The 57,107-nt window shown below is 67.1% G+C and carries 53 protein-coding genes and 1 pseudogene (1 of these 54 only partly in view); 15 read left to right on the top strand and 39 right to left on the bottom strand.

The genetic code is table 11. The annotated features are described in order from the left end of the window. The 3 genes from ABD705_RS07760 to ABD705_RS07750 form a co-directional block, all read left to right on the top strand. Positions 1 to 517: the 3' portion of a branched-chain amino acid ABC transporter permease gene (locus tag ABD705_RS07760; RefSeq protein ID WP_344782242.1), read on the top strand. The gene continues 461 nt to the left of window position 1, outside the view; 517 of the gene's 978 nt are visible here — the last part of the coding sequence; its start codon lies beyond the left edge, outside the window; it ends in the stop codon at positions 515 to 517. Positions 518 to 587: 70 nt separating this feature from the next. Further along, positions 588 to 1,550: an ABC transporter ATP-binding protein gene (locus tag ABD705_RS07755; RefSeq protein WP_344782433.1), complete on the top strand. Its 963-nt coding sequence runs from the start codon at positions 588 to 590 to the stop codon at positions 1,548 to 1,550. Beyond that, entirely contained in the window at positions 1,547 to 2,287 is a 741-nt protein-coding gene (locus tag ABD705_RS07750) for an ABC transporter ATP-binding protein (protein WP_344782240.1), read from the top strand. Before ABD705_RS07755 ends, ABD705_RS07750 begins: the two co-directional genes overlap by 4 nt. Before the next feature lie 246 nt (positions 2,288 to 2,533). On the opposite strand, the gene ABD705_RS07745 is transcribed toward ABD705_RS07750, so the two are convergent. The 3 genes from ABD705_RS07745 to groES all read right to left on the bottom strand — a co-directional run bounded on the left by ABD705_RS07745 (position 2,534) and on the right by groES (position 5,311). Further along, positions 2,534 to 3,805 (bottom strand): ABC transporter substrate-binding protein, encoded by a 1,272-nt coding sequence (locus ABD705_RS07745; RefSeq protein ID WP_344782238.1) that lies wholly within the window; start codon positions 3,803 to 3,805, stop codon positions 2,534 to 2,536. Positions 3,806 to 3,979: 174 nt separating this feature from the next. After that, positions 3,980 to 4,933, bottom strand: coding sequence for an EamA family transporter RarD (rarD, locus tag ABD705_RS07740; protein ID WP_344782236.1), 954 nt, complete (start codon positions 4,931 to 4,933; stop codon positions 3,980 to 3,982). An 81-nt stretch (positions 4,934 to 5,014) separates the two neighbouring features. Continuing rightward, positions 5,015 to 5,311 carry a co-chaperone GroES gene (gene groES / locus ABD705_RS07735; RefSeq protein ID WP_344782234.1) on the bottom strand — a complete coding sequence of 99 codons (297 nt, stop codon included), beginning with the start codon at positions 5,309 to 5,311 and terminating at the stop codon, positions 5,015 to 5,017. A 203-nt stretch (positions 5,312 to 5,514) separates the two neighbouring features. On the opposite strand from groES, the gene ABD705_RS07730 reads away from it, so the two are divergent. Next, the gene (locus tag ABD705_RS07730; RefSeq protein WP_344782232.1) at positions 5,515 to 6,705 is read left to right on the top strand and encodes a class I SAM-dependent methyltransferase; all 1,191 of its coding nucleotides are present in this window, start codon (positions 5,515 to 5,517) and stop codon (positions 6,703 to 6,705) included. A 13-nt stretch (positions 6,706 to 6,718) separates the two neighbouring features. Here ABD705_RS07730 and ABD705_RS07725 read toward each other — a convergent pair whose 3' ends face one another. The 14 genes and pseudogenes from ABD705_RS07725 to ABD705_RS07660 form a co-directional block, all read right to left on the bottom strand. Then, positions 6,719 to 7,351: a hypothetical protein gene (locus ABD705_RS07725; protein WP_344782230.1), complete on the bottom strand. Its 633-nt coding sequence runs from the start codon at positions 7,349 to 7,351 to the stop codon at positions 6,719 to 6,721. After that, a complete protein-coding gene (gene tsaD / locus ABD705_RS07720; protein WP_344782229.1) occupies positions 7,348 to 8,412 on the bottom strand; it encodes a tRNA (adenosine(37)-N6)-threonylcarbamoyltransferase complex transferase subunit TsaD in 1,065 nt (354 codons plus the stop codon). Before tsaD ends, ABD705_RS07725 begins: the two co-directional genes overlap by 4 nt. Then, positions 8,402 to 9,016 carry a ribosomal protein S18-alanine N-acetyltransferase gene (rimI, locus tag ABD705_RS07715; RefSeq protein ID WP_344782228.1) on the bottom strand — a complete coding sequence of 205 codons (615 nt, stop codon included), beginning with the start codon at positions 9,014 to 9,016 and terminating at the stop codon, positions 8,402 to 8,404. Before rimI ends, tsaD begins: the two co-directional genes overlap by 11 nt. Then, positions 9,013 to 9,810, bottom strand: coding sequence for a tRNA (adenosine(37)-N6)-threonylcarbamoyltransferase complex dimerization subunit type 1 TsaB (gene tsaB, locus ABD705_RS07710; RefSeq protein ID WP_344782227.1), 798 nt, complete (start codon positions 9,808 to 9,810; stop codon positions 9,013 to 9,015). The genes rimI and tsaB overlap by 4 nt, the downstream gene beginning before the upstream one ends. A 124-nt stretch (positions 9,811 to 9,934) precedes the next feature. After that, a complete protein-coding gene (gene tsaE / locus ABD705_RS07705) occupies positions 9,935 to 10,360 on the bottom strand; it encodes a tRNA (adenosine(37)-N6)-threonylcarbamoyltransferase complex ATPase subunit type 1 TsaE (RefSeq protein WP_425562056.1) in 426 nt (141 codons plus the stop codon). A gap of 196 nt (positions 10,361 to 10,556) precedes the next feature. Next, positions 10,557 to 11,681: an alanine racemase gene (gene alr / locus ABD705_RS07700; RefSeq protein WP_344782223.1), complete on the bottom strand. Its 1,125-nt coding sequence runs from the start codon at positions 11,679 to 11,681 to the stop codon at positions 10,557 to 10,559. Between the two features lie 167 nt (positions 11,682 to 11,848). Next, a pseudogene (locus tag ABD705_RS07695) lies at positions 11,849 to 12,199 on the bottom strand (holo-ACP synthase); the annotation flags it as partial. A 203-nt stretch (positions 12,200 to 12,402) separates the two neighbouring features. Next, positions 12,403 to 14,256 carry a glutamine--fructose-6-phosphate transaminase (isomerizing) gene (gene glmS, locus ABD705_RS07690; protein WP_344782221.1) on the bottom strand — a complete coding sequence of 618 codons (1,854 nt, stop codon included), beginning with the start codon at positions 14,254 to 14,256 and terminating at the stop codon, positions 12,403 to 12,405. Positions 14,257 to 14,323: 67 nt separating this feature from the next. Then, complete coding sequence (coaA, locus tag ABD705_RS07685) at positions 14,324 to 15,277, bottom strand: type I pantothenate kinase (RefSeq protein ID WP_344782219.1); 954 nt, start codon at positions 15,275 to 15,277, stop codon at positions 14,324 to 14,326. Between the two features lie 156 nt (positions 15,278 to 15,433). Beyond that, positions 15,434 to 16,771, bottom strand: coding sequence for an FAD-dependent oxidoreductase (locus tag ABD705_RS07680; protein ID WP_344782217.1), 1,338 nt, complete (start codon positions 16,769 to 16,771; stop codon positions 15,434 to 15,436). Then, positions 16,768 to 18,525 carry a dihydroxy-acid dehydratase domain-containing protein gene (locus ABD705_RS07675; protein WP_344782215.1) on the bottom strand — a complete coding sequence of 586 codons (1,758 nt, stop codon included), beginning with the start codon at positions 18,523 to 18,525 and terminating at the stop codon, positions 16,768 to 16,770. The genes ABD705_RS07680 and ABD705_RS07675 overlap by 4 nt, the downstream gene beginning before the upstream one ends. A gap of 52 nt (positions 18,526 to 18,577) precedes the next feature. After that, a complete protein-coding gene (locus ABD705_RS07670; RefSeq protein ID WP_344782213.1) occupies positions 18,578 to 18,829 on the bottom strand; it encodes a hypothetical protein in 252 nt (83 codons plus the stop codon). After that, entirely contained in the window at positions 18,826 to 19,938 is a 1,113-nt protein-coding gene (locus tag ABD705_RS07665) for a hypothetical protein (protein WP_344782211.1), read from the bottom strand. Before ABD705_RS07665 ends, ABD705_RS07670 begins: the two co-directional genes overlap by 4 nt. A gap of 1 nt (position 19,939) precedes the next feature. Beyond that, complete coding sequence (locus ABD705_RS07660; RefSeq protein WP_344782209.1) at positions 19,940 to 20,476, bottom strand: UGSC family (seleno)protein; 537 nt, start codon at positions 20,474 to 20,476, stop codon at positions 19,940 to 19,942. Between the two features lie 259 nt (positions 20,477 to 20,735). Here ABD705_RS07660 and ABD705_RS07655 point away from each other — a divergent pair, with 259 nt between their 5' ends. Continuing rightward, positions 20,736 to 21,908 (top strand): acyl-CoA dehydrogenase family protein, encoded by a 1,173-nt coding sequence (locus ABD705_RS07655; RefSeq protein ID WP_344782207.1) that lies wholly within the window; start codon positions 20,736 to 20,738, stop codon positions 21,906 to 21,908. A gap of 12 nt (positions 21,909 to 21,920) precedes the next feature. On the opposite strand, the gene ABD705_RS07650 is transcribed toward ABD705_RS07655, so the two are convergent. The 14 genes from ABD705_RS07650 to ABD705_RS07585 all read right to left on the bottom strand — a co-directional run bounded on the left by ABD705_RS07650 (position 21,921) and on the right by ABD705_RS07585 (position 36,925). After that, positions 21,921 to 22,373 carry an aconitase X swivel domain-containing protein gene (locus tag ABD705_RS07650; RefSeq protein WP_344782205.1) on the bottom strand — a complete coding sequence of 151 codons (453 nt, stop codon included), beginning with the start codon at positions 22,371 to 22,373 and terminating at the stop codon, positions 21,921 to 21,923. Between the two features lie 128 nt (positions 22,374 to 22,501). Continuing rightward, positions 22,502 to 23,791: an aconitase X gene (locus tag ABD705_RS07645; RefSeq protein WP_344782203.1), complete on the bottom strand. Its 1,290-nt coding sequence runs from the start codon at positions 23,789 to 23,791 to the stop codon at positions 22,502 to 22,504. Between the two features lie 107 nt (positions 23,792 to 23,898). Then, positions 23,899 to 24,717, bottom strand: coding sequence for an IclR family transcriptional regulator (locus tag ABD705_RS07640; RefSeq protein WP_344782201.1), 819 nt, complete (start codon positions 24,715 to 24,717; stop codon positions 23,899 to 23,901). Positions 24,718 to 24,778: 61 nt separating this feature from the next. Further along, complete coding sequence (locus ABD705_RS07635) at positions 24,779 to 26,473, bottom strand: thiamine pyrophosphate-binding protein (protein ID WP_344782199.1); 1,695 nt, start codon at positions 26,471 to 26,473, stop codon at positions 24,779 to 24,781. A gap of 95 nt (positions 26,474 to 26,568) precedes the next feature. Then, complete coding sequence (locus ABD705_RS07630) at positions 26,569 to 28,188, bottom strand: AMP-binding protein (protein WP_344782197.1); 1,620 nt, start codon at positions 28,186 to 28,188, stop codon at positions 26,569 to 26,571. 41 nt (positions 28,189 to 28,229) lie between these two features. Continuing rightward, on the bottom strand, positions 28,230 to 29,018 hold the full coding sequence (locus tag ABD705_RS07625; RefSeq protein WP_344782195.1) for an ABC transporter permease: 789 nt from the start codon (positions 29,016 to 29,018) through the stop codon (positions 28,230 to 28,232). After that, positions 29,018 to 29,794 carry an ABC transporter ATP-binding protein gene (locus ABD705_RS07620; RefSeq protein WP_344782193.1) on the bottom strand — a complete coding sequence of 259 codons (777 nt, stop codon included), beginning with the start codon at positions 29,792 to 29,794 and terminating at the stop codon, positions 29,018 to 29,020. The genes ABD705_RS07625 and ABD705_RS07620 overlap by 1 nt, the downstream gene beginning before the upstream one ends. Before the next feature lie 122 nt (positions 29,795 to 29,916). Beyond that, positions 29,917 to 30,825 (bottom strand): ABC transporter substrate-binding protein, encoded by a 909-nt coding sequence (locus tag ABD705_RS07615; RefSeq protein ID WP_344782191.1) that lies wholly within the window; start codon positions 30,823 to 30,825, stop codon positions 29,917 to 29,919. A 364-nt stretch (positions 30,826 to 31,189) separates the two neighbouring features. Beyond that, a complete protein-coding gene (locus ABD705_RS07610; RefSeq protein WP_344782189.1) occupies positions 31,190 to 31,927 on the bottom strand; it encodes an HAD family hydrolase in 738 nt (245 codons plus the stop codon). A gap of 277 nt (positions 31,928 to 32,204) precedes the next feature. Next, positions 32,205 to 33,332, bottom strand: a complete 1,128-nt coding sequence (locus ABD705_RS07605) for an NDMA-dependent alcohol dehydrogenase (protein ID WP_344782187.1) — start codon at positions 33,330 to 33,332, stop codon at positions 32,205 to 32,207. A gap of 75 nt (positions 33,333 to 33,407) precedes the next feature. Next, entirely contained in the window at positions 33,408 to 34,253 is an 846-nt protein-coding gene (locus ABD705_RS07600; RefSeq protein WP_344782185.1) for an ABC transporter ATP-binding protein, read from the bottom strand. Further along, positions 34,246 to 35,025, bottom strand: coding sequence for an ABC transporter permease (locus tag ABD705_RS07595; RefSeq protein WP_344782183.1), 780 nt, complete (start codon positions 35,023 to 35,025; stop codon positions 34,246 to 34,248). Before ABD705_RS07595 ends, ABD705_RS07600 begins: the two co-directional genes overlap by 8 nt. Then, on the bottom strand, positions 35,022 to 35,882 hold the full coding sequence (locus ABD705_RS07590) for an ABC transporter permease (protein WP_344782181.1): 861 nt from the start codon (positions 35,880 to 35,882) through the stop codon (positions 35,022 to 35,024). Before ABD705_RS07590 ends, ABD705_RS07595 begins: the two co-directional genes overlap by 4 nt. Positions 35,883 to 35,932: 50 nt before the next feature. After that, complete coding sequence (locus ABD705_RS07585) at positions 35,933 to 36,925, bottom strand: ABC transporter substrate-binding protein (RefSeq protein ID WP_344782179.1); 993 nt, start codon at positions 36,923 to 36,925, stop codon at positions 35,933 to 35,935. A 404-nt stretch (positions 36,926 to 37,329) separates the two neighbouring features. Here ABD705_RS07585 and ABD705_RS07580 point away from each other — a divergent pair, with 404 nt between their 5' ends. The 6 genes from ABD705_RS07580 (at position 37,330) to ABD705_RS07555 (ending at position 44,590) form a co-directional block, all read left to right on the top strand. Further along, positions 37,330 to 38,319 carry an ABC transporter substrate-binding protein gene (locus tag ABD705_RS07580; protein WP_344782177.1) on the top strand — a complete coding sequence of 330 codons (990 nt, stop codon included), beginning with the start codon at positions 37,330 to 37,332 and terminating at the stop codon, positions 38,317 to 38,319. Positions 38,320 to 38,459: 140 nt separating this feature from the next. Then, a complete protein-coding gene (locus ABD705_RS07575; protein ID WP_344782432.1) occupies positions 38,460 to 39,320 on the top strand; it encodes an alpha/beta hydrolase in 861 nt (286 codons plus the stop codon). Further along, positions 39,317 to 40,738, top strand: coding sequence for an amidase family protein (locus ABD705_RS07570; protein WP_344782175.1), 1,422 nt, complete (start codon positions 39,317 to 39,319; stop codon positions 40,736 to 40,738). Before ABD705_RS07575 ends, ABD705_RS07570 begins: the two co-directional genes overlap by 4 nt. A 79-nt stretch (positions 40,739 to 40,817) precedes the next feature. Continuing rightward, on the top strand, positions 40,818 to 41,354 hold the full coding sequence (locus ABD705_RS07565) for a MarR family winged helix-turn-helix transcriptional regulator (protein ID WP_344782173.1): 537 nt from the start codon (positions 40,818 to 40,820) through the stop codon (positions 41,352 to 41,354). A 106-nt stretch (positions 41,355 to 41,460) separates the two neighbouring features. Then, complete coding sequence (locus ABD705_RS07560) at positions 41,461 to 42,897, top strand: aldehyde dehydrogenase (protein ID WP_344782171.1); 1,437 nt, start codon at positions 41,461 to 41,463, stop codon at positions 42,895 to 42,897. Positions 42,898 to 42,982: 85 nt separating this feature from the next. Continuing rightward, positions 42,983 to 44,590 carry a flavin-containing monooxygenase gene (locus tag ABD705_RS07555; RefSeq protein WP_344782169.1) on the top strand — a complete coding sequence of 536 codons (1,608 nt, stop codon included), beginning with the start codon at positions 42,983 to 42,985 and terminating at the stop codon, positions 44,588 to 44,590. Positions 44,591 to 44,634: 44 nt separating this feature from the next. Here ABD705_RS07555 and ABD705_RS07550 read toward each other — a convergent pair whose 3' ends face one another. The 4 genes from ABD705_RS07550 to rplM form a co-directional block, all read right to left on the bottom strand. After that, entirely contained in the window at positions 44,635 to 45,783 is a 1,149-nt protein-coding gene (locus ABD705_RS07550) for an MBL fold metallo-hydrolase (RefSeq protein ID WP_344782167.1), read from the bottom strand. 237 nt (positions 45,784 to 46,020) lie between these two features. After that, positions 46,021 to 47,382: a phosphoglucosamine mutase gene (gene glmM, locus ABD705_RS07545; RefSeq protein WP_344782165.1), complete on the bottom strand. Its 1,362-nt coding sequence runs from the start codon at positions 47,380 to 47,382 to the stop codon at positions 46,021 to 46,023. 8 nt (positions 47,383 to 47,390) lie between these two features. Then, positions 47,391 to 47,879: a 30S ribosomal protein S9 gene (gene rpsI, locus ABD705_RS07540; RefSeq protein WP_344782163.1), complete on the bottom strand. Its 489-nt coding sequence runs from the start codon at positions 47,877 to 47,879 to the stop codon at positions 47,391 to 47,393. A gap of 26 nt (positions 47,880 to 47,905) precedes the next feature. After that, positions 47,906 to 48,352 carry a 50S ribosomal protein L13 gene (gene rplM / locus ABD705_RS07535; protein ID WP_344782161.1) on the bottom strand — a complete coding sequence of 149 codons (447 nt, stop codon included), beginning with the start codon at positions 48,350 to 48,352 and terminating at the stop codon, positions 47,906 to 47,908. Positions 48,353 to 48,699: 347 nt separating this feature from the next. Here rplM and ABD705_RS07530 point away from each other — a divergent pair, with 347 nt between their 5' ends. The 4 genes from ABD705_RS07530 to ABD705_RS07520 all read left to right on the top strand — a co-directional run bounded on the left by ABD705_RS07530 (position 48,700) and on the right by ABD705_RS07520 (position 53,152). After that, complete coding sequence (locus ABD705_RS07530; protein WP_344782159.1) at positions 48,700 to 50,250, top strand: sugar transferase; 1,551 nt, start codon at positions 48,700 to 48,702, stop codon at positions 50,248 to 50,250. Between the two features lie 66 nt (positions 50,251 to 50,316). Beyond that, the gene (locus ABD705_RS16100; RefSeq protein ID WP_425562051.1) at positions 50,317 to 50,838 is read left to right on the top strand and encodes an acyltransferase; all 522 of its coding nucleotides are present in this window, start codon (positions 50,317 to 50,319) and stop codon (positions 50,836 to 50,838) included. Positions 50,839 to 51,059: 221 nt separating this feature from the next. Beyond that, entirely contained in the window at positions 51,060 to 52,118 is a 1,059-nt protein-coding gene (locus ABD705_RS07525; protein ID WP_344782157.1) for a glycosyltransferase, read from the top strand. Positions 52,119 to 52,189: 71 nt separating this feature from the next. Beyond that, complete coding sequence (locus ABD705_RS07520; RefSeq protein ID WP_344782155.1) at positions 52,190 to 53,152, top strand: glycosyltransferase family 2 protein; 963 nt, start codon at positions 52,190 to 52,192, stop codon at positions 53,150 to 53,152. Here the strand turns inward: ABD705_RS07520 and ABD705_RS07515 are convergent. The 4 genes from ABD705_RS07515 to ABD705_RS07500 form a co-directional block, all read right to left on the bottom strand. After that, positions 53,070 to 54,251 carry an O-antigen ligase family protein gene (locus tag ABD705_RS07515; protein ID WP_344782153.1) on the bottom strand — a complete coding sequence of 394 codons (1,182 nt, stop codon included), beginning with the start codon at positions 54,249 to 54,251 and terminating at the stop codon, positions 53,070 to 53,072. The two genes, ABD705_RS07520 and ABD705_RS07515, sit on opposite strands and share 83 nt — an antisense overlap. A gap of 268 nt (positions 54,252 to 54,519) precedes the next feature. Beyond that, positions 54,520 to 54,879 (bottom strand): DapH/DapD/GlmU-related protein, encoded by a 360-nt coding sequence (locus ABD705_RS07510; protein ID WP_344782151.1) that lies wholly within the window; start codon positions 54,877 to 54,879, stop codon positions 54,520 to 54,522. Between the two features lie 242 nt (positions 54,880 to 55,121). Continuing rightward, positions 55,122 to 55,757, bottom strand: coding sequence for a glycosyltransferase (locus ABD705_RS07505; RefSeq protein ID WP_344782149.1), 636 nt, complete (start codon positions 55,755 to 55,757; stop codon positions 55,122 to 55,124). A gap of 416 nt (positions 55,758 to 56,173) precedes the next feature. Then, on the bottom strand, positions 56,174 to 56,962 hold the full coding sequence (locus ABD705_RS07500; protein ID WP_344782147.1) for a WecB/TagA/CpsF family glycosyltransferase: 789 nt from the start codon (positions 56,960 to 56,962) through the stop codon (positions 56,174 to 56,176). Positions 56,963 to 57,107: the final 145 nt, after the last annotated feature.

Genomic DNA, 57,107 nt, shown 5'->3' with positions numbered 1-57,107 from the left:
GCTGTGGGAGCGCGTGTTCGGTCTCATCCTGCTCGCGATCTCGATCGTGCTGGTGTGGCTGCTGATGCGCAGCCCCTGGGGACGCGTGCTCAAGGGCATCCGCGAAGACGAGGACGCCGTGCGGGCCCTGGGCAAGAACGTGTTCGCGTTCAAGATGCAGTCCCTCGTGCTCGGCGGTGTCATCGGCGCGGCCGGCGGGATCGTGTTCATCCTGCCCTCGGCCGCCGTGCCGGGCAGCTATTCGACCTCGCTGACGTTCTTCCTGTGGACGATCCTGCTGCTGGGCGGTGCGGCCACGATCTTCGGCCCGACGCTGGGCACCGTGATCTTCTGGGTGGTGTTCGCCTTCCTCGGCAATGTGCTGCCCGACCTGGCCGCCGCCGGCGTCCTGCCGGTGTCGACCTTCCAGGCCGGCACCATCCGGTTCATCCTGGTCGGCGTCACGCTGATGCTGCTGGTGATCTTCCGGCCGCAGGGACTGCTCGGCGACAAGAGGGAGATGACCTTTGTCAAATAACCCGCCCAGTGAACTGCCGGAGGGCGCCGGCTCGCCGCACGCCTCGGAGCCCGCACCGACCACGGACGGCATCCATGTTGCGAAGTCGACTGGGCTCGCCAAGGGGGCGCCGGTGCCCGGCGTCGCCAAGAACGACCCGATCCTGGTCATCGACAATGTCAAGCGTCATTTCGGCGGACTCACCGCCGTGGATGTCGACCACCTCGAAATTCCGCGCGGCACGATCACGGCGCTGATCGGACCCAACGGTGCCGGCAAAACCACGCTGTTCAACCTGCTCTGCGGGTTCGACAAGCCCAACTCGGGCCACTGGGCGTATGACGGCACCGAGCTCGCCGGCGTGCCGTCGTTCAAGGTGGCGCGGATGGGCCAGGTGCGCACCTTCCAGCTGACCAAGGCGCTGTCGCTGCTGACCGTGCTCGAGAACATGAAGCTCGGCGCACCGAACCAGCGCGGCGAACGCTTCTGGTCGAGCCTGTTCCCGGCGCTGTGGCGCCCGCAGGAGCGCGAGATCGAAGAGAAGGCGCGCGACCTGCTCACCCGGTTCAAGCTCGACACCAAGGAGCAGGACTTCGCCGCGTCGCTGTCGGGTGGGCAGCGCAAGCTGCTCGAGATGGCGCGCGCGCTGATGTGCGACCCGCAGCTGGTCATGCTCGACGAGCCGATGGCGGGCGTGAACCCGGCGCTGACCCAGTCGCTGCTCGGGCACATCCTCGGGCTGAAGGATGCCGGGATGTCGGTGCTGTTCGTCGAGCACGACATGCACATGGTGCGCCACATCGCCGACTGGGTGGTCGTGATGGCCGAGGGGCGCGTCGTCGCCGAGGGGCCGCCCGAGACCGTGATGGAGGACCCGGCCGTCGTCGACGCGTACCTGGGCAGCCATCAGGACGTCGACCTGGGGGTGGTCACCGGGCGCATCGAGGGCGAGCTGAACACCTCGGCGATCCGGCTGCTCGAGGCGATCGAAGAAGAAGTCGAGGAGGCCGGCGGCGAGGATGCCGAGGGCCCGGACGGGAGAGACAAGCCGTGACCGATCAGCGCACACTCGTCGTCGAGGTCGAGAACGTCAAGGCCGGCTATCTGCCGGGCGTGGACATCCTGCACGGCACGAATCTGGTCGCGCACCAGGGCGAGCTCGTCGGCATCATCGGCCCGAACGGCGCCGGCAAGTCCACGCTGCTGAAGGCGATCTTCGGGCTCGTGCAGGTGCGCGGCGGCGACGTCCGCGTCAACGGCGAGAGCATCGTGGGGCTCAAAGCCGACAAGCTGGTCGCGCGAGGTGTCGCGTTCGTGCCGCAGACCAACAACGTGTTCCCCTCGCTGACGATCGCCGAGAACCTGCAGATGGGACTGTTCCAGAACCCGAAGATCTATCGGGAGCGGCTCGAGTTCGTGACCGGGATCTTCAGCGAGCTGGGCTCGCGGCTGAACCAGCGTGCTGGGTCGCTGTCGGGCGGCGAGCGCCAGATGGTGGCGATGTGCCGCGCACTGATGATGGACCCGACCGTGCTGCTGCTGGACGAGCCGTCGGCGGGGCTGTCGCCGGTGCGCCAGGATGACGCGTTCATCCGTGTCTCGGACATCAACAAGGCGGGCGTGACCACGATCATGGTCGAGCAGAACGCGCGGCGCTGCCTGCAGATCTGCGACCGCGGGTACGTGCTCGATCAGGGCAAGGACGCCTACGAGGGCACCGGTCGCGATCTGCTGAACGATCCCAAGGTGATCGGCCTGTACCTGGGCACCCTGGGCACCGAGGCCGCGTAGCCCCTCCCCTGCGCTGCGCTGCGTCGGGCACCCGTGTCCGTGCCCGCGCTCGCCGCCCCGCCGCCCCGCCGCCCCGCCGAGAAGGCGCACCTCGCGCCGAGAAGGCGCGTTCCACGCCGAGAAGGTCCGTCCCACGCCGAGAAGGTCCGGGCCCGCTACACACCACCTCGCCGACAAACACACCACCTCGCGAAAGCACAGCAGAAGTGCCCCGGGCCATCGGCCCGGGGCACTTCTGAATGCGGACTAGTTGGTCCGGGTGTAGGTGTTGTCGGCGTTGTACTTGAAGATGCCGATCACCGCACCGTGCGGGTCGCCCTTCGCGTCGAACGCGCTCTCTCCGGAGTAGCCCTGGTAGGCCGGCACGCCGCCGTCGTTGATGATCTTGGCGCACTTGACGAAGCTGTCGCACTTCGTGCCGTTGCCGGATCCGCCCGAGACCTCCTGCATCTTGGCTGCCATGTCCTTGCCCACGGTCGACTTCGCTGCCAGTGCCGACAGCGACATCAGCACGACGGCGTCGTAGGCCTCGGCGGCGTAGGTGAAGTCCTTGACCTCGCCGTTGCCCTTGCCGGTCCAGTACTTCTGGACGCGGCTGGTGAAGTCATCCGCCAGCTTCGGCCCGGGGCGGGTGCCCTGGGCGCCTTCGAGCGAGACCGACATGTCCTTCTTGTTGCTGTAGTCGACCGTGTTGCCGTCGACCAGGTAGAAGTCCTTCGACGGCAGACCCGCGTTGACCATCAGCGGGCCGATCGTCTTGAACTGGTCGAACGAGACGACCGCGACCGCATCCGGGTTCGCCGCCTTGATCGTGGCGACCTGCGAGTCGAACTGCGCGTCACCGACGTTGTACGAGGCCTCTGCGACGACCTTGCCGCCGGTGGACTCGAACGTGCTCTTGATCGCTGCCGCCAGGCCCGTGCCATACGGGTCGTTCTGGTAGATGATGCCCAGCGACTTGTGGGCGTCCTGCGCGATCAGGTTGCCGAGCACTTCGCCTTGCAGCAGATCGCTGGGCGCGGTGCGGAAGAACAGGCCGTTCTTGCCCGGGAAGTCGGTGAAGTCCGGCGACGTGTTCGACGGCGACACGGTGAGGATGCCTGCGGCGACGTTGCCGTCCAGGATCAGCTTCGTGACGCCCGACGCAGCCGCTCCGACCATTCCGGTGATGCCCGCGCTGCGCAGCTTCGTGACCGAGGTCTCGTACGCCTTCGTGTCGGTGTCACCCTCGTCGGCGGCCGTGTAGTCGATCGTGATGCCGGTCTTGGCTTCGTTGACCTCCTGGACGGCCAGTCCCACGGCAGCCTCCATGGGCGGGCCGAGGAATGCCAGCGAACCGGTTTCGGGCAGCAGCGACCCCATCTTGAAGGTCAGCTCCGTTGCCGGCCCTGCTGAAGTGTTCCCCGACGGGGATGCTGACGGCGTGCTGCTGCAGCCCGCCATAACGAGAGCCGCGGCACTTGCCAGCGTGAGGATGGCAACGCCCCTTCCGCGGCGCAGGCCCTTAAGTCCGTTCATGGTGCTCCTTTGCTTGACGTGGTCGTGCCACGTCCTCCCACCATATGGCGAGAACGCGCCTGATGCGGCTCCGATAAGTATCGGTGCGTTAACGATCCGCGCCCGACGGGCGGGGCGGATGCCACAACCGGCATACTGTGACCCTCATCGCCGCCGGGCACCGGCATCCGCGCCTCAGGTGATGTCGGCGACGGGGTTGATCCCGGGCGCGTCGTGCGCGCGGCGCACGGCGATCAGCGAGTCGATGGTCAGGACGATCAGAGCCACCCAGACCAGGGCGAAGCCGATCCATCGCTCCAGCGGCATGTCCTCGTGCAGGATCGCGGCGCCGATGACGAATTGCAGGATGGGGTTCAGGAACTGCAGCAGGCCGACCAGGCTCAGCGGCGCGCGCCGGGTGGCGGCGGCGAACAGCAGCAGCGGCACCGCGGTGACCACCCCGGCCATCAGCAGCAGCACCCCGTGTCCGATGCCGGCGGTGCCCACCGTGATCCCAGTGGTGGCACTGACCCAGATCAGCATGCCGGCGGCGACCGGGATCAGCCACGCCGTCTCGAGGGCCAGCCCGCTGAGGGCGTCCACCGACGGGCCGATCCGGTTCTTCACGAGCCCGTAGAAGCCGAACGAGAACGCCAGCAGGAGGGAGATCCACGGCATCTTGCCGTAGCCGATCACGATGACGGTCACGGCCGCGGCAGCGAAGCCGATCGCCGCCCATTGCAGGCGGCGCAGCCGCTCGTGCAGCACCAGCACGCCCAGCAGCACCGTGACGATCGGGTTGATGAAGTACCCCAGGCTCGCTTCGATCACGTGCCCGGTGAGGGTCGCGATCAGATAGACGGTCCAGTTGACGAAGATCAGCACGCCCGCCAGCGCCGACAGCCCCAGCAGCCGCGGCTGGCGCACGATGCGGCCCAGGGCCGACCATCCGCGCATGACGGAGATGGCGATGACGCAGAACACCACCGTCAGCAGCACCCGCCAGGCCACCACCTCCCAGGGGCCGGAGGGCAGCAGCGCGATGAAGTACAGCGGGAACAGGCCCCACAGCAGGTAGGCGACGAACGCGTACGCGCCGCCGACGACGGCCGGGCGCGCGCGCGGGCCGCCGGCATCCTGCTGTGTCACTTCTCCACCTTCTCACCACGACCGGCCCCGACACGACGAAGGGTCCGCAGGCCGAAGCCTGCGGACCCTTCGCGCACAGAACTAGCGGACGACGATCGCCAGGACGTCGCGAGCCGACAGGACGAGGAACTCGTCAGCGCCGAACTTCACCTCGGTCCCACCGTACTTGCTGTACAGCACGCGGTCGCCGACGGCGACGTCGAGCGGGACGCGGTTGCCGTTGTCATCGATGCGACCCGGACCCACGGCGACGACCTCGCCCTCCTGGGGCTTCTCCTTCGCGGTGTCCGGAATGACCAGACCACTCGCGGTGGTCTGCTCGGCCTCGACCTGCGTGATGACGATGCGGTCCTCGAGCGGCTTGATGGAAACCGACACGGTCTACCTCTTCCTTGTTGAGACTGAAGACTCGTTAGCACTCTGACGTGCCGAGTGCTGATCCCAGTTTATGCATGAGTTGGCACTCACGCAACGCGAGTGCCAACTCGGCGGGTGCTCGTGCTCGCGTCCGGCAGGTGCGGATGCTGGGCGGTGCTCGTGCTCGGCGGGCGCGGGGGCCGGTGCGCCCCTACGCTGGACGGGTGCAGATGTCTGAACTGACGGCCCTGCTGACCCCGCACGGGCTGGCGCTGCTGGGCGATCTCGGGCCGATCTCCTCCACGGCCGAGGCGGCGCAGGCGGTGTCGCGGCTGCGGGCGGCCGGTGAGGCGCCCGACCTGGTCGCGGCGGTGGTCGGACAGGCGCACCTGCGGCAGAAGGCGACCGCGAAGTTCGGCGAGTTCGCGAGTCGGATGCTGTTCACCCGCGCCGGTCTCGAACAGGCGACCCGGTTGCCGGTGGCCGCGCGCCACGCCGGCCGGATGCGGGCCGCCGGCCTCACCCGCATCGCCGATCTGGGCTGCGGCATCGGCGGCGACTCCCTCGCGTTCGCCGGCGCCGGCCTGACGGTGCAGGCGGTGGATGCCGACGAGGTGACGGCGGCGATCGCCGCCTACAACCTGGCCGTGTTCGGCGCGGATGTGACCGTGACGCACGGGCAGGCCGAGACATCCGACCTGGGCGTCGTCGACGCTCTGTGGCTGGATCCGGCCCGCCGCACGGCCGGGCACCGTGAGACGCGACGGGTGGGCGCGGCCGACTATGCGCCGCCGCTGGAGTGGGTCTTCGACGCCGCGGCGAGCCGGCCGACGGGTGTGAAGCTGGGGCCCGGGCACGACCGCGCGGCGCTGCCGGCCGACGCCGAGACCCAGTGGGTCAGCGCCGACGGCTCGGTGGTCGAGCTGGTGGTGTGGACCGGTGCCCTGGCGCGGCCGGGTGTGCGGCGTGCGGCACTGGTGCTGCGCGACGGTCGGGCGCACGAGCTGACGGCAGCCGCGGATGCCCCAGATGCCGCGGTGCGCCCGCTCGGCGGCTACCTGCACGAGCCCGACGGCGCAGTCATCCGGGCGCGGCTGATCGGTACCGTGGCACAGCAGTTGGACGCCGGCATGCTCGATCCTCGGATCGCGTACCTGACCGGCGACGGCGCGGTCACGAGCCCGTTCGTGCAGTCGTTCCGGGTGCGCGAGACGATGCCCGCCAATGCCAAGGCAATCAGTCGCGTGCTGGTCGCGCACGGGATCGGACGGCTCGAGATCAAGAAGCGCGGCATGGATGTCGACCCCGCCGCATTCCGTCGCTCGCTGACGCTGCGCGGCGACGCCGAGGCGACGCTGGTGCTGACGCGGGCCGGCGGCAAGCACGTGGCGATCCTCGCCGACCGGGTCGGGTGAGGGCGGGGCGCAGTCAGCTGAAGAGGCCGCCGTGGTTGGCGGTCCACAGCAGCCAGCCGGCACTGTAGAGCACCGAGAGGATGCCGAGGGCCAGCGCCCAGCCGGCGACCACGCGGCTCTCCAGTGGGCGCCGCAGGCCGACGCTCGCGGTGACGATGGCGACCAGTCCCAGCGGGAATCCCCAGCCGACGAAGAACGACACGACCAGGCCGACGATCGCCAGGCCCAGTGCCCAGCCGGCCCAGCCGCGGTGCGGCCTTGCGGGCTCGGGCTCCAGCCATTGCGCGTCGGCCAGCAGGTCGACGTGTTCGTCCGGGCCGGCGGTGGTCGGGGGCACATCGACCGGGGCAGTCGGCAGCCGGCCGAACCCGCCGCGGTGCTCGCCGGGCAGACTCGTGCTCGGCTCGCTGCCGAGGTCGATCCCGCGCGCGGACGCGTCCGGGTTACTGGGGCCGGCCGACGCGGTCCCTTCCGACTCGCCTACTTCGTCCCCCGCCGCGTCGTCCGCCACGGCGGCCACGTCACTCGCGACACCGTCCGCCGCGGGCCGCACGCCGGCGGCGCCTTCGGTTCCCGGGCGCTCCGCCTCGCTGCGCTCGCCCAGCGATTGGTTCATCGACGCGTCATCCTGCTCAGGCGCACTCATGCGGCATCCGATTCAGCGACCTGGATCTCGGTGACCGGCAGCGTCGAGTCCGCGCCGAAGGCGAGCGTCGACGGGCGGCGACCGGCCGCGATCAGCTGACCGGCCAGGCCGGCGATCATGGCGCCGTTGTCGGTGCACAGGCGCAGCGGCGGGATGCGCACCGTCACGCCGGCCGCGGCGGCGCGCTCCAGGGCGACCTCGCGCAGGCGGCGGTTGGCGATCACTCCCCCGCCCAGCAGCAGGCGCGGCACGTCGTGCCGGGCACAGGCATCCAGCGCTTTGGTGACCAGCACATCGACGACCGCCTCGCGGAAGCCGGCGGCGACATCCGCGATCGGCACCGGCTCGCCGGCCGCCTCGCGCTGCTCGACCCAGCGGGCGACGGCGGTCTTCAGGCCCGAGAACGAGAAGTCGTAGCGGTGCGCGGCCATGTCCGACGCACGTGACAGCCCGCGCGGAAAGCGGATCGCGGTCGGGTCGCCGCCGGTCGCCGCCCGATCGATCTCGGGACCGCCGGGATAGGGCAGGCCGAGGATGCGCGCGACCTTGTCGAACGCCTCGCCGGCGGCGTCATCCATCGTCTCGCCGAGCAGCTCGACGTCCGCCGTCAGCTCGCGCACGAGCAGCAGCGAGGTGTGCCCCCCCGAGACCAGCAGCGCGACGGTCGGGTGCTCCAGCGGCTCGGCGTCGAGCACGTCGGCAGCGATGTGGCCGACGAGGTGGTTGACGGCGTAGAGCGGCTTGTCCAGCGCGACGGCGAGCGCCTTGGCGGCGCCGACGCCGACCATCAGGGCGCCGGCCAGGCCCGGACCGGAGGTGACCGCGATCGCATCGAGGTCGGTCAGCGCGACCTGCGCCTCGGCCAGGGCGGCGGCGATGGCCGGCTGCAGTGCCTCGAGGTGCGCGCGGGCGGCGACCTCGGGCACGACGCCGCCGTAGCGGGCGTGCTGTTCCATGCTGCTGGCGATGGTGTTCGACAGCAGCGTCCGGCCGCGGACGATGCCGATCCCGGTCTCGTCGCAGCTGCTCTCGATGCCCAGCACGAGCGGTTCAGGCGTCATCTCGGGTCCCTTCCTGCGCCGGGTTGGCCGCCGCGCCGCGCAGAACTCCTTCGATCCGCGCCGCAATGCCCGAATCAGGCCCGTTCCGCGCCGATTCGGCCGATTTCAGAGGAGTTCTGGCCGCCGGGTCGGCCGCACGAACGCGCAGATCGGCCTGCATCACGATCGCGTCGACGTCGTCGGGCTGGTAGTAGTGCGCCCGGCGGCCCACCTCGCGGAACCCTTCGGACGCATACAGCGCCTGGGCGACCGGGTTGTCGGCGCGCACCTCGAGAAACAGGTCGCGCACGCCGCGCGCGACGGCCTCGTCGATGAGGGCATCCAGCAGCATCCGGCCCCAGCCACGGCCGCGGGATGCCGCCGCCACGGCGATCGTCTGGATGTCTCCGTCGCGCGACCGGCTCGGCGCGCGCAACCCGCCATAGCCGGCGAGCGCGCCGCCCGATTCGAGCACCAGGTAGCGGCCATGCGGCGAGACGAGCTCGTCGCGCATCAGGCGCTCGCTCCAGGCGTCGGTGGGGAAGGATGCCCGTTCCAGCGCCATGATCGCGTCCAGGTCGTCGCGGGTGGCGGTGCGGATGGCCGCGCCGTCGTCGGGCTTCATGCGCTGACCTTCTTGGGCGGAGCCGGCGGGACCACGTCGGGCGAACGCAGGTAGAGCGCGTCGGCCGGGCCGACCACCCGGCCGGCGGCGAGCGCACGCGCCGCGACCAGCGCGATCATCGCGGCCGACACCGCGTGCGCGTCGACGCGCTCGGCGCCCTCCGCGGCCAACACCGCATCGAGCGCGTCCCGGTGGGCCAGCTGCGGCCCGGCCACCCGGATCGGCAGCCCGTCGTCGCCGATCCCGTCGTACACCGAATAGGCGAACTCGCGGCGCCGCGCGTCGGTGGCGACGGCGAACCGGCCGGGCTCGGCATCCGGCGCGTCGGTGAGGACATCATGCAGCAGGCGCTCCAGCGCGATGGCATCGTGGCTGACGACCGGGATGACCGGAATGCCCCGCCCCAGCGCGAACGCCCGCGCGGCGGCGATCCCGATGCGCAGGCCCGTGAACGGCCCCGGCCCCATGCCTGCGGCGACGTGGGTGATCTGCTCCCGCACGCCACTGCCCGATCCGGAATTGCGCCCATTGCCCGACACCGAAGCCTCCCGGCTGTCTGAACCGGAAGTTCGCGCAGTATCTGACCCGGAAGTTGAGGACGCGAAAAAGGCATCGCCGGATGCCCGCGACACGCCGCGACGCACCTCCGGATCATCGATCACCTGCTGCAGCAGCGTGCCGATCACTTCGGCATGCGCGAGCGGGTCGGCGCTGGACACCTGCGCGCGGATCACCCCGTCGGCGTCGATCAGGGCGACCGACGTGCCGAGGGAGGTGTCGATGCCGAGAATCACGTCTCCAGGGTAGTCGGCGGCTCTGGATGCCTGCCACGCGGGGATATCAGGTATGTCGCGGCCGCCCGCCGCGCCGGGGCATCAGGTGCACCGCGGCCGTCCGCCCGCCGGGCCGCGACACGCTCTACGGGCGGCGCGTGATCGTCACGGTGCGCGGGTCGGGGGCATCCTCGTCTTCCGGATCCCAGTCCGACGCGACGCCGACGGCGCGCCCGAGCTCGACCTCCCACCAGCTCTCGCGCAGGCCTTCGGCCATGCCGCGACCCCACTCGACGACGACGACCGAGCCCTCCACGTCGATGTCGAGGTCGTCCAGCTCGAGCGCCGAGCCGAGCCGGTAGGCGTCGACGTGCACCAGGGGCGGTCCGCCGACCAGCGACGGATGCGTGCGGGCGATCACGAACGTCGGGCTCTGCACCGGCCCGCGCACGCCGAGCCCCTCCGCGATGCCGCGGGTGAGCGTGGTCTTGCCTGCTCCGAGCGGACCGGCCAGCACGACCAGGTCGCCGGCCGACAGCATCCCGCCGATCTGCCTGCCGAGCTGCTCCATATCGGCCGCTGAGGCGATCTCGCGGCGTCCGGTGAGGGCATCCAGCCCGCTCACGGGGTCACTCCCGGCCAGGACTCCTCCGATCGGTGCACCGAACCCGCAGAAGCAGCCCACCAAGCACCGATCCGGCGCAGATCAGAGGAGTTCTGCCCGCCCGAGGCTCGAGCCGCGCTCACGCGAGGGCCGTGCACCGCGCTCACGCGCCGACCTGACGGCGGGGCACGCGCGGGCCGATCCGGGTGACCGTCTCGTAATTGATGGTGGATGCCGCCGCCGCCCACTCCTCGACGGCCGGAACGCCGGCCTCCGGGTCGCCGAAGAGCACCACCTCGTCGCCGACCCGCACCGCGGCGTTGCCGACGTCGACCACGAACTGGTCCATCGCGATGCGGCCCGAGACCTGGTAGCGCCGGCCGCCGATCGTGACGGGGCCGGCGTCGGATGCCTGCCGCGGCACGCCGTCGGCGTAGCCGATCGGCACGAGCACGAGTGTCGTCTCGCGCGGTGTGCGGTAGGTATAGCCGTACGACACGCCATGGCCGGCATCGACTCGGCGCACCGCGATGACGGCAGCACGCAGGGTCATCGCGGGGCGCAGCCCGAGTTCGGACGAGGTGCGGTCGTCGAACGGCGACAGGCCGTAGATGCCGAGTCCGACGCGCACGCAGTCCAGGCGCGTCTCGGGCAGCGAGAGCGCGGCCTGGGTGGCCGCGAGGTGGTGGATGCGGGGGCTCAGGCCGGCAGCGGATGCCGCGTCCGCCGCCGCCCGGAACCGCGCCAGCGAGGCCCGGTCCTCTTCGGGAGAGGTGTTCGAGAGGTGGCTGAACAGGCCTATCACACGCACCCGGCCGGTCCGCTCGAGACGGGCGGCTTCGGCGAAGACCGCGGCGGTTTCGCCGGGCGCGATGCCGTTGCGGCCCAAGCCCGTCTCGAGCTTGAGGTGCAGCACGGCGGGACGGTCGGCGGATGCCGCGTCGGCCGCGTCGTGCAGCTGACCCATCCGCGAGATGCCGAGTTCGATGCCGGATGCCACGGCATGCGCGAAGGACGTGCCGGGGGCGTGCAGCCAGGAGAGGATCGGCGCGTCGATGCCGGCCTCGCGCAGCTCGAAGGCCTCGGACAGGTCGGTCACGCCGAGCCGGGTGGCGCCGCCGGCGAGTGCGGCGCACGCGCTGCGCACGGCGCCGTGCCCGTATCCGTCGGCCTTGACCACGGCCAGCACGTCGGTTCCGGTGGTCCGGCGCAGGTGGCGCACGTTCGCCGTGATCGCGTCGGTGTCGATGACGGCCTCGCGCAGCACGCCGGGCGCGAGCGGGGTCATGCCGCGGTCCCGTCGGGGGCGGGGGCGGGGCCGGATGGGCCGGCCGGGAAGGGGCGGGATGCCTTGGCCGCCGGTGCGGCGGGGCCGGACGCGGCCCGGCCGTACGCGGCGGGGCCGGACGCGGCCCGGCCGTACGCGGCGGGGCCGGATGCCTCGGCCGGCAGCCGCTCGCTGTCGGCGACGACGTAGGCGATCGCCAGGCCCGCGTCGTGCGACATCGACAGATGCAGGGTTCCGATTCCGCGCGCGGCGACGACGTCGGCGCTCGAGCCGGTCAGGGTGAACCAGGGGCGTCCCTCGGTGTCGGGCGTGATTTCGATCTCGGTCCAGTGCACGCCGTCCGAGCCGCCGAGCGCCTTGATCAGCGCTTCCTTCGCGGCGTAGCGGGCGGCCAGCGAGCTCGCCTTCAGCGGTCGTTCGGCGGGGGCGAACAGGCGGGTGAGCAGGCGCGGCGTGCGCGCGATGGTGCGCTCGAACCGGGCGACGTCGACCAGGTCGATGCCGATGCCGACGATCATCCGGACTCCCCTCGCGCCGTGACCGGCGGCATCCTCGACCTTATCGCGCCACCCCGCCCTGCCGAGAAGGCGCATTCCACCGCGAGAAGGTGCATTCCACCGCGAAAAGGTGCCCCCCTTCTCGGCGCACGACGCACCTTCTCGGCGCACAACCCGCCTTCTCGGCGCACAACCCGCCTTCTCGGGACGGGGCGCACCGCCGGCTATTCGACCGTGACCGACTTGGCCAGGTTGCGGGGCTGGTCCACGTCCAGGCCGCGCGCGGTGGCCAGGCCCATCGCGAAGATGTGCAGCGGCACGACGGCCAGCAGCGCCTCGAACATTGGACCCGCCAGCGGGATGCGCAGCACCTCGTCGGCGAACGGCAGCACCGCGGCATCCCCCGCCTCGGCGATCACGATCACCCGCGCACCGCGCGCGCGGATCTCCTGGATGTTCGAGACAACCTTGTCGTGCAGCAGCGACGATTCGCGCGGCGACGGCACGATCACGAACACCGGCTGACCGGGCTCGATCAGCGCGATCGGGCCGTGCTTGAGCTCGCCGGCGGCGAAGCCCTCGGCGTGGATGTACGAGATCTCCTTGAGCTTGAGCGCGCCCTCGAGCGCGATCGGGAAGCCCACATGCCGACCGAGGAACAGCACCGATCGGGTGTCGGCCATCCAGTGCGCGAGCTGCGTCGTGCGTTCCTGCTCGTGCTCCAGAATGTGCGCGATCTTGGCCGGCACGGCCTCCAGCTCGGCGACATGGCGGGCCTGATCGGCCGCCGAGATCGAGTCGCGCACGCGGGCGATGTGCAGTGCCAGCAGGTAGAGCGCGGTGATCTGCGCGACGAACGCCTTGGTCGAGGCCACGGCGACCTCGGGTCCGGCGTGCGTGTAGACGACGGCATCCGATTCGCGCGGGATGGTGGCGCCCTGCGTGTTGCAGATCGACAGCGTCTTCGCGCCGCGCTCGCGCGCGTACTTGACGGCCATCAGCGTGTCCATCGTCTCGCCGGACTGGCTGATCGACACGACCAGGGTGCCTGCGCTGAGCACCGGATCGCGGTAGCGGAACTCGTGGGCGAGCTCGACGTCCACCGGCACGCGCGCCCACTTCTCGAGCGCGTACTTGCCGACCTGGCCGGCATAGGCGGCGGTGCCGCAGGCGATCACCAGAATGCGCTCGGTGCCGGCGAACAGCTCGTCCAGGCCGTCGAGCTCGGGGATCACGACGGCAGAATCGTGGATGCGGCCGCGGATCGTGTTCGCGACGGCCTCGGGCTCTTCGGACACCTCTTTGGCCATGAACGACGACCAGCCGCCCTTCTCGGCGGCGGCGGCATCCCACGTCACCTCGAACGGCTCCGGCTGCACCTCGGCGCCGTCGAAATCGGTGACCTCGACCGAACCGGGACGGATCGCGACGATCTGGTCCTGCCCGATCGCCAGGGCGTGCCGGGTGTGCTCGACGAACGCGGCGACGTCGGAGCCGAGGAAGGTCTCGCCCTCGCCCAGGCCGATCACCAGCGGCGAATTGCGGCGGGCGCCGACGACCAGGCCGGGGTGGTCCTCGTGCATGGCCAGCAGCGTGAAGGCGCCGTCCAGCCGGCCGACCGTGGCACGGAACGCGGCCTGCAGGTCGCCGCCGGCGGCACCGTACTCGCGAGCCAGCAACGCCGCGGCGACCTCGGTGTCGGTCTCACTGACGAACTCGATGCCGTCCGAGACGAGCTCGTCCTTCAGCGCCACGAAGTTCTCGATGATGCCGTTGTGGATGACCGCGAGCTTGCCGTCATCGGCCAGGTGCGGGTGCGCGTTGACGTCGGTGGGGCCGCCGTGCGTGGCCCAGCGCGTATGGCCGATCCCGGTGACGCCGCCGGGCAGCGGGTGTGCGGCGAGGTCCTCGCGCAGCACGCTGAGCTTGCCGGCGCGCTTGCGCATCGCCAGGTGCCCGTCGTCGCCGATCACGGCGATGCCGGCTGAGTCATAGCCGCGGTATTCCAGGCGCGCAAGACCCGACATCAAGATGCTCTCGCTCGCGCTCGAGCCCACGTAACCGACGATTCCACACATGGGCTCAATCGTATTGGCCGTGGAGTGGGAAGCGGCTGAACGAACCGGTCTCGGGGCGCCGCCGCGCCTACAGCTTGCGCAGCTGCACCTTCTCCACCGCGTGGTTGGGGCCCTTGCGCAGCACCAGGGTCGCGCGATGCCGGGTGGGCAGCACGTTCTCCTCGAGGTTGGGCAGATTGGTCTCGTTCCAGAAGCCGAGGGCGCGGGAGCGGGCATCCTCATCGCTGAGTTCGGCGAAGACCTTGAAGAACGAGTTCGGGTTGCTGAACGCGCCCTGGCGCAGCGACAGGAATCGATCCACGTACCAGCGCTCGATGTGGCTGGCGTCGGCATCCACATAGATCGAGAAGTCGAACAAGTCGCTCACGGCGACGTCGTTGGGGGTGGGCGGCGGCTGCAGCACGTTCAGGCCCTCGACGATGACGACGTCGGGGCGGCGGACGGTGACGTTCGCGTCGGGGACGATGTCGTACCGCATGTGCGAGTAGAAGGGCGCGCGCGCCTCGGCCGCGCCGCTCTTGATCTGCATCAGGAATTCGACCAGCGCGCGGCGGTCGTACGACTCCGGGAAGCCCTTGCGGTCCATCAGACCGCGGCGTGCGAGCTCCGCGTTCGGATAAAGGAAGCCGTCGGTGGTGACCAGCTCGACGCGGGGCGTGTCGGCCCAGCGGCTGACCAGCTCGCGCAGCAGCCGCGCACTGGTGGACTTGCCGACCGCGACCGATCCGGCCACCGCGATCACGAACGGGGTGGTGGTGTCGTCGCGCTCGTGCAGAAAGCCGGCGGTGTCGGCGCCGAGCCGCTTAGTCGCGGCGGCATACAGGCTCAGCAGGCGGCTCAGCGGCAGGTAGACGTCGTTGACCTCGGCGAGGTCGAGCCGGTCGCCGAGCCCCCGGATCTGCACGACCTCGGTCTCGGTCAGCGGCTGCGCCATGTCGGCGGCCAGGCGCGCCCACTCGGCGCGCGGAATCTCGCGATACAGCTCGGGCGCTGTCGGTGCAGCGGAATCGTCGGGGGCCATCGGGCCTATCGTACCGGGCCGGATGCCGCGTTCCGACGCCTGTGCCGAGTGGATGCCGCGCGCAGGGCGCGGGACCCGGGGCTCGGCACTCAGGGTGCGGGCCCAAGGCATCAGCGCGCGGCGCCCCGCCTCCTACAGGTCCGTCCCGAGAGCCTCCTACAGGTCCGTCCCGAGATAGGCCCCCGTCTCGGTCAGCCGGGACTGCAGCGCCGCCACGTCGACGTCGCCTGCGGCGACACCCGCGTGCAGCGCCAGGTCGGCGGCGAGACCGGCGGCCTCGCCCATCACGAAGCACGGCCCGGTCACTCGGCCCGACGACTGCCCGAGCTGGGTCATCGAGGCGCACCGGCCGGCGACCAGCAGATTGTCCACGCGCTGGGGCACCAGCATGCGGTAGGGCAGCTGATTGAACCCGCGCGAGTCGGGCGAAGCGAAGCGGAACTCGACGTCGCCCTGCACATGCGCTTCGACCGGCCAGCCGTTCACGCCGATCGTGTCGGCGAAGTCCGCGCAGCCGAGCACGTCCGCCTCGGTCAGCTGGTACGGACCGACGATGCGCCGCGTCTCGCGGATGCCGATCTGCGGCGCGAGGTCGACGATGTAGGAGTCCTCGAAGCCGGGCGTGTTCTCCCGGATGAACGCGAACACGTCCTTGACCTGCTGCCGGCCCTGGATCTCACCGTGGGTGAGCTGGAACACATCGGTGCCGTCGACTGCGGAGCCGTCGGGGTTGCTCAGCTGGGTCAGGTTCGACCGCCATTCCAACGGATTGCGCTGCGGCCGCACGATCGGCTTCTTGCGCGGGAAATGGTGCGTGCCGGCGGCTTCGGCCTCCTCCATGAGCCGGCGCACCGTCACCCAGGCATCCCCCGCGGCCACCGGGTCGACGCCGTTGATGCGGAACATCAGCGACGGGTAGAGCAGGTGCTCGGACTTCTCGTACGCGGCTCCGGACCACACCGCGACATCCGCGTCACCGGATGCGTCGATGAAGAATCGCCCCCGCACGACGCCCGGGCCCGACTTGGACTCGATGACGATGCCGTCGATGGTGCCGTCTTCGCCCATCACGACGCCGGTGGCGGTGCTGTGGAAGAGCAGGTGGGCACCTCCCGCCAGCACCAGCTCGTCCGCCGCGATCTTGTAGGCCGAGATGTCGAAGGCCTGCGCCATGATGCGGTCGCCCACCGACAGGTGCGGCGGGTTCAGCCCGTCCAGCGCCTCCAACCGGTCCAGCAGCTCATCGGCATACCCGTGGATGACGCGGCGGTCCTCGCCGTGCACGCGCGCGTGCAGGCCGCAGAACGTGGATAGTCCGCCCATCGTGCCGGCGCCGCCGAGGAAGCCGTATCGTTCGATCAGCAGCGTCGAGCTGCCGGCGCGGGAGGCCGCGGTGGCGGCCATGAGCCCGGCGGGGCCCCCGCCGATGACCACGACGTCGTACTCGCCGATCACCGGCGCGCTGCGCTCGGGCAGCACGACATCCGCGCTCATGCCGTCACCCCTCCGCCGACTGCGGCCGGCAGCGGCGCCGTGTGGTGACCTTCGCACAGCCCGCAGGCACGGCAGCCCAGCACGGTGCCGCACGACAGCGGCTGCACCAGCTCCCGATACTGGTCGAGGTAGCCCCCGCCGGCATCGGCCGATTCCGGCCGCACATAGACGTCACGCGCGGCGACCTCATCCGCCGGCACGTGCAGGTCCAGACTGCCCGCGGCCAGGTCGATCGCGATCTCGTCGCCGTCGCGCACGCGTCCCAGGGGACCGTCGGCGATGCCCTCCGGCGACACCTCGCCGATCGTGATGCCCTGGTTGACCAGCCCGCTGAACTGCCCGTCCGTGACGAACGCGACCTTGTCGGCCAGGCCCCGCGCGTTCAGCGCGAAGATGAACGATGACGTGAACCCGAGGGCTGGTCCGCCGACCGCGCCGATGCCGCGGATGACGGCGACGTCGCCCGGTTGCAACCGGCCGTCGGAGATGCCTGCGATCGCCTGCTCGCGACTGTCGAACACCCGCGCCGGGCCGGTGAACTGTTTGGTCCCCGAATCGGGCACAGGGCGCTTGGCCACCGAGCCGTCGGGCGCCAGCGTGCCGCGCAGCACCACGATCGCCGGGTCGGTGCTGTAGGGCGTGTCGATCGTGCGGATGACGTCGCCGTCCGCGGGCGCCGCGGCGGTCGCGTTCTCGGCCATCGTGTGGCCCGTGATGGTCAGCGCGTCGCCCTCCAGCAGCGGCATCAGCTCGCGCAGGATCGTCGCAGCCCCGCCGGCATCCTCGAACTGTTCGGTCAGCGTCGTGCCGTTGGGGCGCACCGAGCACAGCACCGGGGTGGAGCGCCCGAGGGTGCGGAACGCCTCCCACACGTCGACGTCCACGTGGGCCTCGACGGCCACCGCCTGCAGGTGCTTGATCGTCGTGGTCGATCCGCCGACGGCGAGCATGGCGCGCACCGCGTTGCGGATCGAGGCGGCGGTGATGATGTCACGCGGGCGGATGTCGCGCTGGATCATGTCCACCAGCGCGGCCGCCGAGCGGCGCACGTTGTCCCACATCCGCTCGCTGTTCGCACGCACCGGCGCGGCGCCGGGCACCGCCATCCCGAGCGCCTCGGCGGCGATGTGCATCGAGTTGGCCGTCGCCAGCCCCGCGCACACCCCCGGGCTCAGGATGGCGTCGTCGGCCATCTCCTGCAGGTGGTCGGTCGGCTCCTTCGTGACGGCCGCCATGGCCGCCTGCAGGAAGATCTCCTCGACGTCCGCCTCGCGTCCCTCCGCCATGCCGCTGTGCTGGTAGCCGCACGGGATGATCACGGTCGGCACGTTCAGCCGTCCGGCCGCCATCAGGTGCGCCGGCGTCGTCTTGTCGCACGAGCTCAGCGCGATGATCGCGTCCAGCTGGGCGCCTTCCACGGCGACCTCGACGTCGTTGACCATGAGGTCGCGGGCCGAGAGGATGTAGCTGCCGCCGCGCCCGACGCTCGTGATGAAGTCGGACGGCGCCGCCGTGCGGATCTCGAACGGCAGCACGCCCAGCGCGCGAAGCTCCTTCTTGAGCACCGGGACGATGTCGTCCAGGTGGGCGAAGCACGCCGCCAGATCCGACGAACTGTTGACGATCGCCACCTTCGGCTTGTGCAGCTCGTCGGCCCGGATGCCCAGCGGGCGCCATTCCGCGCGCCGGGCGATGCCCAGTGCCGATGAGGGCGAGAAGTTGCTGCGCAGGTCCACCATCTTGATCTCCTCCATCACGGCCACATCGCCGCATCTGTATTCGCCGGGCGCGGGTGCGCCCCGTCAGTCAGTGACTCGCCGGCAGGACGACCCGTTCCACGGTCACGGATGTGTCGGCCAGCGCCGACGACATGATCGCCTCCATCACCGGCTGCGGCACCAGGCAGTCCGCGCACGCGTCCTCGGTGGCGTCGATGGTCACCACGATGCGGTCATCGCCGGCGCTCTCCCACTGCAGCAGGTAGCCGTCGGCGCCCATCATGTCGCGAAAACCCTGCAGCGCCGCGTCGATGCGCCCCGCGTCGATCGGCGCGGTCACGGCCGCGCTCCGATCTTCGACATCGAGTACGGGGTGTCCCGTGGCGGGTTCAGCGTGAACACCTCGACGACCGACGACACTCCCGCGTTGTTGGCCCCCGCGACCATCACCTGGATGGAGGTCGGGTAGCTGAGCAGCGGCACCAGGTCGGGCGTGTCGGTGCCGGCGGTGGTGTCGGGCATTGCGTCGGGGTGCTGCGCCGACAGCCGCCAGCGGGTCTTGTGCGAGACGGCGTCCTTGCCGCTGGCGGCCAGCTCGGCGCGCGGGCGCACGACGCGCTCGAACACGGCCTGCCGCACATCGTCTTTGCTCCAGCCGGCCGCGGCGAACAGCTCGGCGTGCTCGGGGACGAGCACCAGCAGTGCGCTGGTGTACTCGTGGATGAGAGAACCGGTGCGGCGGATGCTGTCGGCGAAGTCCTCGGCCAGCTGCTCGGGTTCCATCGTGTGACGCGCCTCGATGTGCATGACCGAGCGGATCACGTAGGCGGTGACGACGCTGTCCGACGCGGCGAACCCGTTGTCCACGTGGAACGGCGGCCAGGGGCTCTGCTCTTCGTTCTCGCCGATGCAGGCCGAGTACTTCGCCGGCGTGCCCTGCGTGGCCTGGTCGAGCAGGTGCGGGTGCAGACCGAACACGTTGATGCAGCCGAGCCGGATGGCCCGCCCGATCGTCGCGTTGGCGCGGAAGCCCGACCCGTAGATGTTGCCCTGCGAGTTCAACCCGATCTGCTCGCGGATCGGCCCGTTGACCACGAGGAAGGGTGCGGTGCCGGTGGTGGACTGCCAGATGCCGCGGTGTGGGTGCGGTTCCTTCGCGATCGCCTCCCACGCCGCGATCACGACGGGCAGGTATTCGGGGCGGCATCCGGCCAGCGCCGCATTGATGGCGGCCAGGCGCACGGTGATCGAACGGTTCAGGTGCGGAATCGTGAACAGCACGTCGTCGGGGTCGCGGTCCGTGGCGGCCAGGAAGGCCGCCAGTATCGACTCGGTGACCGGGACGACGGGCAGGCCGTCGGTCCAGCCGCGCTGGTCGTAGTACTCCATCGCGTCGGCGATGGCGTCGGCGTCGACCATGAGGCCGTCGGTCAGGATGGCGGTGCCCATGTCAGCTCTCCACTCCGAGGATGCGCAGCACTTCGGGCAGCGCGGTCATCGCACGCTCGCGCACCTCATCGGCGGTCAGGCTCGCGAACGGGTGGTGCACGGCGTAGAAGTCGAAGCCCGGGAAGCCCTGCACCTGCGCCATCGCACGCCCCGAGGGGTAGAACGAGTCCGACGTGATGGCCACCGTCGGAATGCCGGCGCGTTCGAACTGGATGCCGTCGGCCACCGTCGCGGCGCTGCATGATCCGCAGTCCCCGACGCCGGTGATCAGCACGTCGACCTCGCCGACGATCTGCTCGAGCAGCTCGGCTGAGGCCGGGGTGCCGAAGTAGTCCTTCGTGTACAGCTTGCTGCCGGCCGCACCGTACGAGCGCTGCAGCTCGTCGCCGATCACATGCAGCAGGTCGGTGGTGTTCGGCTTCGTGTTGTCCAGCAGCCCGATGGTCAATCCGCGCAGCGACGCGGTGCGCGCCGACAGGGTGCTGTCGGCGGTTCCCGCCGTCGCACCGGTGGGGTCCAGTACCAACTCCTGCGTCATGTCGGAGCCTCCTCGCTCGATATGTTTCCACGTGCAGGATCAGCGTGGCAGGATGGCGCGGCACATGCGCATCGGTTTTCATCGACCGAAAGACGAGGGGTGCATTCGGTGCGATTCGGCGGTCCCGGCACGGGCAGCGCGCATGAGGTCATCCGGTGAGCGGCGAAAAATGCCGGAGCCCAGCAGACAATTCCGGTGGTCTACACTTCGATTCCGACGGAGGACCTCGTCGGGCCCGACGAGCGGGGAAGGAACCCACATGACCGCACTGGACTATCCGGGCGACCTGCTCGGCTTCGCCGCCGACCTGACCGAGCCGGAGCGCGCGAAGCTGGCCGCGCTGCGGGCATATCTCGACCAGCACGTGCGCCCGGTGCTGGCCGAGCGATGGGAGCGCGGCGAGAACCTCGCCGACTTCCGCACCCCGCTGGCGGCGCTGCATCTGCTCGACGATCCAGTGCTGATGGCGGATGACGGCGAGCTGCGCGCGCTGTACCGCGGGTTCGTGACGCTCGAGCTGTGCCGGCTCGACCTCGCCGTCTCGATCACCTACGGCGGGCAGGTCGGCATGTTCCGCACGCTGATCCATGCCGGCGGCAGCGCCGAGCAGATCGCGGCGTGGGATGCCGGCATCCTGGACTTCACCTTCACCGGCTGCTTCGCCCTGACCGAACCCGATCACGGGTCGGATGTCGCCGGGGGGCTCGCCACCACGGCGCGGCGCACCACAGACGGCTGGGTGATCACCGGAGCCAAGCGCTGGATCGGCAACGCCACGATCTCGGACAACGTCGTGGTGATCGCCCGCGAGGACGGCGGCGAGCGCGTGCTGGCGTTCGTCGTGCCCGCCGACGCCACCGGGGTGCGGCGCAGCGTCATCGCGCAGAAGGGTGCGGCGCGCCTCGTGCACAACGCCGACATCGTGCTCGACGATGTCGCCGTCTCCGAAGAGCGCCGGCTGCCGCGGATCGAGTCCTTCGCCGACATCAACCGCGCGTTCCGGCAGCTGCGCACGACCATTGTGTGGGCTGCGGCGGGCATGCAGCTGGGCGCGTATCGCGCCGCGCTGGACTATGCGCAGCAGCGCAAGCAGTTCGGCCGTCCGATCGCGGGCTTCCAGCTCATCCAGGACAAGCTCGTGCAGATCACCGCAGGCATCGCGCAGACCCTCGCGCTGGCTGTGCGCACGACGACGCACCCGATCCAGGACGACGTGACACCCAGCCTGCTCAAGCGCATCGCCGCCGACCGGCTGCGCGAGTCGGCCGCGCTCGCGCGCGAGATCATGGGCGGCGACGGACTGCTGCTGGGCAACGACGCGATGCGCTTCTTCGCCGACGCCGAGGCCGTCTACACGTTCGAGGGCACCCGCGAGATGAACACCCTGATCGTGGGCCGTGCCCTGACCGGGCGCAGCGCGTTCACCCGCTGACGCGCCGGCGGCTCACTCCGCCTCGACGCTCGCGCGCGAGAGGATCTCGACGGTGCCCGCATCGCCGTCCACGCGCACCAGGTCGCCGGTGCGGATGGTCGTGACCGGATCCGGCTCGGCGGCGATCACGGTCGGCACGCGCGTCACGATCGCGCCGAGCGCGGCCTTCGTGGTCATCACGCTGATCACCATCGCCGCCGGCGCCGTGCCCATCAGCCGGGTGGCCTGAAAGTGGCCCGACCACCCCGACGAGCCCTTCGCGCTGGGGAAGACCAGCACCTTGCCGGTGAAGCACTGCCCGACCAGCTCGTGCCGCCGCTCGACGATCATGCCGTCGGACGAATCGATGCCGCCCCATCCCGAGATGCCGTCTCCGGTGACCAGCGCCTCGGCGACGACGACGCCCGACACGATACCGCGGCCGCGCATGACCGGTGCCTGCCCGACCGGTGTCTGCCCGCTCATGCGTGCGTCCCCGTCATCTGCGGGCTTCTCCTCGGCTCGGCCGAGGGGATCGGCCGAAGCGAGGACCGGATCGGGCCGAGGCATCCTCGCCCGGGCAGAAGTCCTCGGCTCGCTCGAGGGGCGGCTTCTCATGCCGCGGCCGTCAGTTCGCCGCGCCAGCGCCCGGTCAGCGCCGCCTGGATGCACTCGTCGAGCGTGCCGAACCATGCCTCGATGCCGAGGATCGCCGGCAGGTAGTGCGCCTGCTTGGCCGAGTCGGTGGCGAACACCCGGGTTCCGGGCGGGGCGGTGCGCGACATCGCCGGGCACGAGTCGGTGAGCAGCTTGCCACCGGCGGCTTCGATCACCGCGGTGTAGCCGTTGCGGTCGGCCACCGAGCGCAGCGCACGGGGGGTCATGATCCACAGCTCGGTGGACGTGCTCAGCCGCTTGCCGTCGAGCAGCCGCGCGATCTCTGCCAGCTGCGACAGCGACGCGTGCGGGCAGCCGAGCAGAATGAAGTCGACGTCGTCGCTCTCCCCCTGCGAGTTCAGCGCTTCGTAGACGCCCTGCCGCTCGGCGGGCCCGTAGTCGATCGCCGCCGGGACCGGCCGGCCGCCGAACGCGGCCTCGAGGGTGGGAGCCTCCGGCGTGATCCCGGGGATGTGGTAGATCTCGACGCCGCCCGACGTGGCCGTGGCCGCGCCGAAGTGCTTCAGTTCGTCCAGCACCGGCTGGCCGAGGTCGCCGACCACGGCGGGGCGCTCCTCCTGCACGGCATCCCCGACGAAGTAGCCGAACATGCCCCAGTCCTGCATCGACTCCACCCGAGTCTGGGCGCGCACCAGTCGTGTCGCGTGGCGGTTCTCAGGCACGTGGTTGCCCCAGTATGGGATCTTGCCGGTGAGGCCGGCCGCACCGGTGGATGCCGCGCCCTCGCAGTTCGTGCGGGCGCCGAGCACCGAGTTGCAGTACACGACAGCCGAGGATTCCATCCAGGCGCAGTGCTCGCCGCGCACCGGCAGGTTGCCCACCTGGTAGGGGGTGCAGGTGGCCAGCACGTTCACACCGCGCGCGCTGAAGAACGACTCGGCGTCCCCCTGCAGCTCGATGTTGCGCAGCGGGTATTCGGACAGGCCCTTGATCTCTTCCGTGAAGCCGTGCTGCAGCTGGCAGGTCGGCACCTTCATCCGCGGGATCTCGATGTCGTCGTCGCAGTCCAGATTGATGACGGCATAGGACTTGGCCCAGCCGCCTTCGGCGAACAGCTTGGCCTTGGCCGGCGAGGGCTGCGTCATGGTGCCGGCGACATTCCGGGTCTCGCACAGTCGCTCCGCGCCGAGCGCGTCGCCGTAGCGGATGAGCAGGTCCATCGCGGCGGCGACGGCGTCGCCCTCGTCGCCCGCGTGCATGCTCTTCTCTTCGTCTGTCAGAAACATCGGTGCATTCACTCCCACTCCACGGCGCACACACGGCGCGCACAACCACCGGCAGCCTGGCACCCGCAGTGCCCAAAGCCATTACCGCTTTCCACCCGCCGAAAACCTCACGCGGCCGGGAACACCTGCTGCGAATGCCCTGCGGACTTCAGCTGCAGTGAAATGCGGCGTGCGGTGACCCGCACCAGGTCGACCTGCGTGAGCGGGTTCACATCGCGGTCCGTGAACGCGACCGACAGTGCCGCCACCACCGCGCCGCTCTGGCCGAGGATCGGGGCCGCGACACTGCAGTGGAACTCATCGACGTGCCGATCGCAGATCGAGTACCCCACCTGTCGCACCCGCTCGATCACACGCTCGACATCGGCGCGATTGGTCAGGGTGCGGCTGGTGAAACGCTCGAACGGCCCCTCGAGCACCTTCTGGCGGATCTTGTACGGCGCATACGCGAGCAGCACGTGCCCGATCGCCGACGCGTGCATCGGGTAGCGGCCCCCGACGACCGGCCTGGGCACCGGCCGGTGGCCGGCCTGGAACCGCTCGACGGAGATGAGCTCGAGCCCGTCGCGGATGGCCAGGTGCGTCGTGTGACCGCTCGCTTCGAACAGGTCCTGCATGAATGACCGCGCCACCCGCTGCAGTCGTGACGGCTGTGGCGCGAGGGCGGCGACCTGCCAGAGGCGCAGGCCGATGTAATACCGGCCGTCCTCGCCCTTCTCGAGAGCGCCCCATTCGACCAGACGCTGCACGATGCGGTAGCAGGTGGCGATCGGCAGGCCCGTCGACCGACCGATCTCAGACAGCGTCTGCCGTCGTTGCTTGTTCTGGAAGGTGCCGAGGATCAGCAGCGTGCGGTCCACAGTCGACTTGGGCCGCTCCCGATCGTGCGGGGGCTCAACAGCGGTGTCGTCGACGACGTCGCTCATGTACATGATTGTATCCGCCTTCCCTTCGGCTGGTTTCTTCCTCGCCGCCACGCCCGTCACGTCACGCCAGCTCGCTCGACAGGTCGTTGTGTGTGGCGTCTTCGGCAAGGACGTATCTCTGCGCCATGAGCCACGACGGGAACGTCGCGATCTTCGCGTCGATCACCAGCGGCCGGTCGCGGGGCCCGTCGACCCACTCCCGCACCGGCCCGAGGTCCGAAATCTCGCGCACCGTGACACCCTCGGCGCCGAACCCTCGGGCGACGCGGGCCATGTCGGTGTCCGGGAAGCGCACGATGTCGAGGTCGTCGGTGTAGGGGCGGAACAGGTTCACCTCAGCGCCGTACGCCGAGTCGTTGTACACGATCACGACGAGCCCGAGGCGCGCACGGACCGCGGTGTCGAGTTCGGCCAGCGACATCATGAACGCCCCGTCGCCGGTGCCGACGACCGGCACCCGGCCTGGCTGCGCGATGCCGGCGCCGATGCCGGCGGCGATGCCCATCCCGATCGCCTGGAACGCGAGTGGAAAGCAGAATCCACGAACGTCGGGCACGCGCAGGTGGCCGGCGGGATAGCAGTTCACGTTGCCGCCGTCCGGCACGACGATCCGCTCGGCCGGCAGCAGCTCGTCCAGCAGGTTCGTCAGCTCACGCGGGTCGATGCAGCCGGGGTCGCGCAGCGGCTCGAACGGCTGGTCGCGCCAGTATCGTGCGGCGTGCACCCGCCGTGCGACGTCAGCCGTGCGGTACCCGCGATGCGTGCCGCTGCGCGGTCGCTGTTCCAGCTGGTCCGCGGCCAGCGCGGCGACGATCGCCGCGTCGCCGATCACGCCGAGGGCCACGTCGCGGTGCCGCCCGATCGCCGCCGGCCGGTCGTCGACGTGCACGACGGTTGCGCCGCGCATCAGAGCTCCGTCGCGCCCGGTCCATTTGTTCAGCGACGCCCCGAAACCGACCACGACGTCTGCGGCAGCGATGAGCTCGGCCGCGCCCTCGGTCGAGAACCCGCCCATGACGTCCAGCGCCCACTCCTGGTCGGCGAACAGCCCGCGCGCGCCCGCCGAGGTGACCAGCAGGGCGCCGGCATGATCGGCCAGGCGCACGAGCTCGGTCTTGGCGTGCCGAGCACCGCGTCCGGCCAGGATGACGGGCCTCCGGGCGCCGGCGAGCAGCTCCACGAGGTCGGTGAGCGCCTGCGACGACGGGCCCGCGCGGTGCACGCGTGGGAGGGTGATCGACGTCTCATCCAACTCGACGATGCGGTCCTGGATGTCGACGGGCACGGACAGCACGACGGTCTCGCGCTCCGTGACGGCGCGAATGTATGCCCGGGCGGTGTCGGCCACGGCGGTCTCTGCCGAGTAGACCCGCGCCGCCGTCGCCCCCATGGCTCGCACTGCGGCATCTTGATCGACATGGAAATTGGAGTTCACGTCGCCGGTGGCGGTGTCGCCGGTGACCACGAGCAGAGGAGTGTGGCACTTCGCGGCCTCGGCGATGCCGGTGAGGGCGTTGCTGAGCCCGCAGCCCTGATGAAGCGACACGACCGCGACACGGTCCGACGTGCGGGAGTACGCGTCGGCCATGACCGTGGCACCCATCTCATGGCGCGCTGCAGTGAATGGCACCCCGGTGTCGACCATGGCATTCGTCAGGTGAAAATTTCCACTGCCGACCACTCCGAAGACATGTGCCGCGCCCAGCGTGGCGAGGGTCCGACCGATCGCCGCCGAAACCGGAACCGTCGCCGTCATCGCAGGTCCTCCACATCGTCGTCGGGGTATGGGCAACGCTAGTGCGGCTGCGATCCGCACAGCCGCGGTTTTTCGCCCAGTGAAAATCCAGACGGTCAGGGGGACGTGGCCGCGCGCTCGTTCAGCTCATCCATGAGTTCGGCGCGCAGTCGGGCCAGGTCGATCTTTCCGGTCACTCCGCGGGCGATCCCGGTGCGGAACACGACCGCCCGCGGCTTCTTGTATGCGGCCAGCCGCCCGCCGACCCATGCGGCGAGGTCGTCCCCGGTGGCGGAATCCGTCTCGCCGAGCACGACGGCAGCGGCCACGATCTCACCGAACCGCTCATCAGGCACACCGACGACGACCGCATCGCGCACCGCCGGGTGGGCGAGCAGTGCCTCCTCGACCTCGTCCGGGTAGACCTTTTCGCCTCCGGAATTGATCACGGCGCTGCCACGGCCGAGAAACTCCACGTGCCGGTCGTCTTCGACGACGACCCAGTCGCCGGGCATGACATAGCGCACTCCCTCGATGACGGGGAATGCGGCGGCGGTCTTCTCTTCGTCACGGAAGTAGCCGATCGGGATCGTGCCGGAGCGGGCGAGCATGCCACGGGCACCGACCCGATCGTCCACGGGCCGGCCGTTTTCATCCAGCACCACGGCGTCGGGGTACAAACGCGCGCGACCGGGCAGGTCGTCGACGCCGGTCGTGACGGTCACCGCGAAGCCGCCGCCCTCGGACGACGCGATGATGTCCTGGATCGTCAGGTCGCCCAGTCGGTGCAGGCGCCGCTTGGTCGCGGTGCTGAACCGCATGCCGGAACTGACGATCGCGCGCACGAGCGGGAGGGTCACTCCCATCCGTTCGGCGGCATCGGCGAACGGCATGGCGACGGCATCGCCGGCGACCACGATCTGCGTCGCCCGGTCCTGCAAGGCCAACCGCACGGCCGCATCGGCGTCGAACCGCAGCGACGACGTGACGAGCACGGCGCCACCGACCGCAAGAGCATTGATCGCCAACGACATGGCGGTGCCGTGCATGAACGGCGCAAGCGGCAGGTTGACGAGCTGGGCATGGTCGTACTGCAGCGCGGTCGCCACTGCTTCGTCCAAGGATGCCGGTTGCGCGAGTCCGTTCATGTCGTAGATGCTGAACAGCTTCGAGCGGAACATGTCGACGACGCGCCAGCGCACGGCCTTGGGCTGGCCGGTGGTGCCACCCGTGTAGATCCACATCTCACCATCGGCAGGTGCGCGATCGGGCAGTGCGCCGCCGGCTGCGATCGCTTCGGCCCATGGTGTGGCGTGGGCACGCGGGGTCCATACGTCAGTCACTTCGACCAGATGGATGTCGCCGCGCGCGATGCCGGTCGCCTCGGCGACCAGGTTCCGCAACGATGCCGCATACACGAGCGCACGAGGCTTGGAGTCCATCAGCAACGCCGCCAACTCGATGCTGCGGTACCGGAAGTTCATCGGCACCGGGGTCAACCCGAGCGCGAGGCATGCGAACAGCGTGGTCAGGAACTCGGGCCGGTTGTACAGCACGATGCCCACCCGGTCGCCCGGGCGCAGGCCGCAGGCGCTGAAGTGTGCGGCCAGGCCACGCGCCTCGCGCGCGAACCGACCGTAGGTGAAGCGGTGGCCCGACGGTGTCGCCATCGCGAGCCGGTCGGGTTCGGCGCGGGCCACTGCCTGCCAGATGTCGGAGAAGGTACCGTCAATCACGCGTGCTCACGCCTCCCGCAGTGCGTCTGTCATCGCAAGGTTCACTCGACCTTGGTCGACTCGTGCCAGGGGATCGACAGTCTCTTCGCGACGGTGACCAGGAAATAGAGGATCAGGCCCAGCGCCGACAGCAACAGGATCACCGCGAAAAGGCCCGGAGCATCCAGGTTGTTGAGGGTCTGCACCAATTCGTACCCGAGGCCGACGCTGCCGCCGAGATATTCGCCGACGATCGCCCCGATCAAGGAGAACACGATGCCGACCTCCATCCCTGCGAAGACGTAGGGAAGGGTGCTCTTCAGCTCCAGGTGTCGGAACGTGTGCCATTTCGATGCATTCAGGCTCCGCATGACATCCCGCTGCCCCGGGTCGACCGATCGGACGCCCAGCTGCACGTTGAGCATGATCGGGAAGAACCCCATCAGTGCCGCGATGATGATCTTCGAGCTGATCCCGAATCCGAACCAGATGACGAAAAGAGGTATCAGCGCGACCTTGGGCACCACCTGCGAACCGACCACAAGGGGGCGCATGCTGATCTCCAGCAGCCGAGATTTTCCGAGGATGACGCCGGCGATCACACCGACGAACACGGCGATCGCGAAACCCACGACGGCCTCGGTCGCCGTCGTCTGCGCGTCTTGCCATATCGTCGGACCCTTGAGCATCTCGACCAGCCGCACGAAGATCTCACTCGGCGCCGGCAGGATCAGCGGATTGACGTGAAAGGCGCGGACGACGATCTCCCACACCGCGAAGACGATGATCAGAATCGCCGGGGTGGCCCCCCATTTCGCGATGTTCTGCCACCGCTCACTGCGTACCATCATCACACCTCTTCATCCAGCGCGATCCGGAGGTCGCGCACGGCCTGCACGAACCGCGGATCCGATTGGGCCTCTATCGGGCGTGGACGGGGGATGCCGACCGTCGTGATGTTCTGGATGCGCCCCGGCCTCGGTGTCAACTGCACGACGCGACTGCCGAGGAAGACCGCTTCGCCGATGTCGTGGGTGACGAACACCACGGTCGCCTTGATGGCTGCCGCGATCCGCTGCAGTTCCAGATTCATCCGCTCCCGGGTCAATGCATCCAGCGCTCCGAACGGCTCGTCCATGAGCAGCAGCTCGGGATCGTAGCTGAGTGCCCTCGCGATCGCCGCCCGCTGACGCATGCCACCGGACAATTCCCGAGGAAGGGACTTCTCGAACCCTTCCAGCCCGACGAGCTCCATCAGCTCGCGTGCCCGTCGATGCCGGTCGGTCTTGGAGACTCCGCGCAGCCGCAAGGGCAGCGACACGTTGTCGATGATGTTGTACCACGGGAAGAGGTTGGCGTCCTGGAAGACGACCCCCAGCTGCGTGATCACCGAGGAATCGACGACTGCGCCAGACCACAGCGACTTTCCGCCGATTCTGATCTCGCCCGACGTCGGCGGTATCAGCCCAGCGATGATTCGCAGCAGCGTCGTCTTCCCGCAACCGGATCTCCCGATCAGCGAGATGAACTCTTGCTCGACGATGCTCAGGTTGATGTCGGAGAGCGCACGCGTCGTCCCGCGGGCGGTCACGAAATCCTTGACAACGTCCTTGATCTCCAGCTTCACCCGTGCCCCGGCCGGCGGGATCGCATCTCCCGCCCGGCCGGCACCTGTGTCTGCGTCTGTGTTTTCGATGGTGAGCACCGCTCTCTTCATCTGCGGAGTTCGCTTCCTGTCCTACGTGTGGCCTACTGCGGGAGCAGGCTGGTGTCGAAGAGGCTCTCGATCTTCTTCCCGCCCGGGACGAAACCGGCCTTCACGAGTTCCTGATACGACTTGTCGATGGCGTCCATGTCGGGCTGGCCGATCGCGCCCGCCGGGTTCTTCCACAGGCCCACCTGCGCCTTGAAGGCCTCCACCGCGATCGTGGAGTCGTCCAACGCGGCCCAGGAATACTTCGTGCGCAGCGTGTCGATCGCCTTCGTGTAATCCTGGTCCGTGCCATTGACGATCCCGGACTTGACCTCGGTGATCGCGGCGAAGTACTTCTTGAGCGCATCGCCGTTCTGCTGAATCTGATCCTTGGTCGACATGTAGATGTTGATTCCGGAGCCCGTCGTCGGTGTGAACACGTGCGCATCGGGATTCTGCTTCGCCACGAGGAATGCCGTGTCCGTGCTGACGAGATAACCGACCAGCGTCCCCTTCTGCACCAGGTCGAACGTGCCTGCCGACAGGCCCACGAGCTGCCGCTTGACGGACTTGGGATCGAGCCCCGCCTCGATGAGGGACATGGACAGGGTCTTGTCGCTCGTGCCGTTGACCGACGGGACGCCCATCGTCTTACCGACCCAATCAGCCGGATTCGGCGTCTTCGACGTCGTCACGATCTTGATGCCGGTCTGATAGGTGTCGATTCCCGTCACGACCACCGGCTGGTTCTGCGCGAACGCCGCGACCATGGCGTCGATCAGTCCATTGCGGGCCACCTGACCCTTGTTGGCCAGCAGCAGCTGGGTCGCTTGGGCCGACCCCTTCACCGGCTGCAGAGTGGCGTCCAGCCCGTCCTTCTTGAACGTCCCGTCCAGGTCCGCGAGCATCTCGGGGCTGACCGTGAATGAGGTCAGCGGAAGGAAGCTCAGGAAAGTGAAGGGCACAGCGGCGACATTGCCTCCCCCGGAGCCGCTACTCGATTGGGCGGGTGTGGAGCCGCCTGGAGAACACGCTGCGAGAATCGACGAACCCATCGCCGCCATCAGGACGGTCGCGCCCGACCGTGCGAGGAAGCTCCTCCGGCTGTACAGAGAACCGTTGTTCGACATGTATCTACTCCTTCATTGGATGATGCAGTGACAGTGTCAACATTGACATTTCGATGGTGCCCGGCAACGGCGCCGTCAGCCGGATTACACCACAGCGCCGCGGTAGCGCGGCAGGCCCTTTCCAGTGGTCGAAAAGCGGCGCCACGGGTGGTGCGCGCGGCAGGCGCGCAGGAAGTCAAGGCTCCTCTTTTCCACTCGATCAGCCGCGATTGGCCCGAATGATCGTCGTGATGTCGTGGAGGCTCTCGATGACATAGTCGGGAGTGATTCCCCGGCTGCCGTCGGCCTCATTGGCGAGCACACCGTCGCTCTGCTTCGCAGTCGGCCGTTGCAGCCGCGCCGCCAGCAGCCCGAAGGCCATCGCACCCTGAACGTCGAAGGACGGCGCCGCGCAGAACAGCACGTCGCGCGGCTGCAGGTCGTTCTCGCGAAGCACCCAGGCATAGGTGCGCGGATTCGGCTTGTGAAAATGCGCCTGTTCGGTGCTGCCGACGAAATCGGGAGTGAAGTGCTGGAACTTGCTCACGTACATGTCGAGGTATTTGCGCTCGACGTCCGAATATGTCCAGATCTTGACGCCGAGATCCTGCTGCTCCTGCAGCGCCGGCTCCGTCTCATCGAACAAACCGACATCCTTCTGCAGCTCGGTGTAGGCGCTGACGTCTTCGGCCACTCCGGGAACGTCCAGGATCCGGAACGTGTCCATCAGCGCCTCGGTGATGATCTCGGTGACCGGCCGATACCCGGCGAACGCCGTGCGACGGTGGGCTGCTTCGAACAGCCGCACCCAATTCGCGGCGAACTGCTTCGGATCCACTGTGGAGCCGTACTTCGCCACGATGGTCTCAGCGGCCGTGGCCCAGCTCCATCCCCAGTCGAACAGTGTGGTCTTCGAGTCGTAGAAGATCGCCCTGGGCCATGTTCCCTTGATCGCCATCGTTGCCTCCTGTGGTCGCCTGTGTCGTATCCGGAGGCTAACGCCGCGAGTCGGTCCCCAGGGGAGTGGTTTTCGCTGATTGAAAGCACTCGTTCGATCGCGACGGACGATGGGCGGCCGGCACTGCGTCACTCACTGCGACGCACCTTGCTTGACCTCTGTTTCCGGCAGCCGGAATTCTCGCGCTTGTTCCGTCGAGCTCCCCCGCCGACCGCGCACAGCTGCCAGACGCCGGCCCGGATTCGGTCTCTGGCGTCTGGCAGCAGTCGGGCGAAGATCAGAACAGAATGCCGCCACGGATGTTGCGGCCGTCGATCATGTCCTGATATCCCTCGTTGATCTGGTCCAGGGAATACATCTTGGTGATCAGCTCGTCGAGCTTGAGCTGGCCGTTCCGATACATGCCCAGCTGCTTCGGCACGTCTGCCTGCGGGTTGGCATGACCGTAGATCGTGCCCTGAATGCGCTTCTGATACCGGGTGAGCTCGAGCGGGCTGACCGGGATGCTCGTCTCGCTGTCGGGGGCGATGCCGGTCACCACCACGACGCCTGCCTTCCGGATGGCGGAGACCGCCTGAGCGACGTGTGCACCCCTGACGACGCCCACCGTGACGATTGCGCGATCCGCACCCTGTCCGTTCGTGATCGACCGCGCGAAGTCGGCAGCCTCCTCCATGGTCGCGAACGCGTGCGTCGCGCCGAGGGCAAGCGCACTCTCGCGCTTGAACTCGACCGGGTCGACTGCGATCACGGCGCCGGCGCCGACACTTCGGGCGCCCTGCACGGCGTTGATCCCGATGCCGCCGATGCCCATGACGATCACGACGTCACCGGGTTCGGTCTCGGCCGCATACACGGCGCTGCCCCACCCGGTGCCCACGCCGCAGCCCAGCAGCCACACCTTCGTCAAGTCGGCGTCGGCAGGGAGCTTTATCGCTGAATCGACGGAGACGAGCGTGTACTGCGAGAACGATCCGACCTGACACATCTGGCCGACCGGAGTGCCGTCGGGAAGCGCGAAGCGAAAGCTCGACTCGTCGTCGAACCGGTGCCCGGCCAGAAGGTACCGCCCACGATCGCACAGGTTCGTCATGCCCGTCGTGCACCACCGGCATTTGCCACAGCTCGGTATCCACGTGAAGACGACCGCATCCCCCACGGCCCATCCCGGCGTATTGGGACCAACGGTCTCGACGATGCCCGTGCCCTCGTGACCGCAGACCATCGGCAGATACCCGGCCACGCTGTCTCCGGTCATCATGTGGTAATCGGAGTGGCACATGCCGGCGGCGACCATCCGCACACGGATCTCGTTCTGACGAGGCTCACCGACCACGACGTCTGCGATCTCGAACACGCCTGGAACATCGCGCACAATAGCGGCGCGAGAGGTAATCGACTGCATCTGCTTCTCCCTAACTGGCCATAACCTTGGTATCCGTCTTCTTCGCGACCATCGGGGCACCTCGGATGCCCCGGCCTAGTCGACGCTCGCCGGCTCCGCCATGCTCTCGGGAGCATCCGCACCCTGCCCGCGCTTGGCCCGCTGGACCTGCTCGTACACGTCGTGCCGCAGTTCGATGAACCTCGGCAGAGACCGCGTATTGAGCTGATCGCGTGCGTCGGCCAGGTCGATGATCAGATCCTTCTGGACGACGGTGGGTGACATCGAGAGCGTGATGACCCGCTGCGCCAGGTACACCGACTCATCGATGTCGTGCGTGACGAACAGCACGGTGATGCCCAACCGCTGCCATACCTCGCGCACGAGGTCTTCAAGGTCGGCGCGGGTCTGCGCGTCGACGGCGGCGAACGGCTCGTCCATCAGGAGGATCTCGGGCTTGTAGGCGATCGCACGCGCAATCGCGACGCGCTGCTGCATCCCGCCGGACAGCTGCCACGGATACGACCGCGGAACGTGCGCCAGACCCACGGCATCGAGGGCTTCGGCGACCAGACGCTCCCGTTCGGCTTTGGGCACACGGGCGTTCTTCAGCGGTACCTCGACGTTGTCGTAGACGCGCATCCAGGGGAAGAGCGACCGACCGTACTCCTGGAACACGACCGCCATCTTCTTCGGCGGCCCCGAGACCTCCGCGCCGTCGAGGAGCACCCGCCCCGATGTCGGCGCGAGAAGCCCCGCGACGCACTTCAGCAGCGTCGTCTTGCCGCAGCCGGACGGGCCGACGAGACAGGCGAATTCACCCCGCGCCAGCTCGAAGTTCAAGTCGCGGACGGCTTCGACCTCTTTGCCGTCGGTGGCATACACCTTTCGCACGTGTTCCACCGACAACAGCGGTGTCTGGGTCTCCGTCGTGTCAAGCACCGCGATTCTCCACTTCTCGCTGGCCTCGATGCCAGCGCAGTACGACCTTCTCGACCTGCGCGAAAAGGAATGCCAGCAGCAGGCCGATGAGGGCGAGCAGCACGATCCCCGACCACATCTCGGGGATCTTGAAGGTGCGCTGGAACAGCACGATCTGATAACCCAGCCCGGACACCGCCGCGAACATCTCCGAGATCACCACCAGAATGATCCCGATCGACAGCGATTGGCGCACTCCCGTCATGATGCGCGGCATCGCTGCCGGCAGTACCAGGTAACGGAACCGCGACATGCGAGTGAATCCAAAGCTGCGCACGGTCTCGATGAGAACGGCATCGGTGGCTCGGACGCCATCTATCGTGTTGAGGAGGATCGGCCACATGCACCCGATGATGATCACCGTGATCTTCATCGCGTCGCCCAGGCCGATCAGCAGCATCAGTACGGGAATGAGCACCGGAGCAGGGATGGCGCGGAAGAATTCCAGCACCGGCTCGAGCAGATCTCGAAGCACCCGGCTGGACCCGACCGCGAGCCCCAGCCCGATGCCGACGATGATCGATCCCCCGAGTCCGACGCCCAGTCGAATCAGTGACGGCATGACCTGCTCCATGAACGCCGGTCCGGTCCAGACGTCCACGAACGTCTTCACGAGACTGATCGGCTCGGGCACGAAGACACTGGTCTCGCCGCGAGTCGCGGCGAACCAGATCGCGACGAGAATCACAGGCAGGGCGAGCGCCGACAGCAGCGCAGAACGGGCGCGCCTCATACGATCGCCTCCCCTCGCACCGACGAATGCCAAGCCAGGATCCTGGTCTCGGCAGCGCGCATGAGCAGGTTGATGACAAGGCCCAGCACTCCGGTCGCGACGGTCAGGGCGTACACCGTCGTCACGCGGGCACCGTTCTGCGCGAGCGTGATCGCCGTGCCCAGCCCCGGCACGCCGATGACCAGCTCCGCCGTGATCGCGAGCACCAGCGCGATGGTCGCCGATAGCCGTAAGCCGGTCATCAGGTAGGGCAGCGTCGACGGCCATACGACGTATCGGATGCGGGCGAACCAGCCGAGCCCGAACGTGCGGGCGGTGTCGACGGCGACGGGGTCTACGTCGCTGACGCCGTACAGCATCTGGATGAGCATCTGCCAGAAGCACGCATACACGATCAGCAGCAGAGCCGACTCGACGCGTACACCGAACACGAGCACTGCCAGCGGGATCAGCGCGACCGACGGGATCGGACGCAGGAACTCGATGGTGGAGGTCGTGTACCGGCGCAGGAACGGGCTCAGGCCGATCACGAACCCGAGCACCACCCCGGCGACGGTCACGATCGCGAGGCCGATGATCCAGGTGCGCATGGTCAGGCCCAGCGCCGTCCAGAACGACGCCGAGGCGAACTGGTGCACGAGTTCGCCCGCGACGACAGTCGGCGGGGGCAGGTATCGGGCGTCGACAAACCCCCAGCGCGCAGTCGCTTCCCAGATGATGAGCAGACCCACGACGCCGGTCAGGCCGAGCACAATGCGCTGCCGGCGACGCCCGATGCCCTTGCGGAGGCGGGCCCGATCTTTCGGAGTCCTGGTCGCACTCTCGTCCATGGGTCCGACGGCGACTGTCTCACTCACGTCGACCACGCCTCACCTCCTCGGTGGATATATGCCGGATGCGGCACATTTCAGGGCTTCCAGATCAGAGCCTCGAGATCGGGCTTCTTCTCCAGCAGTCCTGTGCGCACCGCCGCATCCGCCATCGGCTCGAGCGTCTGGACGGTCAGCGGTGTCGCGTAGTTGCTGAGCCTGATCGATCCGGCGATCTTGGGGTCGATGCCTGCGAAGTCAGGGATGATCTTGCGCAGTTCGTCTTCGTGTGCCACGGAATACTTCAGCGACGTGGTGATGGCGGCCTGGATCTTCTCGAACAGTTGCGGGTTCTTCTCGGTCGCGGCGCGGCTGGCGAACCACGTGCCCAGGAGCCACTCGTCGTGCGAGACGTCGTAGAGCGTGTTCGTCAGCGTGACCTCGCCCTCATCGCGGGCGAGCGTGCCGAACGGCTCACCGGCGACGAAACCCTGGATGCGCCCGGACTGCAGCGCAGGCAGTTGATCGGGGAACCCCAGCTGCACCCACTGGACCTTGCCGGGATCGCCGCCTGCTTCGAGGACCGAATTCTTGCCAAGCATCTCGGCGAAGCCGCCGGCCGCGTTGACCGCGACCTGTTTGCCTTCAAGGTCCTTCGCACTCTTCAACCCCAGCTTCGGGGAGGTGATCAGGTCATTCGTACCCTTGGCGGGGTCGTCGAACGATCCCGACGCGGGCGCGATCATCGTCAGGTCGTTGCCACCCGCGACCGCCTGGAAGACCGACAGCGTGGCGCTGTACCCGACCTGGTACTCGCCGGCTATCACCGCCGCCACGACAGACGAACCGCCCGCAGCGGGATTGCCGAATTCGACCTTGAGCCCTTCATCCTTGAAGAAGCCGTGCTGGTCGCCCAGCACCACGACGGCGGCATCGGTGACCGGGATCGATCCGATCTTGATCGAGGTCAGTGAGTTCCCATCGGCGGGTGTATCTGTGCTGCCTCCGGCCGCGCAGGCGACGAGAGATATCGTCGCGAGGAACGCGAGTGCCCCGAACGCGATGGGACGACGAATACGAGTAGTCTTCACTTCTTCCTCCGTTGCAAGATAATGCGGTGCTACTGCGCTGTTGCCCGGTCGGCGGCACTGACCGCGACCTTTGCCGGCAAGACGACTTCGTCCTGCAGGAACCTGCTGTCAGGCCACCAGCTTGGTGAAGCGACCGCGACCCGACAACCATGGTTCTCATTCACCGAAAACATGCTTGCTCCACATGGCGAGCTGTCGCGCGACTCTGCCGATGCAAAGCCGATATGCCGGGGGTGACCCCTTCGGGCACGGCCGCGCGTCGGATCAGCAGCCGGCACACGTCACAGTCTTTCACTCATCGAAAGGAATCCCAGACGACTCTTGGACTCATGGTCTACTGACCGGACTCGCCACGCGCGAACGGCGCATGGCATCTGATACTCACGACGAACTCGGAGGCGATAATGAAGAATCGTGGCGTTGCTATAGCGGCCGTCGCATTGGCGGCAGCCGCCGCTCTGGCGTTGGCTGGTTGCTCAGCCGATACGCCGTCGGACGACGACGGCCAGACCGGCAAGAGTGTGACGGTCGAGGTCGGCACGCTGCCGGTGAACGAGACCGCGCTTCTGATGGTCGGCGAAGACCAGGGGTTCTTCTCAAAGCACGGCATCACACTGCACTACAACTACGCACAGGGCGGCGCGGCGGTGGTGCCGGCCGTGGTGAGTGCGCAGTACCAGCTCGGCTACAGCAACTCGGTGTCCGTCTTCCAGGCCATTGAGCGAGGATTGCCGCTCAGCCTGCTCAACGTCTCGGCCGCCAGCAACGGCGACCCGGCCAAGGGCACGAATGACCTGGTCGTCCGAGGCGACGACAGCATCAAGACCGTCAAGGATCTGGAAGGCAGGAAGGTCGCGGTCAACACGCTCGGCAACCTCTCGGATGCGCTTGCACGCAATGCGATCGACGCCGGCGGCGGCGACTCCAGCAAGGTCACCTTCGTCGAACTCGGGTTCGGCGACATGGCGCCGGCGCTGAAGTCCGGAGAGATCGACGCGTTCCTCGCCGGCGAGCCCTTCGGCACGATCGCGAAGAGTCAGGGCGACCAGACCCTCGTGAACACACATGACGCACTGGCCCCGGGCGAGCAATTCATCTTCGGCGTCTGGTTCGTCAACGCCAACGAAGCGAACAAGAACCCGGAGCTCTTCGGCAACCTGCAAGAGGCGATCGCCGCGTCCAACGCGTACGCCAGCGAACATCTGGACGAGGTGCGCAGCAAGATCCCAGACGTCACGCCGATGGATGCCGGGGTGCTCGCCGCGATCAACATGAACGGCTACGCCGCTCCCCTGACCCCCGAGGGTCTGCGGCCACTGGCCAAAGCTGCCGTCAAGTACGGACTGCTCCACGCGGAGCCGGACTATGCGAAGGACATCTGGACGAAGCCGTAGTCGCGAGTCGGACCGTGACGAGCCGACAGACGGAGGTCGATGTGGGTCTGGACAGCGCTACCGTGGCGTATCTCGAGCGCAGCGGCGCTCTTGCCGCGCCCCGCGCCCACGAGATCGGGCCGCGACTGGCACGTGCGGCCATGACGGCCCGACAGCTGAGCGATCCTCCGGGTCCGGTGATGACACACCACGACAGTGTCATCACCGGAGCCGACGGCTCACGCATCGCACTGCGGTGGCTGCAGCCGCCCGCTCTCGACACGTCGTCGGACCCTGCCGTGCTGGTCTTCTATCACGGCGGAGGCTGGGTGCTCGGGGAGATCGCCGGCTTCGATGGCACTGCGCGGCGGCTGGCTGCGGCCACCGGGTGCGAAGTGGTCATGGTCGAGTATCGGCTCGCGCCGGAACATCCTTACCCGGCTGCCGTTGGTGACGCCTGGCATGCGCTGCTTGCCGTGCGCGACTCCCGGCCGCAGCAGCGCATCGTCGTCGTCGGTGACAGCGCTGGCGGCAACCTCGCGGCAGTCATGGCATTGCGCGCCAAGGCGGCCGGGGTCGATCTGGCCTGCCAGGTGCTGATCTACCCGGTGGTCGACACCGACTTCGATCGCGCGAGCTACCGCTGCCCGCAGAATCAGCTGTTGCTGGATGCGGCGACCATGCGATGGTTCTGGGATCAATACGTTCCGGACGAGACCAGGCGCCGGCATCCGGATGCTTCGCCCTTGCGCGCGGCCGATCACCGGGGCCTTGCGCCCGCCATCGTGGTGACTGCGGACAACGATGTGCTCGCCGACGAAGGCGAGGCATATGTCACGGCACTGCGCACGGCGGGCGTCCGGGTCACCCATCGGCGCTTCGAGGGTCAGATGCACGGGTTCATCGGCATGCCGCGCCTGCCGGGCAGCGCGGCCGCCTTCGCATTCATCGGCGATAGCCTCGCCGCGATTCTGGTCGACCCGGCGGCCGACGGCACCACAGAACAGGAGCAGAGATCATGAGCACGACCACGGCAGCCGCCTCGTGGGCCACAGCATCGCTCTCGAGCCAGTCGGCAGCGTTGAACGACGGCCGGATCAGCGCCCGCGAACTCGTCGATCTGTATCTCGAGCGGATCGACCGGCTCAATCCGCAGCTGAACGCCGTGGTGACGGTGGATGCCGAGGGCGCACGTCGTGCCGCCGACCATGCGGATGCGGCGCGTCGCAGCGGACAAGCCCGAGGGCCTCTTGCCGGCATCCCCTTCACGGTGAAAGATGCGATCGCCACGGCGGGCCTGCGTACGACAGCGGGCGCGGAAGAACTCCGCGAGAACGTCCCGGCCGAAGACGCCCCCGCGATCCGTCGGCTGCGCGATGGCGGTGCGATCCTGGTCGGCAAGTCCAATCTGCCGCGCTGGTCCGGCAACATCCAGACGAGCAACGATGTCTTCGGCACGACGAATAATCCGTGGGACCCCTCGAAGACGCCGGGTGGCTCGTCCGGCGGCGCGGCCGCCGCCGTGGCGAGCGGACTGTCGAGCTTCGACATCGGCAGCGATCTGGGCGGATCGATCCGCATCCCGTCGCACTTCTGCGGCATCGTCGGGCACCGCCCGAGCTACGGACTCGTGCCCCAGCGCGGCTACATCGACCACATCGGGGGCGGGACCACCGACACCGATCTGAACGTGCTCGGGCCGATGGCCCGCAGCGTGGCCGACGTGCGCCTGATCCTGCAGTCCCTCGCCGGGCCCGACCCGAACGACGCGCCCGCGTGGCGGGTGCAACTGCCCGAGCCACGCCACCGGGACCCCCGCGCGTGGCGCGTGGCAGTCTGGCTCGACGACGGACCCGATGCCATACCCGACGATCACGTCCGACGTCTCTGCGAACAGGCGGTCGATGCACTGGCGGCGGCCGGGCCGACGGTGGTTCGGGAGCGACCCGCCGTCGACATGGACATGAGCCGAACGGTGTGCGCCGACCTGATCGCGGCTGCCATCCTGCCGTCGCGCGACTCGGCGTCGCAGGATCGGAGTGCCGACAGTCACCTGCGGTGGTTGCGCAATCGTGAGCGGGTCACCGAGCTGCGCGCCGCGTGGGGAGCCTGGTTCTCTCGCTTCGACGTGCTCATCTGCCCGGTGATGGGCGTACCCGCGTTCGCGCACGACTCATCCGGCTCGATCGGAGAGCTCTCGTTGCGCGTGGGCGACCGCGACATCCCGCACCGTACCCTCGCGCACACCTGGAATGCGCCGTCTGGCGTGGTCGGGTTGCCGTCGACCGTCGTGCCGGTCGGGCTGACTCCGAACGGCCTGCCGGTCGGGGTGCAGGTCGTCGGCCCCTTCCTCGAGGATCTCTCTGCGCTGGCGGTCGCGGAGCTTCTGGAGTCGGCGACCGGTGGATACGCGGCCCCGCCGCTGGCAGCGGACTGTTAGGGCACCCCCGGTCTGCACGGGCCACGCCGGACCCGCACCGATAGGGTGGCGGGCATGTTCGCAATCAAAGGGATGGCCAATGCGCGCACGTGACGACGTTCGCGCCGACGATGCGCATGCAGTCGTCATCCGTGAGCCGCTGCCGACCCGATTTCCCCCCGAAGAGCACATTCCTGCGCTGGTCACGATCCTGAACGGGATGCTGCTGTGGGGCGGGTCGCGAATCTACCGGAAGCTGTTCGGGATCGGCGTCAACGAATGGCGCATCCTCGGTGAACTGAGCAACGTTCCCGGTGCCACTGCCGCGCAAGCGAGCCGTGACCTCGGCATCAACAAGGCCATCGCATCGCGCAGCATCGCGGTGCTGCACGAACGAAACCTGATCACACAAGAGTCCACAGGCCGGGCCCGCCGCCTCTACCTCACCGGCGCCGGGGCCGATCTGTTCAACTCGATCAAGCCGGTCGCGGCCCGCCGGGAGCAGCTGCTCCTCACGGACTTCAGCGCTGAAGAGGTCGCGCTCCTGCGCGCGATGCTCGTGCGAATGGCGGCCAACGAGCCCCATCTGCACGCCTTCGATGCCGGCCTGCTGGGCGCGGACGCCGACGACCTGTAGCACCCGCTGTCCGCGAGGCGACCTCGGCCCCGGGCGCGCAGTCGAACAGGGCGGGGCCGATAAGTTTAATGTTGATATATAAACCTAACCGCCGTAAACTTTCCCCATGACATTCACAACGGTGCGAGATCGGATCTTTGCGGGCGGCGAGTGGCATGCTCCCGACACGAACGCGCAGGTCATCGTGGAGAGCCCCGTGGATTACAGCGAGGTCGGCCGGGCGGTCGAGGGGTCTGCCGCCGATGTCGACCTGGCCGTGCGGGCCGCACGCGAGGCATTCGACAACGGACCGTGGCCCCGGATGTCTTATGCAGAGCGTGCGGACTGGATCGACAAGCTGGCCGACGAGCTGGAGCGGCGCGGCGGCGAGACCGCCGATCTCATCACTGCCGAGATCGGGCAGCCCGTCCGACTGTCGCGGCCGTGGGGCGGTGTGCGCCCGGTGGTGCATCTGCGCTACTACGCAAAGCTCGCACGCGAGGCTGCGCTCGAGCAGGAGCGCCCGAACATGGGGCGGGCCGGCACATCGATCGTGCGCCGCGAGCCGCTCGGCGTCGCAGCCCTGATCGTGCCGTGGAATCATCCGCAGGCCTCGATGACGCTGAAGCTCTCGCCCGCACTGGCCGCCGGTTGCACCGTCGTCATCAAGCCCGCGCCCGAGACTCCTCTCGACATCTTCAACCTCGCCGAGGCGACGACGGCGATCGGGTTTCCTCCCGGCGTCATCAACATCGTGCCCGGGGGCCGCGAGACCGGTCAGGCACTCATCGAACACGAGGGCATCGACAAGATCGGATTCACCGGGTCCTCTGCCACGGGCAGGCACATCGCCGCACTCGCCGGCAGCCGCCTCATCCCGGTGACCCTTGAGCTGGGCGGCAAATCGGCCGGCATCATCCTCGAATCGGCCGACCTCGACAGCGTGTTCGAGAGCCTTCGGGTGGCATCATTCGAGAACACGGGCCAGACCTGCGCGCTGCTGTCGCGCATCCTCGCACCGCGAGCGATGTATGACACGGTGCGCGACCGCCTTGTCGACCTGGCGCGCGATCTGCGCGTGGGCGATCCGCTCGATGAGCAGACGGAGATGGGTCCGCTGGTCTCCCGACGCATCTACGATCGAGTCACCGGCATGATCACCGCAGCGAAGGACTCAGGTGCCACGCTGCTGGCCGGCGACACCCAGCTGCCCGACCGGGGCTACTACGTCGCACCCACGATCGTCACCGATGCCGCTCTCGACAGTGCGATCGCGCAGGACGAGGTGTTCGGCCCCGTCGTCCTGCTGCATCCCTACGACGACGTCGACGAGGCCGTACGGATCGCGAATGGCTCGCGTTACGGTCTGGCCGGTGCCGTGTACGGCGACCCCGACACGGCGCTCGAGGTCGCCCGCCGGATCGAGACCGGGTCCATCGGGATCAACGGCTATCGTCCCGACTTGGCTCAGCCCTACGGCGGGTACAAGGATTCCGGCCTCGGCCGCGAGTTCGCCCCCGAAGCGATCTGGAGCTATCAGGAGGTCAAGTCGATCTGGCGCTGACCGCCCAGAGCCCATCGCCTGCGCGGCGACCGCGCAGCGGCCACCGCGCTGCACGATCCGACCTCTTCAAGGGAGAAGAACGCTTATGCCGATCGACCCCGGCGTGCTGGACGTCGCCGTTGTCGGCGCAGGACTCGGTGGCCTCTATGCGGCGTACCGGCTGAGCGCCTCGAGCCGACGATTCCGCGTCTTCGAGAGTGCACCCGACGTGGGCGGAACCTGGTTCTACAACCGCTACCCGGGTGCGCGGTGCGACGTGGACAGCCTGCAGTACTCCTATTCCTTCTCGGAGGACCTGCAGCAGGAGTGGGTGTGGAGCGAGCGGTTCGCGGGCCAGCCGGAGATCCTGGACTACATACGCCACGTCGCATCGAGGTTCGACCTCTACCGGCACATCCAGTTCGACACTCGCGTGACATCCGTCGAGTGGGACGACCGTGCCGCACACTGGGTGATCACGACGGACCAAGGCGACACGGTCGCCGCGAAATGGGTGATCACGGCGGTGGGATGCCTCTCCACGCCGAAGCGGCCCGAAATCGACGGGCTCGAGAGCTTCACGGGCGAAAGCTACTACACGAACAGCTGGCCGCACGAAGAGCCCGACTTCGTCGGCAAGCGGGTGGGCGTGATCGGCACCGGCTCATCCGGCATCCAGTCCATCCCCGTCATCGCAGGCAGCGCCGCCGAGGTGACGGTCTATCAGCGCACTCCCGCGTACACGATGCCCGCGATGAATCGGCCGCTGGAGGCGGCGGAGGTCGCCGCACACAAAGCCCACTACCCGCGGCACCGCGCCCAGGAGAGGACGTCGCGCAGCGGCACACTCGTCACGGGGCACTCCGACTCGATCCTGGCGGCCAGTGACGACGAGATCCATCGCCGCTTCGAAGAATGCTGGCACGCCGGCAGCTTCGGCTGTGCTCTGGTCTCGTTCGCAGACATCATCACCGACCGCGAGGCGAATGACCGGCTGGTCGCCTTCGTGCGCGACAAGGTGCACACCATCGTGGCGGACAAGGCGGTGGCCTCGGCGCTCGCATCGTGGGAGTACCCGTTCGGGTCACGGCGCGTGTGCCTCGACACCGACTACTACGCGACCTTCAACCGGCCGCATGTGCACCTGGTCGACGTGAAGAAGGATCCGATCGCCGAGGTGACTCCTCGCGGCGTGCGCACCCGATCCGGCGAGCGCGAGCACGACGTGATCGTCTACGCAACCGGATTCGATGCCTTCACCGGAACGCTGTTCCGGTTGGGCATCCGTGGACGCAGCGGGGTCCGGCTGGAGGATGCGTGGGCCCAGGGCCCCCGGACATATCTCGGGATCCAGTCGAGCGGGTTCCCGAATCTGTTCATCGTGGTCGGACCGCAGAGCCCGTCGCTGGTGGTGAATGTCGTGCGAGCGATCGAGCAGCACGTCGACTGGATCATGGATGCGCTCGACCACGCCGATGCCGGCGGCATCACCACGATGGAAGCAGCCCCCGCTGCCGAGACGGAGTGGGTCAGCCACGTCGCCGATGTCGGCTACGCGACGCTGTACCCCGTCGCGGACTCATACATGACCAACGTCAACGTCCCCGGCAAGCCACGGGTGTTCATGCCCTACCTCGGAGGCTTCGGTTCCTACGGTGACCGGATCAGCCGGGTCGCCGCCGACGGGTACCCCGGGTTCGTCCTGTCGAGATGAGCCCGGCCGCTCGGCCTCAGCACCCCGCGCCGCCTGGCTCGCCCTCAGCGCTTCGCGCCCACCTGAATCCGCATCAGGTCCATCCCGAGCGAGATGTCGCCGTCGTATCCGGCGGCCTTGGCGCTGTCGCGCAGCTTCTTGCGCCATACGTGGTCCGGCACGATGTCCGGATTGACGGGGCTCAGGTGCGTGGCGACGAGCGCGCCCACGCCTGCGGCCTTCGCGATCGCGCCGAGGTCGTTGACATCGGTGTGCACGAGTCGGATGTGCTCGATGACCGGGGCCGGGTAGCCGAGCTTGGGCAGGGCCTCGAAGTCGGCGGTCTCGTGCAGCAGCAGGTCGGCACCCTGCGCGAGTCGGATGAGATTGGGCGTGGGTGCCGTGTCGCCCGAGAAGACGACGCTGCCGTGGTCGGAGTCGAACCGGTAGGCCAGCGCCGGGAACACGCTGCCGTGCGGCACCAGGGTGGCGGTGACCTTGACCCGGTCGTCCTCCATGACCGCGAACGGCTCCATGGTCGGCGCGGGATTCGACGCGGATGCCCCGGCCGACGCCGGCGGCAGCACGTCGTGCACGTTCAGCATCTTGGCCGGGTCGGTGCCGAAGTGCTCATCGAGGAAGAAGGTGGTGGATGCCGCGAAGCTCTCGTTCGCGCGGCGGGTCGTCTCCACGGTTCCCGGGGTCGTTCCCGTGTCTCCGGTGAGGTGGGAGGGAAGGCCCGATGCTCCCGGTCCCCACACGCCGATCGGCGACGTGAACCCCTGCGGTCCGATGACCCCGCCGGACAGCAGCGGGAAGGCGAAGTAGTCGACCATGTGGTCGGAGTGCAGGTGGGTCAGGAAGATGGCGGTCAGCGCCGGCATCGACAGCCCCGCGCGCATGTACTGGCTGACGGCGCCTCGGCCGCAGTCGATCACGTAGTTGTTGCCGTCCACGGTCAGGGCGGTGGCGATGCCGTAGCGGTTCGCCTGTGGGGGCGGTCCCCCCGCGGTGCCCAGCAGTGTGACCGACATCCCCGCAGTCGGCGCCGGCGTGACGGCAGCCAGCGCCTCGGCCGCGTGGGCGGGCGCGGCGCCCCGGGCCAGTCCGCCCATTGCCGCGGCCGCTGCCGTGGCGCTCGCGATGCCGAGCAGCCCGCGGCGGCTCAAGCCGCCCTCGCGCTCTGATGGGGACCGGTCTGCCGCTTCATGCATTTTGGCTGCCTCTCTGTCGTCCTCGACGTGCGGGTCCGGTGCCGGCTTCGGCTCCGTGTTCTTCGCTCCCTGTCCATTAGCGCGCACGCGAAGGGGGCTTGTGAAGACCGAGATGCCGATACGTCGAATCAGGCTGGCTGATGCGCCGCGCATGAGGCACGTACCAAGCGCGGCGCTACCGCGCGCGAGCGCGCACCAGACGCCCGGCGCACCGAGCGACGCGAACAGCCGCGATCCCTACGCCGGCAGCGCCAGGTGCTGGCGCACCACGTCGGCCAGCTGCCCCGCCACGCGCGATGCCGCGTCGGCGTCGGATGCCTCGACCATGACCCGCACGAGCGGCTCGGTGCCCGACGCGCGCAGCAGCACGCGGCCCGTCTCGCCCAGCTGCTGCTCGGCGGCGGCCACGGCGGCCGTGACGGCGGGATGGGCCACCTGTGCGCGGTCGACGCCGCGCACGTTCACGAGCACCTGCGGGAACACCGTCATGACCGACGCCAGCTCGGCGAGGGACTTTCCGGTACGCGCCATCTCGGCGAGCAGGTGCAGTCCGGTCAGCAGGCCGTCGCCGGTGGTGGCGAACTCGCGCATGATGACGTGCCCGGACTGCTCGCCGCCGAGGCTGAAGCCGCCCTCGTTCATCCGCTCGAGCACGTACCGGTCGCCGACCGCCGTGCGCTCCACGATGATCCCGTGCTCGGCCATGGCGCGGTGCAGCCCGAGGTTGCTCATCACGGTGGCGACCAAGGTGTTGCCCGCCAGCGCGCCGCGCTCTTTCATCGCCACGGCCAGAATCGCCATGATCTGGTCGCCGTCGACGATGTTGCCGGCGGCATCCACTGCCAGGCATCGGTCGGCGTCACCGTCGTGGGCGATGCCGACGTCGGCGCCCAGGCGCACGACCTCGTCGGCCAGGCTCGCCAGGTGCGTCGAGCCGACGCCGTCGTTGATGTTGATGCCGTCGGGGTCTGCGCCGATCACGGTGACCCGGGCGCCGGCGTCGGTGAACGTTTCGGGCGAGACGCCGGATGCCGCGCCGTTGGCGCAGTCCAGCACCAGGTGGATTCCGTCCAGCCGGTGCGGCAGCGATTTGAGCAGGTGCAGCACGTACCGGTCTTCGGCGTCGGCGAACCGGCGGATGCGGCCGACGTCGGCACCGGTGGGCAGCAGTTTGGGGCCGCTCATGGCGGCCTCGATGCGGCGCTCGACCAGGTCGGGCAGCTTCACGCCGCCGTGGGCGAAGATCTTGATGCCGTTGTCGGGGGCAGGATTGTGGGATGCCGAGACCATGACACCGAAGTCGGCATCGGTCGATCCGACCAGGAACGCGGCCGCCGGCGTGGGCACCACGCCGGCGTCGAGCACGTCGACGCCCGAGGCGGCAAGACCTGCCGAGACCGCGGCGGCGAGGAACTCGCCCGACACGCGCGGGTCGCGCGCGACCACGGCGGTGGCGTGCTTGCCGGCGACGCGTCGCGCCTCCGCGCTACGGCCCTGGCCCAGGACGACGGCGGTCGCCTGAGCCAGGGTGAGAGCAAGATCGGCGGTGAGGCTGCCGTTGGCAAGGCCTCGGACGCCGTCCGTGCCGAAGAGGGCCATGGGCCCGATCAGCGCTTCGAGTACTGCGGCGCCTTGCGGGCCTTCTTCAGACCGGCCTTCTTGCGCTCCTTGACCCGCGCGTCGCGGGAGAGGAAGCCGGCCTTCTTCAGCGCCGGGCGGTTGTTCTCGGCGTCGATCTGATTCAGCGAACGGGCGATGCCCAGGCGCAGCGCGCCGGCCTGGCCCGAATCGCCGCCGCCGTGGATGCGGGCGATGACGTCATAGGAGCCGGCGAGGCCGAGCACCGTGAACGGGTCGTTGACCAGCTGCTGGTGCAGCTTGTTCGGAAAGTAGTCCTCGAACGCGCGGCCGTTGACCGTGATGGTGCCGGTGCCGGGGATCAGGCGCACGCGCGCGATCGCCTGCTTGCGGCGGCCGACGGCGGCACCGGGCACGCTGAGCACCGGACGGGGCGCGGTCTCGGCGACCTGCTCGGCCGGCGTCTCGGTCGAGAAGCTGGTGGGTTCGGTGGAGGTGGAGTCCTGGATGTTCGCCACGTTGGTGTCCTTAGGGTCTGCGGCGCTCACTGGGCGACCTGATCGAAGGTGTACGTCTTGGGCTGCTGAGCGGCGTGCGGGTGCTCGGCGCCCGCATACACCTTCAGCTTGGTCAGCTGCTGGCGGCCCAGGCTGTTCTTGGGCAGCATGCCCCGCACGGCCTTCTCGACGGCGCGGACGGGGTTCTTCTCCATCAGTTCGGCGTAGGTGACCGAGCTGAGCCCGCCCGGGTAGCCGGAGTGGCGGTAGGCCAGCTTCTTCTGCAGCTTCTGACCGGTCAGCGCCACCTTGTCGGCGTTGACGATCACGACGAAGTCGCCGGTGTCGAGGTGGTTCACGAAGGTGGGCTTGTGCTTGCCGCGAAGCAGTGCGGCGGCGTGCGAGGCCAGGCGGCCGAGCACGACGTCAGTTGCGTCGATGACCAGCCATTCGCGCTGGATCTCGCCAGCTTTGGGAGTGAAAGTGCGCGTCACAGTAGTGCTGCTTTCTTGATCGAACGGAGAGGTTCGTGAATCCCACTCCGGGGTGGTTCCGTTCCGAAGAACTCGAACACGCCAGTGGAGGGCTCACGTTCGCGGTGCCGGCCCAGCAGAGGGCCGAGTACCAAGGGGACAGTCTACGGCATCGGGATGCCGCGGCCAAACGCCGCATGCAGGCGATCGTGTGACGACACGCGTCTGCATTCTCACCGGACTCTCACGTGTCGCAAAACACGCTGGTATCCTAAGCGGGGTGCTCATCCATTCAGATGAGTCTCACAGGTCATGTCGCGCACCCCCGTGCGCAGCTACGCTCTCGGACACTCGGACAAATATCGCGGATGACGATCGAAGAACACGCACTCCCCTCATCGGCGGTTCCCCCGACCGCGGGGCCGGTGTCGACCGCACACGCCGTGGGCACAACAGCGGTGTCCCATTTCGCGTCACCGGCGGCGCGAGTGCGGCGTTGGCAACGTGCGTTCGCGACTCTGCTGGCGGTCACTGACACGGTCGTCGTCGCTGTGGCGGTCTTCGGTGCCCAGGTTCTTCGGTTCGGCACCGGCAGCGGCGACGCGGGCGTGTTCGGTGTGAACGCCCTCGACGTCGAGATCGCCTACACCGCGGTGTCAGTCATCATCGTCATCGGCTGGCTGATTGCGCTGCGCGTGGTTGAGAGCCGCGATTACCGCACCATCGGCAGCGGTACAGAAGAATATAAGCGCCTGACCAACGCGACCTTCGGGTTCTTCGGCATGTTCGCGATCGCGGCGTTCCTATTGAAGGCACCGATCGGGCGCGGTTATCTGCTGCTGTCCCTGCCAATCGGGTGGGTGCTGCTGATGCTCTCGCGGTGGCTCTGGCGCAAGTGGCTGATCAGCCGACGGCTCAAGGGCCGGTTGATGAGCCATGCCGTGCTGGTCGGCGACAGGACGAGCGCGCGCCACGTGGCCCGGCAGATCCAGGCCACCTCATCCGCAGGCATCAAGATCATCGGCGCCATCACCGAACGCGGCACGACCGAGAAATCCCTGACCGACACCATTCCAGTGCTCGGAGAGTGGGGGCGTCTGCTCGAGCATGTGGATCGCGTGCGCGCCGACACCGTGATCGTGACCGGCAACCACTCGCTCACCCCGCGTCAGTTGCGCGAGCTCGGTTGGGGCCTTGAAGAGCGCAAGGCGAGTCTGATAGTGGCGCCTGCATTGACTGATGTTGCGGGTCCGCGACTACATTCGCGGCCAGTGGCCGGCCTACCTCTTATCCACGTCGACTACCCAGAGTTCACAGGCGGCAAACTCATCCTCAAGCGCAGCGCCGACATTATCGCCAGCACGCTCGGCTTGCTCTTTCTTTCCCCCGTATTCATCGTGACTGCACTCTGCGTACGTGTGACGAGTCCTGGCCCGGCGTTCTTCCATCAAGAGCGCATCGGCGTACAAGGCCAACCTTTCAAAATGCTTAAGTTCCGCACAATGGTAGTCGACGCAGAACAACGGCTCTCTTCGTTACTGGATGCCTCTGAGGGCAACGGCGTCCTCTTCAAGATGAAGAACGACCCTCGCATCACCTCCGTGGGTCGCCTTATGCGCCGATATAGCCTGGACGAGTTGCCTCAACTGTGGAACGTGCTGAAGGGCGACATGTCGCTCGTTGGTCCCCGGCCGCCACTCGCAAGCGAGGTGGATGGCTACGACCAGTGGGTGCACCGGCGACTGCTCGTGAAGCCAGGCATTACTGGTCTGTGGCAGGTCAGCGGGCGCAGTGACCTTTCCTGGGATGATAGCGTGCGGCTTGATCTCTACTACGTCGAGAATTGGTCGATGACGACAGACCTCGTCATCCTGTGGAGGACCCTTCGCGCCGTGGCCCGCACCGATGGCGCATATTGACCCTCCAACTCCGACCCCCAAATGGCAAAGTAGCGCCCGTGCCGATGAGAGCAACCAGTAGAGCGAATGCGACAAATCCGTAACGTCAGAACCCACCTGAAGAACGCATGCAGGGATCTGCTGGCGAACTTCCTTTGGAGCACCCCTCTGTGCCCTCTCCCGCTGCGATGGCTCGTATTACGCGCCTCGGGCATGTCCGTAGAGCGATCATCAATCGCGCACGGGAGTTGGTTCGGCGGACTTCGGCTCTCCATTGGGCGGCACACGTATATCAATAGCTTCTGCTTCTTCGATACATCAGCGACTATCACTCTCGGGGAGCGCTGCCGTGTCGGCCCGCGCGTAACGTTTTGCACAAGTACACACCATCTAGGCGATGCACGAATGCGGGCAGGGGAGTCCACTTCTCTGCCCATCTACGTCGGAAACGGGGTATGGATTGGAGCTGCAGCGCTGATCCTCCCTGGCGCAGTCATTGGTAGCGGAACTGTGATTGCTGCCGGCGCCGTCGTCACCGGCAGATGCGACGAGAACTCGCTCTACGGTGGCGTACCCGCCCGGAAGATACGGGACTTGACTGACGAGTGAAAGACATCACTCGTCAGAGGTGGATACATCACGAAACCAACAACGTTTCATTGCATGTTGCATCTTTTCCTACCAACGCCGCACACAACAACCCCCTTCGTGCTGGCAGATTTGAGAGATCTGGATAACCGGTGACTCGATACCAGGCAAGACAGTCCAGGCCAGGCACGGATCAGCTTGTAAATAGCGCCGAACAGCGCCGACCCCGGTCATACGTGCGCGTGTACGACTCAGCACGCACAGCGCATTTAGAGCGCATGCGATATTCAGACGCGCAAACCCTGATATTTCGGAAAAAGAATTATGATTTTGACATCCACAGCGCCCCAGCGGGTGTGGAAATCATGCAAATGAACCGAATTCAGACTCTCTGGTTTCTCTTGACGCGGCGGCCACAAATCATCGAAATTAACGAACCAACCGCAATTCACGCGTGGCCAACTACGGTGCCTATCGCCGCCATCGCCAGGGTTGCACGCGCAATGCGAAGCAGCCGCTTTCACCTCGTCACGTACGCAATCGACAACAGTGACGTTGCACACATCCTGTCAACCAGATTGCGCCTAGCGCCTTGGCTCGGCGATTGGATCACCCGGAATGTGACGCGGTTCATATATTTCGCGCTTTCGAGATGCGTCTTCGGAACTAGTGGAGCCACCGCCAATTACGAGACCATCCTTCGAAAGACCTCGAGCTTGATCGCAACGCGTGAGATTCCCGCATTGCCATCCCCATGCTCTTGCGCCCATGCGAGTGCGCCCGACATCGACATCGTCTTTCTAGGAGCGTTTGACAACCGTAAGGGCGTCACCCAGCTGATGAAAGCCTGGGATAGCACGCCCGAGTTGCAGACGAAGCAACTCCAGATACTCGGCAAGGGGAATTTGGCCGCAGCAGTCGCCTCTTGGTGTGAAGGCAGGAAGGGTGTTGGACTTCACATAGACCCCAGCAGGGCCCAGATACATCAGACGCTTGCCCGCGCGAAAGTACTGGTACTGATATCCCAGAGAAACCCGTTCTGGCGCGAACAAGTTGGTCTCCCAATCCTGGAAGGATTGTCACACGGATGCACGATCGTAACGACCACCGAGACAGGTTTGGGGGATTGGTTGACGAAGACCGGACACATAGTAGTTGACCCCGACGCGATCCCTGAACAAGTCGGGCTTGCCTTACTGCACGCTCTAAAGTCACCACTCCAAAAAAACGAGGTTAAACGCACACTACCAGCGGTGGATGGGCGAGTTGCTGCCGATCTTTGGCTGTTCGCTGATGAATAGCCTCAACAAGGCCACTGTAAACTGCTGCAGCCTCGTAAACCAACCATCTGAGGGAGAAACGCGCACCTTTGATGGAAAGCTCATCACAAGGAATTAAGTTGTATTTGACCCCAAATGTCGTAGTTATAATAGTAAACTATCGTTCAGTTGAATACGTGGCCGACTGCATTTCGTCCATTCTCTCGGATAGCGCTATCAACCGCATCTTGGTATATGACAACGGTTCAGGGCCCGCCGAAATCCAGCGTCTACGAGAGATTGCGAACCTATCTGACAGAGTCTCCGTGATATTCGGGGAACGTAACGTCGGCTTCGGTGCAGGCGTGAACAGGGCAGTCAAACACGCAGCGTTACTCGACGATGAGTATCTCTGGATCTTAAACCCAGACACCGTGTCCGCCAGCGAGACAGCATCACGCCTACGAACCTTTGTCTCTGCTGGGCGAGCAAGTATCGTCTCTCCGCTAATCTTGGAGGGAACCCCACCGAGTGACGTGATCTGGTTTGCAGGAGGTAATGTCGACCTCTACAGAGGTGTGACTCACCACCTTCTGCTGGGCCAACACACTCCACCTGATCTCGACGAGGCGGTAGAAACAACATTCATGGCCGGAGCAGCGCCGTTCATGCATTTCAGCGCATGGACCACATTGGGCGGCTTCAGAGAAGATCTCTTCCTGTATTGGGAGGACTCCGCCCTCTCGATCGCCGCTCAAGAAATCGGGCTCAAAATGGCGGTCCTGACCTCCGCCCATGTGTGGCATTCGGTTGGCGGATCTTCCGCGACGACGAACACGCTTAGCGCGATTTACTACTACTACAATCAACGAAACCGCTTACTGACAGCGATAGAACAGAGGCGCGTGCGGGCCCTGCTGATCGGCCCCGGTGTTTTCGAAACCATCAAGCAATTGATACGGCCACTACGTATCGAGAAGGAAGATCGCTGGGTCAAATTCCGCGCCGGCGTACTCGGCCTGCTCGACGGCCTGCGGGGCCGCTCGGGAAAGAATCACGAGATCTCTGGTCCATAAGTGCGCCGAACGCCAACCCAAGTATGCCGCCGATGGCGACACTCGAGTTTGTCCCTAAGGGCATCGGTGCCACTAGGCTCACCGCGAGAGCAGCCATACTCCCTGAGGTAACAATCAGCCGGACTGGCGTCGCCGTTCGGATACCGCGGACGAGCGGAACGACAGCGACAAAGCAGAAGATTATCGCGCCAAGGAGCCCAGCCTTCGCCAACAGCCACAGGTAGAAGTTGTGGGCATAGTACGGGGCTTGGTCCCCCCAAAACGTACCCATCGGCCCCTGCGGTGGCTGATACGCGTAGCCGAAACCGTTGCCAAAGAGCGGCGACCGCCTGAAGGCTGCGATCAGGTGCTCGGCCTCTGATGTGCGATAAAGAATAGAAGTGTCTGTTCGGAAGGCCGCCCGCGTAAGACCATCTAAGACACGCGTCTGGAACCCAGTCAACTGTGCCTGCAACCAGCTTGCAGCTGGTGAGACTGAGAGGAGCGCAATCGTACCCGCGACAAGCACGACCGCCGCGGAGAGAAACAGCGCAAGCTTACGCAGACTTTGCCAACTGAGGGCAGCCACCACCGCAAAGATCGACGCCGCTGCAACTCCAAGCAGACTGTTCCTGGAAAAGCCGAGGAAGACGATCACGAAGGCTGGCACGAACATTGGAAGTGCGAGCTTGAAACTGTACCTGCCTACTACAACTACCGCTGTCAGCGACGCCAGAACCACAAGCGCGAGGTCAGTAGTGGAAACAATTAAGCGAGTCGCGTCCGACGCGGTAAACCCGCCTGACGTTAGGTAAAGCCCGGCTTCCTCGCTCCTTCCGGCGAGCGTAATTCCAAATACGCTAGACGCGAGCACAAGGATTCCAGATATCCAGAGTATCCAACGTATGGAGCGAACCAGCGCCGCCTGAATTGTGGAACCAAGAAGATGGTACGCCACATAGGCGGACGCCAACATGGTCATGAGGCCACGGATGTCAAAGAGAATCTTCTGAACCGCATTACCCGCTATGACTGATACAGTCGCCGCGACAACTATATAGATCGCAACGCCGAGGAGCGGGCGGTAAATTGTTCGCTTGCCCTCATTATTGAGCGCCACCAGTAGCACCGTGAGAGCAAGTGCAGGCTCATACGTGCTAAAGCTTACGCCAAATGCGGTGAATGACGGACTATACCAGCTCGGGAACGCGAGGAATGCCAACACAAGGGTGGTGATTGCCGACGTAGCAACTAAGGCTGGAAAGCGCCGAGCGCCTCTACCAGATGGCGCAGCATACGGGCCTTGGGCGATCGATGGTGTACCTGCACCACGAGTGGTATCCCGCCCTGTCAGCGCTGTCCCTCGCCAACGCGAGCCACCTCTTGTCTTATCGCCGTTCATAATCGGCAGGCACCTCGAACTGGCGAATTACTCTCGCAGGATTTCCCGCCAGCAGTGCGCCGACCGGACTCGACTTGGTTACGACAGCACCCGCTGCCACAACCGTGCCACGCCCCAGAGACACGCCTGGCAGGATGATTGCGCCTGCACAAACCCAGCAGTCATCACCGATTCTGACTGGGGAGGTTCTTACCGCGGCTCCCGGCTCCACCGGATGGAAGTCGGTGTCGTATATCGCAACAAGATCACCTATCTCAACGCGAGATCCAATCGTTACGCTGGACTCAGCGTGAATGCGGACACCCTGATTCACAAACACGTTGTCGCCTATTTTCAGAACTCCCATAGCTCCCGTCGCGAGCGACGCGCGAATTTGGCGGGCTTCCGTGCGGAACCTGTCTCCGATCACAATTGCACCTTTGTTAACGACAACAGGGGCAGCACCCGTCATCACAGGGCGGTGCCCCGCCGCTATGCCTGTTCCTGAGCACACGGCCCTGGCACGCGCAACTCCTAACAGGTATCTAATGACACGACGAATTCGCCATGAGGCTATCCTCGCTGTCGACCGCGCGAAGATTCCAGAGGTCACCGTGCACCACCGCCACGTCCATCAGCCACAAGTGGTCCACTTTCGCTTGACTTTGCGCCATCAGCTTCTGTGGCGATCCACAGCTCGAGGGCGCGAATCGCCGTCGACTGTTCCCGAATCTTTTCTGCACGAAGAGCAGTCATCCTTCGCGCCAGGTCAGCCCAGGTGTCCATAGCACGAGATATCGACCGTGCAAGTGACTTCGCGTCAGGCTTGGCGATGAGTGCCGCATCCCCGAAGTAGTCCACCAGTACCCTGGTTTCAGTTGTCACCAGAGCCTTTCCTGCGCACAAGGCCTCATACCCTGCCCGCTGCATGGTGTCTTCATTCAGCGTCGGCGCAACCACAACCGCAGCCCGTGATAGCAGGCGCCGAAAATCTGAGTCGGAGACGTAACCCGGGAAGTGGACATTTGCAGAGGCCTGCTTGACTACCCTACTGGGAGCCCTCCCGGTCATAACGATAGGTACAGTATGAAGCGCGGAGGACGCAGACAGTAGCTCCCGAATTGGTTCGTCGTGAGCATATGCCAAGGGCATCAGCACAAACGAATCAGCTTCGAACACTTCAAGTTCAGGATTATCGAACATGTCCCGCGATACGTCTGGGTACGGCTCTATCAAGTCATGCATAACAAGTGCGTGACCGCCTCGTCTGCGTACTCGGCCTGCAAGCATCTCGTTCGTAACGATAGCTGCCCCACGCCGGCGAAGAAGGGCGAGCGTCGGACGTGTCGCCCAGGTCCACTTGGGATCGTCAAAGACGCCGGTATGCAGGTCCCCAACAACTGTGGACTGATGCCGACGCGCATATTGCAGGAGGCAAAGTAGCGCGGGAAACGGTGGCAACATGACGATTATCGCTGCAGGCCCTTCTGACTCTAAGACTTTAAGCGTTCGCCGCCATTGCCGAAAATAGCGCAACGGAGCTGGCCCGGAGCCCCCTGGTATGAAGAAGGACCGTATCCCGAGTTGCCTGGCTAAGCCTTCACTCCGACCGTGAAACTGGGTCCAACTCAGAAAAATCGTCTGGGATATCTGACTCTGCATTAGTGGCAAACCCGATTCCACATCGTCTCCAGGATGACGCGCCCGAATCGAGGGCCCCGGACCAAGTATCGGAAGCTGAGCCTCCTGGGCTCCAGCGCTAGCCTCCACATCCACTCAAGTCCAATTCGCTGCACGAGCTTGGGGGCACGGAGCTTTTCGCCAGCGGCAAAATCTACAGCCGCCCCCGCGCCGACATAAACTGCTGGCGGGAGTTTGGCCTTCCAGTGCGCAAACCATCTCTCTTGTTTGGGCGCGCCCAAACAAAGGAACACGAGATCTGGCTTGCCCTTGGCCAGGGCGGAGACGAAACGTTCGGAGGCAAGATCATCAACACTAGTGACATCTGGAAAGGGGATTGCAGATACATGACTTGAGGGGAATTGCTCAGTCAGGTGACGTGCAGCAGCGGCAGAAACCCCATCACGCCCACCTGCAATTACGATTCGCCATCCCAACCGCGACCCGTACTCCACGGCGCGCGGCAAGAGGTCCGAGCCCGTGTTGCGACTGGCGGGTTTCCCTATCGCTCGCGCAAGCATCACGAGTGGCATGCCATCGAGCAACCTAATATCGCAGCTCCGGTATATCTGCCGGAATGCGGTGTTATCTATGATCTCTAGAGCCATGTCCACGTTAATCGTCATGACTAGATAGGGTGACTCAGCCTGGATGGCATCATGGATCTCGTGCAGAAGCCGCTCCATGCCCTCGTGAAATACGGGTGAGCCGAACAGCAGCAAGTCCGATGCTCCCGCCTCCATGACTGGCTTCCACGCCTCAACCACCATTAACACTCCTGTATTTGTCCGACGCCAGCCGCGTTCCAATTGTAGTCTGCTGCCTTCAGCGGTGAGGCATCGAGCGGCGGAGACCCAACCCGCAGCCCCTGGCGCATTCCGGCCCGGGCCGACGTACCGGGCCACTGGTGGGGGC

Source organism: Microbacterium kribbense (assembly GCF_039537285.1).
Taxonomy (GTDB): domain Bacteria; phylum Actinomycetota; class Actinomycetes; order Actinomycetales; family Microbacteriaceae; genus Microbacterium; species Microbacterium kribbense.
This window is presented reverse-complemented; position numbering and strand designations above follow the sequence as displayed.

What these genes read in the sequence shown, in the direction of transcription:
- ABD705_RS07745 (WP_344782238.1), bottom strand. Translation starts at nt 3,805, where the DNA reads ATGAACGGACTTAAGGGCCTGCGCCGCGGAAGGGGCGTTGCCATCCTC.
- ABD705_RS07725 (WP_344782230.1), bottom strand. Translation starts at nt 7,351, where the DNA reads ATGAGTGCGCCTGAGCAGGATGACGCGTCGATGAACCAATCGCTGGGC.
- tsaD (WP_344782229.1), bottom strand. Translation starts at nt 8,412, where the DNA reads ATGACGCCTGAACCGCTCGTGCTGGGCATCGAGAGCAGCTGCGACGAG.
- rimI (WP_344782228.1), bottom strand. Translation starts at nt 9,016, where the DNA reads ATGAAGCCCGACGACGGCGCGGCCATCCGCACCGCCACCCGCGACGAC.
- tsaE (WP_425562056.1), bottom strand. Translation starts at nt 10,360, where the DNA reads ATGGAGCAGCTCGGCAGGCAGATCGGCGGGATGCTGTCGGCCGGCGAC.
- alr (WP_344782223.1), bottom strand. Translation starts at nt 11,681, where the DNA reads ATGACCCCGCTCGCGCCCGGCGTGCTGCGCGAGGCCGTCATCGACACC.
- glmS (WP_344782221.1), bottom strand. Translation starts at nt 14,256, where the DNA reads ATGTGTGGAATCGTCGGTTACGTGGGCTCGAGCGCGAGCGAGAGCATC.
- coaA (WP_344782219.1), bottom strand. Translation starts at nt 15,277, where the DNA reads ATGGCCCCCGACGATTCCGCTGCACCGACAGCGCCCGAGCTGTATCGC.
- ABD705_RS07680 (WP_344782217.1), bottom strand. Translation starts at nt 16,771, where the DNA reads ATGAGCGCGGATGTCGTGCTGCCCGAGCGCAGCGCGCCGGTGATCGGC.
- ABD705_RS07675 (WP_344782215.1), bottom strand. Translation starts at nt 18,525, where the DNA reads ATGGAGGAGATCAAGATGGTGGACCTGCGCAGCAACTTCTCGCCCTCA.
- ABD705_RS07665 (WP_344782211.1), bottom strand. Translation starts at nt 19,938, where the DNA reads ATGGGCACCGCCATCCTGACCGACGGCCTCATGGTCGACGCCGACGCC.
- ABD705_RS07660 (WP_344782209.1), bottom strand. Translation starts at nt 20,476, where the DNA reads ATGACGCAGGAGTTGGTACTGGACCCCACCGGTGCGACGGCGGGAACC.
- ABD705_RS07655 (WP_344782207.1), top strand. Translation starts at nt 20,736, where the DNA reads ATGACCGCACTGGACTATCCGGGCGACCTGCTCGGCTTCGCCGCCGAC.
- ABD705_RS07650 (WP_344782205.1), bottom strand. Translation starts at nt 22,373, where the DNA reads ATGAGCGGGCAGACACCGGTCGGGCAGGCACCGGTCATGCGCGGCCGC.
- ABD705_RS07645 (WP_344782203.1), bottom strand. Translation starts at nt 23,791, where the DNA reads ATGTTTCTGACAGACGAAGAGAAGAGCATGCACGCGGGCGACGAGGGC.
- ABD705_RS07640 (WP_344782201.1), bottom strand. Translation starts at nt 24,717, where the DNA reads ATGAGCGACGTCGTCGACGACACCGCTGTTGAGCCCCCGCACGATCGG.
- ABD705_RS07635 (WP_344782199.1), bottom strand. Translation starts at nt 26,473, where the DNA reads ATGACGGCGACGGTTCCGGTTTCGGCGGCGATCGGTCGGACCCTCGCC.
- ABD705_RS07625 (WP_344782195.1), bottom strand. Translation starts at nt 29,018, where the DNA reads ATGATGGTACGCAGTGAGCGGTGGCAGAACATCGCGAAATGGGGGGCC.
- ABD705_RS07610 (WP_344782189.1), bottom strand. Translation starts at nt 31,927, where the DNA reads ATGGCGATCAAGGGAACATGGCCCAGGGCGATCTTCTACGACTCGAAG.
- ABD705_RS07605 (WP_344782187.1), bottom strand. Translation starts at nt 33,332, where the DNA reads ATGCAGTCGATTACCTCTCGCGCCGCTATTGTGCGCGATGTTCCAGGC.
- ABD705_RS07595 (WP_344782183.1), bottom strand. Translation starts at nt 35,025, where the DNA reads ATGAGGCGCGCCCGTTCTGCGCTGCTGTCGGCGCTCGCCCTGCCTGTG.
- ABD705_RS07580 (WP_344782177.1), top strand. Translation starts at nt 37,330, where the DNA reads ATGAAGAATCGTGGCGTTGCTATAGCGGCCGTCGCATTGGCGGCAGCC.
- ABD705_RS07575 (WP_344782432.1), top strand. Translation starts at nt 38,460, where the DNA reads ATGACGGCCCGACAGCTGAGCGATCCTCCGGGTCCGGTGATGACACAC.
- ABD705_RS07570 (WP_344782175.1), top strand. Translation starts at nt 39,317, where the DNA reads ATGAGCACGACCACGGCAGCCGCCTCGTGGGCCACAGCATCGCTCTCG.
- ABD705_RS07565 (WP_344782173.1), top strand. Translation starts at nt 40,818, where the DNA reads ATGCGCGCACGTGACGACGTTCGCGCCGACGATGCGCATGCAGTCGTC.
- ABD705_RS07560 (WP_344782171.1), top strand. Translation starts at nt 41,461, where the DNA reads ATGACATTCACAACGGTGCGAGATCGGATCTTTGCGGGCGGCGAGTGG.
- ABD705_RS07555 (WP_344782169.1), top strand. Translation starts at nt 42,983, where the DNA reads ATGCCGATCGACCCCGGCGTGCTGGACGTCGCCGTTGTCGGCGCAGGA.
- ABD705_RS07550 (WP_344782167.1), bottom strand. Translation starts at nt 45,783, where the DNA reads ATGCATGAAGCGGCAGACCGGTCCCCATCAGAGCGCGAGGGCGGCTTG.
- glmM (WP_344782165.1), bottom strand. Translation starts at nt 47,382, where the DNA reads ATGGCCCTCTTCGGCACGGACGGCGTCCGAGGCCTTGCCAACGGCAGC.
- ABD705_RS07530 (WP_344782159.1), top strand. Translation starts at nt 48,700, where the DNA reads ATGACGATCGAAGAACACGCACTCCCCTCATCGGCGGTTCCCCCGACC.
- ABD705_RS16100 (WP_425562051.1), top strand. Translation starts at nt 50,317, where the DNA reads ATGCGACAAATCCGTAACGTCAGAACCCACCTGAAGAACGCATGCAGG.
- ABD705_RS07520 (WP_344782155.1), top strand. Translation starts at nt 52,190, where the DNA reads ATGGAAAGCTCATCACAAGGAATTAAGTTGTATTTGACCCCAAATGTC.
- ABD705_RS07510 (WP_344782151.1), bottom strand. Translation starts at nt 54,879, where the DNA reads ATGGGAGTTCTGAAAATAGGCGACAACGTGTTTGTGAATCAGGGTGTC.
- ABD705_RS07505 (WP_344782149.1), bottom strand. Translation starts at nt 55,757, where the DNA reads ATGCATGACTTGATAGAGCCGTACCCAGACGTATCGCGGGACATGTTC.
- ABD705_RS07500 (WP_344782147.1), bottom strand. Translation starts at nt 56,962, where the DNA reads ATGGTGGTTGAGGCGTGGAAGCCAGTCATGGAGGCGGGAGCATCGGAC.